Source organism: Nocardia sp. NPDC056952 (assembly GCF_042674185.1).
Taxonomy (GTDB): Bacteria; Actinomycetota; Actinomycetes; order Mycobacteriales; family Mycobacteriaceae; genus Nocardia.
Window position 1 is genome coordinate 1 of record NZ_JBHURA010000001.1, and the last position, 57,073, is coordinate 57,073.

Annotated in this window: 48 protein-coding genes, 2 tRNA genes and 1 pseudogene (1 of these 51 cut by a window edge); 31 read left to right on the forward strand and 20 right to left on the reverse strand. The window is 66.0% G+C overall.

The window, feature by feature from the left end; all coding sequences use genetic code 11:
• Positions 1-82 precede the first annotated feature (82 nt).
• Positions 83-1,921 (reverse strand): annotated as a pseudogene (ilvD, locus tag ACFTS5_RS00005) (dihydroxy-acid dehydratase); the annotation flags it as partial.
• Positions 1,922-2,227: 306 nt separating this feature from the next.
• The gene (locus tag ACFTS5_RS00010) at positions 2,228-2,998 is read right to left on the reverse strand and encodes a PH domain-containing protein (RefSeq protein ID WP_378626244.1); all 771 of its coding nucleotides are present in this window, start codon (positions 2,996-2,998) and stop codon (positions 2,228-2,230) included.
• Between the two features lie 314 nt (positions 2,999-3,312).
• Here ACFTS5_RS00010 and ACFTS5_RS00015 point away from each other — a divergent pair, with 314 nt between their 5' ends.
• The 4 genes from ACFTS5_RS00015 to ACFTS5_RS00030 all read left to right on the forward strand — a co-directional run bounded on the left by ACFTS5_RS00015 (position 3,313) and on the right by ACFTS5_RS00030 (position 8,058).
• The gene (locus tag ACFTS5_RS00015; protein WP_378626246.1) at positions 3,313-5,241 is read left to right on the forward strand and encodes an acetolactate synthase large subunit; all 1,929 of its coding nucleotides are present in this window, start codon (positions 3,313-3,315) and stop codon (positions 5,239-5,241) included.
• A complete protein-coding gene (gene ilvN, locus ACFTS5_RS00020) occupies positions 5,238-5,741 on the forward strand; it encodes an acetolactate synthase small subunit (RefSeq protein WP_019048314.1) in 504 nt (167 codons plus the stop codon). Before ACFTS5_RS00015 ends, ilvN begins: the two co-directional genes overlap by 4 nt.
• Positions 5,742-5,818: 77 nt before the next feature.
• A complete protein-coding gene (gene ilvC / locus ACFTS5_RS00025; protein WP_174551969.1) occupies positions 5,819-6,820 on the forward strand; it encodes a ketol-acid reductoisomerase in 1,002 nt (333 codons plus the stop codon).
• A gap of 158 nt (positions 6,821-6,978) precedes the next feature.
• On the forward strand, positions 6,979-8,058 hold the full coding sequence (locus ACFTS5_RS00030; protein WP_378626248.1) for a DUF4185 domain-containing protein: 1,080 nt from the start codon (positions 6,979-6,981) through the stop codon (positions 8,056-8,058).
• A gap of 33 nt (positions 8,059-8,091) precedes the next feature.
• On the opposite strand, the gene ACFTS5_RS00035 is transcribed toward ACFTS5_RS00030, so the two are convergent.
• Positions 8,092-8,502, reverse strand: coding sequence for a WD40 repeat domain-containing protein (locus tag ACFTS5_RS00035; protein ID WP_378626249.1), 411 nt, complete (start codon positions 8,500-8,502; stop codon positions 8,092-8,094).
• A 108-nt stretch (positions 8,503-8,610) separates the two neighbouring features.
• On the opposite strand from ACFTS5_RS00035, the gene ACFTS5_RS00040 reads away from it, so the two are divergent.
• From ACFTS5_RS00040 to ACFTS5_RS00050, 3 genes are all read left to right on the forward strand, one after another.
• The gene (locus ACFTS5_RS00040) at positions 8,611-11,541 is read left to right on the forward strand and encodes a toll/interleukin-1 receptor domain-containing protein (RefSeq protein ID WP_378626250.1); all 2,931 of its coding nucleotides are present in this window, start codon (positions 8,611-8,613) and stop codon (positions 11,539-11,541) included.
• Positions 11,542-11,612: 71 nt separating this feature from the next.
• Entirely contained in the window at positions 11,613-12,995 is a 1,383-nt protein-coding gene (locus tag ACFTS5_RS00045; protein WP_378626252.1) for a TRAFs-binding domain-containing protein, read from the forward strand.
• A 48-nt stretch (positions 12,996-13,043) separates the two neighbouring features.
• Positions 13,044-13,760, forward strand: coding sequence for a hypothetical protein (locus ACFTS5_RS00050; protein WP_378626255.1), 717 nt, complete (start codon positions 13,044-13,046; stop codon positions 13,758-13,760).
• Here ACFTS5_RS00050 and ACFTS5_RS00055 read toward each other — a convergent pair whose 3' ends face one another.
• A complete protein-coding gene (locus ACFTS5_RS00055) occupies positions 13,761-14,213 on the reverse strand; it encodes a DUF4231 domain-containing protein (protein ID WP_378626257.1) in 453 nt (150 codons plus the stop codon).
• A 272-nt stretch (positions 14,214-14,485) separates the two neighbouring features.
• On the opposite strand from ACFTS5_RS00055, the gene ACFTS5_RS00060 reads away from it, so the two are divergent.
• The 5 genes from ACFTS5_RS00060 to ACFTS5_RS00080 all read left to right on the forward strand — a co-directional run bounded on the left by ACFTS5_RS00060 (position 14,486) and on the right by ACFTS5_RS00080 (position 23,574).
• Complete coding sequence (locus ACFTS5_RS00060; protein WP_378626258.1) at positions 14,486-17,221, forward strand: WD40 repeat domain-containing protein; 2,736 nt, start codon at positions 14,486-14,488, stop codon at positions 17,219-17,221.
• Positions 17,214-19,766: a TIR domain-containing protein gene (locus tag ACFTS5_RS00065; RefSeq protein ID WP_378626260.1), complete on the forward strand. Its 2,553-nt coding sequence runs from the start codon at positions 17,214-17,216 to the stop codon at positions 19,764-19,766. Before ACFTS5_RS00060 ends, ACFTS5_RS00065 begins: the two co-directional genes overlap by 8 nt.
• 76 nt (positions 19,767-19,842) lie before the next feature.
• A complete protein-coding gene (locus ACFTS5_RS00070) occupies positions 19,843-21,201 on the forward strand; it encodes a DUF2252 domain-containing protein (protein WP_378626262.1) in 1,359 nt (452 codons plus the stop codon).
• Between the two features lie 76 nt (positions 21,202-21,277).
• Positions 21,278-22,162, forward strand: a complete 885-nt coding sequence (locus ACFTS5_RS00075; protein ID WP_378626264.1) for an AAA family ATPase — start codon at positions 21,278-21,280, stop codon at positions 22,160-22,162.
• Positions 22,159-23,574, forward strand: coding sequence for a VWA domain-containing protein (locus ACFTS5_RS00080; RefSeq protein WP_378626266.1), 1,416 nt, complete (start codon positions 22,159-22,161; stop codon positions 23,572-23,574). Before ACFTS5_RS00075 ends, ACFTS5_RS00080 begins: the two co-directional genes overlap by 4 nt.
• Before the next feature lie 146 nt (positions 23,575-23,720).
• On the opposite strand, the gene ACFTS5_RS00085 is transcribed toward ACFTS5_RS00080, so the two are convergent.
• Positions 23,721-24,182, reverse strand: coding sequence for a nitroreductase family deazaflavin-dependent oxidoreductase (locus tag ACFTS5_RS00085; RefSeq protein ID WP_378626267.1), 462 nt, complete (start codon positions 24,180-24,182; stop codon positions 23,721-23,723).
• A 29-nt stretch (positions 24,183-24,211) separates the two neighbouring features.
• Positions 24,212-24,667, reverse strand: a complete 456-nt coding sequence (locus ACFTS5_RS00090; RefSeq protein WP_378626269.1) for a carboxymuconolactone decarboxylase family protein — start codon at positions 24,665-24,667, stop codon at positions 24,212-24,214.
• A 176-nt stretch (positions 24,668-24,843) separates the two neighbouring features.
• On the opposite strand from ACFTS5_RS00090, the gene ACFTS5_RS00095 reads away from it, so the two are divergent.
• Positions 24,844-27,333 (forward strand): tetratricopeptide repeat protein, encoded by a 2,490-nt coding sequence (locus ACFTS5_RS00095; RefSeq protein WP_378626270.1) that lies wholly within the window; start codon positions 24,844-24,846, stop codon positions 27,331-27,333.
• On the opposite strand, the gene ACFTS5_RS00100 is transcribed toward ACFTS5_RS00095, so the two are convergent.
• Positions 27,293-27,820: a DinB family protein gene (locus tag ACFTS5_RS00100; RefSeq protein ID WP_378626271.1), complete on the reverse strand. Its 528-nt coding sequence runs from the start codon at positions 27,818-27,820 to the stop codon at positions 27,293-27,295. The genes ACFTS5_RS00095 and ACFTS5_RS00100 overlap by 41 nt on opposite strands.
• Before the next feature lie 89 nt (positions 27,821-27,909).
• Between ACFTS5_RS00100 and ACFTS5_RS00105 the strand changes: the two genes are divergently transcribed.
• Entirely contained in the window at positions 27,910-28,869 is a 960-nt protein-coding gene (locus ACFTS5_RS00105; RefSeq protein ID WP_378626272.1) for a helix-turn-helix transcriptional regulator, read from the forward strand.
• A gap of 37 nt (positions 28,870-28,906) precedes the next feature.
• Positions 28,907-29,284 (forward strand): hypothetical protein, encoded by a 378-nt coding sequence (locus ACFTS5_RS00110; RefSeq protein WP_378626273.1) that lies wholly within the window; start codon positions 28,907-28,909, stop codon positions 29,282-29,284.
• Between the two features lie 6 nt (positions 29,285-29,290).
• On the opposite strand, the gene ACFTS5_RS00115 is transcribed toward ACFTS5_RS00110, so the two are convergent.
• The 3 genes from ACFTS5_RS00115 to ACFTS5_RS00125 form a co-directional block, all read right to left on the reverse strand.
• The gene (locus ACFTS5_RS00115) at positions 29,291-30,562 is read right to left on the reverse strand and encodes a hypothetical protein (protein ID WP_378626274.1); all 1,272 of its coding nucleotides are present in this window, start codon (positions 30,560-30,562) and stop codon (positions 29,291-29,293) included.
• Positions 30,559-30,774, reverse strand: a complete 216-nt coding sequence (locus tag ACFTS5_RS00120) for a hypothetical protein (RefSeq protein WP_056812051.1) — start codon at positions 30,772-30,774, stop codon at positions 30,559-30,561. The genes ACFTS5_RS00115 and ACFTS5_RS00120 overlap by 4 nt, the downstream gene beginning before the upstream one ends.
• Positions 30,775-31,364: 590 nt before the next feature.
• Complete coding sequence (locus ACFTS5_RS00125) at positions 31,365-32,705, reverse strand: DNA cytosine methyltransferase (RefSeq protein WP_378626276.1); 1,341 nt, start codon at positions 32,703-32,705, stop codon at positions 31,365-31,367.
• 180 nt (positions 32,706-32,885) lie between these two features.
• On the opposite strand from ACFTS5_RS00125, the gene ACFTS5_RS00130 reads away from it, so the two are divergent.
• Together ACFTS5_RS00130 and ACFTS5_RS00135 are read left to right on the forward strand one after the other, a co-directional pair.
• A complete protein-coding gene (locus tag ACFTS5_RS00130; protein WP_378626277.1) occupies positions 32,886-33,272 on the forward strand; it encodes a very short patch repair endonuclease in 387 nt (128 codons plus the stop codon).
• 63 nt (positions 33,273-33,335) lie between these two features.
• Complete coding sequence (locus ACFTS5_RS00135) at positions 33,336-34,112, forward strand: NgoMIV family type II restriction endonuclease (RefSeq protein WP_378626279.1); 777 nt, start codon at positions 33,336-33,338, stop codon at positions 34,110-34,112.
• Positions 34,113-34,144: 32 nt separating this feature from the next.
• Here ACFTS5_RS00135 and ACFTS5_RS00140 read toward each other — a convergent pair whose 3' ends face one another.
• The 3 genes from ACFTS5_RS00140 to ACFTS5_RS00150 all read right to left on the reverse strand — a co-directional run bounded on the left by ACFTS5_RS00140 (position 34,145) and on the right by ACFTS5_RS00150 (position 38,250).
• The gene (locus ACFTS5_RS00140) at positions 34,145-35,926 is read right to left on the reverse strand and encodes a DEAD/DEAH box helicase (protein ID WP_378626281.1); all 1,782 of its coding nucleotides are present in this window, start codon (positions 35,924-35,926) and stop codon (positions 34,145-34,147) included.
• Between the two features lie 59 nt (positions 35,927-35,985).
• A complete protein-coding gene (locus ACFTS5_RS00145) occupies positions 35,986-37,368 on the reverse strand; it encodes a transcriptional regulator (protein ID WP_378626282.1) in 1,383 nt (460 codons plus the stop codon).
• Positions 37,369-37,467: 99 nt separating this feature from the next.
• Entirely contained in the window at positions 37,468-38,250 is a 783-nt protein-coding gene (locus tag ACFTS5_RS00150) for a hypothetical protein (protein WP_378626283.1), read from the reverse strand.
• A gap of 117 nt (positions 38,251-38,367) precedes the next feature.
• Here ACFTS5_RS00150 and ACFTS5_RS00155 point away from each other — a divergent pair, with 117 nt between their 5' ends.
• A complete protein-coding gene (locus ACFTS5_RS00155) occupies positions 38,368-39,180 on the forward strand; it encodes a hypothetical protein (RefSeq protein ID WP_378626285.1) in 813 nt (270 codons plus the stop codon).
• A gap of 309 nt (positions 39,181-39,489) precedes the next feature.
• Positions 39,490-39,903: a hypothetical protein gene (locus ACFTS5_RS00160; protein ID WP_378626286.1), complete on the forward strand. Its 414-nt coding sequence runs from the start codon at positions 39,490-39,492 to the stop codon at positions 39,901-39,903.
• A 172-nt stretch (positions 39,904-40,075) separates the two neighbouring features.
• Here ACFTS5_RS00160 and ACFTS5_RS00165 read toward each other — a convergent pair whose 3' ends face one another.
• Positions 40,076-40,720: a hypothetical protein gene (locus ACFTS5_RS00165; RefSeq protein WP_378626287.1), complete on the reverse strand. Its 645-nt coding sequence runs from the start codon at positions 40,718-40,720 to the stop codon at positions 40,076-40,078.
• Here ACFTS5_RS00165 and ACFTS5_RS00170 point away from each other — a divergent pair.
• On the forward strand, positions 40,719-41,240 hold the full coding sequence (locus ACFTS5_RS00170; protein ID WP_378626288.1) for an NUDIX domain-containing protein: 522 nt from the start codon (positions 40,719-40,721) through the stop codon (positions 41,238-41,240). The genes ACFTS5_RS00165 and ACFTS5_RS00170 overlap by 2 nt on opposite strands.
• On the opposite strand, the gene ACFTS5_RS00175 is transcribed toward ACFTS5_RS00170, so the two are convergent.
• Entirely contained in the window at positions 41,230-42,525 is a 1,296-nt protein-coding gene (locus ACFTS5_RS00175) for a hypothetical protein (RefSeq protein ID WP_378626290.1), read from the reverse strand. The genes ACFTS5_RS00170 and ACFTS5_RS00175 overlap by 11 nt on opposite strands.
• Positions 42,526-42,695: 170 nt before the next feature.
• Between ACFTS5_RS00175 and ACFTS5_RS00180 the strand changes: the two genes are divergently transcribed.
• Complete coding sequence (locus ACFTS5_RS00180; protein ID WP_378626291.1) at positions 42,696-42,899, forward strand: cold-shock protein; 204 nt, start codon at positions 42,696-42,698, stop codon at positions 42,897-42,899.
• A gap of 114 nt (positions 42,900-43,013) precedes the next feature.
• On the opposite strand, the gene ACFTS5_RS00185 is transcribed toward ACFTS5_RS00180, so the two are convergent.
• Positions 43,014-43,796 (reverse strand): MHYT domain-containing protein, encoded by a 783-nt coding sequence (locus ACFTS5_RS00185; protein ID WP_378626292.1) that lies wholly within the window; start codon positions 43,794-43,796, stop codon positions 43,014-43,016.
• A gap of 418 nt (positions 43,797-44,214) precedes the next feature.
• On the opposite strand from ACFTS5_RS00185, the gene ACFTS5_RS00190 reads away from it, so the two are divergent.
• Entirely contained in the window at positions 44,215-44,418 is a 204-nt protein-coding gene (locus tag ACFTS5_RS00190; protein WP_056812000.1) for a cold-shock protein, read from the forward strand.
• 72 nt (positions 44,419-44,490) lie between these two features.
• Here the strand turns inward: ACFTS5_RS00190 and ACFTS5_RS00195 are convergent, their stop codons facing one another.
• Positions 44,491-45,294 (reverse strand): DNA polymerase beta superfamily protein, encoded by an 804-nt coding sequence (locus ACFTS5_RS00195; protein ID WP_378626294.1) that lies wholly within the window; start codon positions 45,292-45,294, stop codon positions 44,491-44,493.
• Between the two features lie 135 nt (positions 45,295-45,429).
• Here ACFTS5_RS00195 and serA point away from each other — a divergent pair, with 135 nt between their 5' ends.
• The gene (gene serA / locus ACFTS5_RS00200) at positions 45,430-47,028 is read left to right on the forward strand and encodes a phosphoglycerate dehydrogenase (RefSeq protein WP_378626296.1); all 1,599 of its coding nucleotides are present in this window, start codon (positions 45,430-45,432) and stop codon (positions 47,026-47,028) included.
• Between the two features lie 118 nt (positions 47,029-47,146).
• Positions 47,147-48,154: a 3-isopropylmalate dehydrogenase gene (locus ACFTS5_RS00205; protein WP_378626298.1), complete on the forward strand. Its 1,008-nt coding sequence runs from the start codon at positions 47,147-47,149 to the stop codon at positions 48,152-48,154.
• A 158-nt stretch (positions 48,155-48,312) separates the two neighbouring features.
• Here ACFTS5_RS00205 and ACFTS5_RS00210 read toward each other — a convergent pair whose 3' ends face one another.
• Positions 48,313-49,488 carry an MFS transporter gene (locus ACFTS5_RS00210; RefSeq protein WP_378628238.1) on the reverse strand — a complete coding sequence of 392 codons (1,176 nt, stop codon included), beginning with the start codon at positions 49,486-49,488 and terminating at the stop codon, positions 48,313-48,315.
• A 301-nt stretch (positions 49,489-49,789) separates the two neighbouring features.
• Here ACFTS5_RS00210 and ACFTS5_RS00215 point away from each other — a divergent pair, with 301 nt between their 5' ends.
• From ACFTS5_RS00215 to ACFTS5_RS00230, 4 genes are all read left to right on the forward strand, one after another.
• Positions 49,790-50,563, forward strand: a complete 774-nt coding sequence (locus ACFTS5_RS00215; protein WP_378626299.1) for a fumarylacetoacetate hydrolase family protein — start codon at positions 49,790-49,792, stop codon at positions 50,561-50,563.
• 20 nt (positions 50,564-50,583) lie between these two features.
• A complete protein-coding gene (gltX, locus tag ACFTS5_RS00220; RefSeq protein ID WP_378626301.1) occupies positions 50,584-52,059 on the forward strand; it encodes a glutamate--tRNA ligase in 1,476 nt (491 codons plus the stop codon).
• Positions 52,060-52,250: 191 nt separating this feature from the next.
• A tRNA-Gln gene (locus ACFTS5_RS00225) sits at positions 52,251-52,322 on the forward strand.
• Positions 52,323-52,349: 27 nt separating this feature from the next.
• Positions 52,350-52,422 (forward strand) — tRNA-Glu (locus ACFTS5_RS00230).
• Positions 52,423-52,474: 52 nt separating this feature from the next.
• On the opposite strand, the gene ACFTS5_RS00235 is transcribed toward ACFTS5_RS00230, so the two are convergent.
• On the reverse strand, positions 52,475-53,176 hold the full coding sequence (locus ACFTS5_RS00235) for an IclR family transcriptional regulator (protein ID WP_101466364.1): 702 nt from the start codon (positions 53,174-53,176) through the stop codon (positions 52,475-52,477).
• 63 nt (positions 53,177-53,239) lie between these two features.
• Between ACFTS5_RS00235 and leuC the strand changes: the two genes are divergently transcribed.
• From leuC to ACFTS5_RS00250, 3 genes are all read left to right on the forward strand, one after another.
• Complete coding sequence (gene leuC, locus ACFTS5_RS00240; RefSeq protein WP_364401667.1) at positions 53,240-54,664, forward strand: 3-isopropylmalate dehydratase large subunit; 1,425 nt, start codon at positions 53,240-53,242, stop codon at positions 54,662-54,664.
• A gap of 35 nt (positions 54,665-54,699) precedes the next feature.
• Positions 54,700-55,308 (forward strand): 3-isopropylmalate dehydratase small subunit, encoded by a 609-nt coding sequence (leuD, locus tag ACFTS5_RS00245; RefSeq protein ID WP_378626302.1) that lies wholly within the window; start codon positions 54,700-54,702, stop codon positions 55,306-55,308.
• A gap of 156 nt (positions 55,309-55,464) precedes the next feature.
• The gene (locus ACFTS5_RS00250; protein WP_358105333.1) at positions 55,465-56,115 is read left to right on the forward strand and encodes an HU family DNA-binding protein; all 651 of its coding nucleotides are present in this window, start codon (positions 55,465-55,467) and stop codon (positions 56,113-56,115) included.
• 122 nt (positions 56,116-56,237) lie between these two features.
• On the opposite strand, the gene ACFTS5_RS00255 is transcribed toward ACFTS5_RS00250, so the two are convergent.
• Positions 56,238-57,073, reverse strand: partial view of an NUDIX domain-containing protein gene (locus ACFTS5_RS00255; protein WP_378628239.1) — the 3' portion only. The gene runs 85 nt beyond the window's last position; 836 of the gene's 921 nt are visible here — the last part of the coding sequence; its start codon lies off the right edge, out of view — the gene reads right to left on this strand; its stop codon occupies positions 56,238-56,240.

Genomic DNA, 57,073 nt, shown 5'->3' on the forward strand with positions numbered 1-57,073 from the left:
GGCAGCTTCTCCTCCGACAGGATGATGACCTGCCACTGGCCTGCCTCGTCGCGCGAGCGAAGGGCTTCGACGAAACGGTGTCCGGCACCTGACGAACGGCACCTTTGTCCGCCGACGTGGCGAGCGCCGCGTAGGCACGCAGGGCGGTGGTGACCGTGCGGTCGCGGTTGACGGGCTGCCACGGGCGCTCCGAGGCTTCCATCTTCGCGCGGCGTTCGGCCATGACCTCGTCGGAGACAAGCACTTCCAGCGCGCGGGTGTGCACATCGATGCGGATGCGGTCGCCGTTCTCGATCAGGCCGATGGCACCGCCCGAGGCGGCCTCGGGGGAGATGTGGCCGATCGACAGCCCCGAGGTACCACCGGAGAAGCGGCCGTCGGTGATCAGCGCACACACCTTGCCGAGACCGAGGCCCTTGAGGAACGAGGTCGGGTGCAGCATCTCCTGCATGCCGGGACCGCCTGCTGGGCCTTCGTACCGGATGACGACCACGTCACCGGGCTGGATCTTCTTACCGAGAATCATCGACACCGCGTCCTCCTGCGACTCGACCACCACGGCCGGGCCTTCGAAGGTGAACAGGTCTTCGTCGATGCCGGCGGTCTTGAGGATCGCGCCGTCGGGGGCTATGTTGCCGCGCAGCACGCACAGCCCACCCTCGACGGTGTAGGCGTTCTCGACGTCGCGGATGCAGCCACCGGCGGCATCGGTGTCGAGCGAGGACCAGCGGTTGCTGGTGGAGAACGGTTCGACCGTGCGCACGCCACCGGGGGCGGCGTGGAAGAGCTCGATGGCCTCCTCGGATGCCTTGCCCGAGCGGATATCCCAGGTGTCGAGGAATTCCTCGTAGTCGGCGGTGTGCACGGTGGTCACGTCGGTCTCGAGCAGGCCGCCGCGACGCAGTTCACCGAGGATGGCGGGGATGCCACCGGCGCGGTGCACGTCTTCCATGTGGTAATCCGAGTTCGGCGACACCTTCGACAGGCACGGCACCTTGCGGCTGATGTCGTCGATGGTCTGCAGGTCGAAGTCGATCTCGCCTTCCTGCGCGGCGGCGAGGGTGTGCAGCACGGTGTTGGTCGAGCCGCCCATGGCGACATCGAGGGCCATCGCGTTGCGGAAAGCCTTGGCGTTGGCCACGTTGCGGGGCAGCACCGAGGCGTCGTCGTCCTGGTACCAGCGCTTGGCGATATCGACGATCACCGTGCCGGCCCGCTCGAACAGCGCACGGCGCGCGGAGTGGGTGGCGAGGGTGGAACCGTTGCCCGGCAGCGCGAGGCCGAGCGCCTCGGTCAGGCAGTTCATCGAGTTCGCGGTGAACATGCCCGAACACGAACCGCAGGTCGGGCACGCGGAGCGCTCGACCTCGTCGAGGCCCTCGTCGGACACGGCCTGGTTCGCGCTCGCGGAGATCGCGCTGACCAGGTCGAGCGGCGCCTGCGCGACACCGTCGACGACCACGGCCTTACCGGCCTCCATCGGCCCACCGGAGACGAACACGGCGGGGATGTTGAGACGCATCGCGGCGTTGAGCATGCCGGGAGTGATCTTGTCGCAGTTGGAGATACACACCAGCGCGTCGGCGGTGTGGGCGTTGGCCATGTACTCCACGGAGTCGGCGATGATCTCGCGCGAGGGCAGCGAGTAGAGCATGCCGCCGTGACCCATGGCGATGCCGTCGTCGACGGCGATGGTGTGGAACTCGCGTGCGATGCCTCCGGCGGCGGCCACGGCCTCGGCGACGATCTCGCCCATGTTCTTGAGGTGCACGTGACCGGGCACGAACTGGGTGTAGGAGTTCGCGATCGCGATGATCGGCTTACCGAAATCGGAATCGGTCATGCCGGTCGCGCGCCAGAGTGAGCGCGCGCCCGCAGCATTGCGGCCGATGGTGGTGGTGCGTGAGCGAAGCGGTGGCATGGAAGTCCTCGTGATGTCGCTGGGTGCGTGGCGAGCGTGCGCGCAGGGGGCTGACCTGCGTGGCACGTGCGCGATCGCGGTGCGTCCGGCAGCCCTTCACGTTACTCCGGCGAGCGATGGTCGCATCGCGCCGGTGGTGGCGTGCTGGGGAGCGGGAACCGGGGCTCGAGGCGGGAGTGTCGCTCCGTGAGGTGTCGCCGCGGTGGTGCCGTCGGCGCGGGGTTGCCCGGCTGCCGTCAGCTTACCGGTACAAGGCCGCCGCCCACCCGCTGATTCCCGACGTGCTGATTCCCACAGTGCCGGTCGTTATCGCTCGGACTCCGGCTCGTCCTTCGACTCCGACGGCGCCTTCGTTTCGGGCTCGGTCTTCGCGTCGGATTCCGTCTTCGCCGCGGCCCGCTCGGCAGCAAGGCGTTCGGCCTCGGCCGCCTCGGCGGCAGCGAACACATCGGGCAGTCGCCCGCCGGACGCTTCGATCAGCTCCCGCAACCGGTCGTATCCGACGGCAGGCAGCTTCACCTCGGATTCGTCGTCGAGCCGGGCGCGCACAGCGCCGCGCTTGGGAATGCTGATCCCTTTGATCCGGGCCCAGTCGAGGTGCTTCGTGCTGGTCATCGAGCTCAGATCCAGCCCGGTCTCGGACACGGTCGTGTGCGTGCGCACCACCCACCACACCGCGATCACCGGGGCCAGCAGCAGCGGCCACAGTACGGCCGGCCACCCGACGAACGGGAAGAACACGCAGAACGCCAACACCAGCACGCCGATATAGGCCAGGCGGGGAACGCCGATCACGTGCACACCCGGCGTCGGCGTGTTCGTCCGGCGCGGCACCAGCAGCCAGACGACCACCGCGACGGGCACGATCAGCCCGATCCGCACCCCCAGCGACCAGTCCTGCACGGTGCCGACGACGACGAAGGCCAGGTAGGCCAGCACCACCGCGCCGATCGCCGCGAGCCGCCCCGGACTGGCCGAGCGCAGGCCGCCGGGTCGCGACGGGCGACCCGTATCGGTTCCCTCGTCGGTGGTGTGGGACGATTTAGCCGGTGGCACGGACTGATGCGGTGATGACACCCTCCTATCCTCGCATCTTGGTACACGGACCCACGCAACCACTCGAGTCCCACAGAGTGGGACCGGAGCGGAAAGCCTGTTTGACTCGACGCACTACGCGCGCCTAACGTCGTATGCGTGATTCGAAACGAGCTCGTAATCGGCCGGCGCGTCCAGCGCTGAGCCTGACACCTAGTCAATACGTCAGCTCGCGTTTGCGACGCGCCACCCTCGAACAGCCATGCGCTGGGCGGGGGCTTTTTTGTGTTCGGGCGAATGCCAGCGGCCCTGTCGGGTCAGTCCGAGTCAGAACGAGACAGTGAGGAACGAAGACGGTGAGTGCACCAACCGCACGACCCGGGCCATCGGCCCGCAGGTCAGCGCCTTCAGCTACCCCTGGTAGCCCGGCGACCAACCCCACCCGCCGCCAGGTCGCGCCCGAGCGCGTGACCGGCGCCCAGTCGGTGGTTCGGTCCCTCGAAGAGCTCGACGTCGACACGGTATTCGGCATTCCCGGCGGCGCGGTCCTTCCTGTCTACGACCCGCTGTTCGACTCGAAGAAGGTCCGCCACGTCCTGGTCCGGCACGAGCAGGGCGCCGGTCACGCGGCGACCGGTTACGCGCAGGCCTCGGGCAAGGTCGGTGTGTGTATGGCCACATCCGGTCCCGGCGCGACCAACCTGGTGACCCCGCTGGCCGACGCCCAGATGGACTCGGTCCCGATCGTGGCGATCACCGGTCAGGTGCCGTCGAGCCTGGTCGGCACCGACGCGTTCCAGGAAGCCGACATCTCGGGCATCACGATGCCGATCACCAAGCACAACTTCCTGGTCAAGGACGCCGCCGAGATCCCGCGCACCCTGGCCGAGGCGTTCTACCTCGCCGCCTCGGGTCGCCCCGGCGCGGTCCTGGTCGACATCACCAAGGACGCGCTGCAGGCCCAGACCACGTTCTCGTGGCCGCCGGAGATGCGTCTGCCCGGCTACCGTCCGGTCACCAAGCCGCACGGCAAGCAGGTGCGCGAGGCCGCCAGGATGATCCTGGAGTCCAAGCAGCCGGTGCTCTACGTCGGTGGCGGCGTCATCAAGTCCGACGCCTCGCCGGAACTGCTCGAGCTGGCCGAACTCACCGGCATCCCGGTGGTCACCACGCTGATGGCGCGGGGCGCGTTCCCCGACAGCCACACCCTGAACATGGGCATGCCCGGCATGCACGGCACCGTCGGTGCCGTCGCCGCGCTGCAGAAGTCGGACCTGCTGATCACCCTCGGCGCCCGTTTCGACGACCGCGTCACCGGTCAGCTGGACTCCTTCGCGCCCGACGCGAAGGTCATCCACGCCGACATCGACCCGGCCGAGATCGGCAAGAACCGCCACGCCGACGTCCCGATCGTGGGCGACGCGCGTGAGGTGATCGTCGAGCTGATCGAGACCCTCAAGGCCGATCCGCAGGCCGGTGACGCACCGCTGCTGAACCTCACCGAATGGTGGGCCTACCTCAGTGGCATCCGCGAGAACTACCCGCTGGGCTGGAAGACGCCCAGCGACGGCTCGGTCTCGCCGGAGTACGTCATCGAGACCCTCGGTCGTCTCGCGGGCCCCGAGGCCATCTACTGCGCCGGCGTCGGCCAGCACCAGATGTGGGCCGCGCAGTTCATCAAGTACGAGAACCCGCGCACCTGGCTCAACTCGGGCGGTCTCGGCACCATGGGCTACTCGGTTCCCGCCGCGATGGGCGCCAAGATGGGCGCGCCGGACAAGGAAGTCTGGGCGGTCGACGGTGACGGCTGCTTCCAGATGACCAACCAGGAACTGGCCACCTGCGCGATCGAAGGCGTGCCGATCAAGGTCGCCCTGATCAACAACGGCAACCTGGGCATGGTCCGCCAGTGGCAGACCCTGTTCTACGAACAGCGCTACTCCAACACCGATCTCGGCACGCATTCCCTGCGCATCCCCGATTTCGTGAAGCTGGCCGAGGCGCTGGGCTGCGTCGGCATCCGGGTGGAGAAGGAGTCCGAGGTCGAGGACGCGATCCGCCAGGCCCAGGCCATCACCGACCGCCCGGTCGTGATCGACTTCATCGTCGGCAAGGACGCCCAGGTGTGGCCGATGGTCGCCTCGGGCACCAGCAACGACGAGATCATGTTCGCCCGCGGTATCCGTCCGCTCTTCGACGAGGACGAGTCGGTCTCCGAACCGGCCGTCATCCACGAGGCGATGGAACGCGAGCAGGCCACCTCCGAGAAGGGCGACGACGAATGAGCACCACCCACACCCTGAGCGTCCTTGTCGAGGACAAGCCGGGCGTGCTGGCGCGAGTCGCGAGCCTGTTCTCGCGCCGTGGCTTCAATATCGAATCCCTGGCCGTCGGTGGCACCGAGATCCCCGAGATCTCGCGTATGACGATCGTCGTGACCGTCGATGATCTGCCGCTCGAGCAGGTCACCAAGCAGCTCAACAAGCTGATCAACGTCATCAAGATCGTGGAGCAGGACGCCGACGCCTCGGTGGCCCGCGAGCTGATCCTGGTGAAGGTGCGGGCCGACGCGTCGGTGCGCACGCAGGTGATCGAGGCCGTGCAGTTGTTCCGCGCCAAGGTGATCGACGTGTCGCCCGACGCGCTGACCATCGAGGCGACCGGCACCCGTTCCAAGCTCGACGCGCTGCTGCGCATGGTCGAGCCGTACGGGATCCGCGAGATCGTGCAGTCCGGTGTCGTGGCCGTCGGCCGCGGCCCCAAATCGATCACCGCGACCCGCTGAACCTCCCTCAGCAACCTCCGCGATAACTTTTCCTAACCGCATTCATTCAGAAGGGACCAACCAAAGTGGCAGTCGAGATGTTCTACGACGACGACGCTGACCTGTCGATCATCCAGGGCCGCAAGGTCGCCGTGATCGGTTACGGCAGCCAGGGCCACGCGCACTCGCTGAGCCTGCGCGACTCCGGTGTCGACGTCCGCGTCGGCCTGGCCGAGGGTTCGAAGTCTCGCCCGAAGGCCGAAGAGGCCGGTCTGACCGTCGGCACCCCCGCCGAGGTCTCCGCCTGGGCCGACGTGATCATGGTGCTCGCCCCCGACACCGCGCAGGCGTCGATCTTCACCAACGACATCGAGCCCAACCTGAAGGACGGCGACGCGCTGTTCTTCGGCCACGGCCTCAACATCCACTTCGGTCTCGTCAAGGCTCCGGCCGGCGTCACCGTCGCGATGGTCGCCCCGAAGGGCCCCGGCCACCTGGTGCGTCGTCAGTTCGTCGACGGCAAGGGCGTTCCGGCTCTGATCGCTGTCGATCAGGACCCGACCGGCGAGGGCCAGGCCCTGGCGCTGTCCTACGCCAAGGGCATCGGCGGCACCCGCGCCGGCGTCATCAAGACCACCTTCAAGGAAGAGACCGAGACCGACCTCTTCGGTGAGCAGGCCGTGCTCTGCGGTGGCACCGAGGAACTGGTCAAGATCGGTTTCGAGGTCATGGTCGAGGCGGGCTACGCCCCCGAGATGGCCTACTTCGAGGTCCTGCACGAGCTCAAGCTGATCGTCGACCTGATGTACGAGGGCGGCATCGCCCGCATGAACTACTCGGTCTCCGACACCGCCGAGTTCGGTGGCTACCTGTCGGGCCCGCGCGTCATCGACGCCGGCACCAAGGAGCGTATGAAGGCGATCCTGACCGACATCCAGGACGGCACCTTCGTCAAGCGCCTCGTCGCCAACGTCGAAGGCGGCAACAAGGAGCTCGAGGGTCTGCGCAAGGAGAACGCCGAGCACCCCATCGAGGTCACCGGCGCCAAGCTGCGCGGCCTGATGAGCTGGGTCGACCGCCCGATCACCGAAACCGCGTAAGGTTTCACCACGTCTCGAAGGGCCCGTTCGCCACGTGCGAGCGGGCCTTTCGGCATTCTGACGTAACTTGGTGGCGTGACGGAAGCGAAACCAGCCCAACGATTTTGGTTCGAGCCGACCGGGGTGGGTGTGTCATCCGCGTCACGGATCTGAACCCTGTGCCGTCGGCTGACCTCGGCGGCGGCGATCTCGCGATTCCGTTCGAGCTGCCCAACGGCGATGTCGGCTTCATCTGGGGCGACTCGTTCTCCGGGGACGGCCCGTTCGGCCCACCGATGGGCGGCATCGGGAACTGGCGTTCCCCCGTCATCACGCGCACATCTGCGCGCGACCCCGCCGAGCCGATCGTCATGGCCACCGCGCCGGGCACCGACGGCCGCCAGCTGTGGGATTACCAGCACGACAACGCCGAGTACTCCACCGTCCTGCCGTGCGACGCGATGACCATCGACGGCCGGATCTACCTGTGGGTCATGTACACCCAGGGCCTGGGCAACGAGAAGTGGTGCGAGGTATGGACATCCGACGACAGCGGTGTCACCTGGGCGCGCAGCGGGTCGAAGTTCTGGTGCGGGGCCTTCGCCGGCAAGCGGGTCATGATCTCCTGGGCCAAGGACCCGCACAGCGACTGGGTGCACATCATCTCCACCGGCGGCCTGGCCAGGAACAAGGACATGCTGCTGTGGCGCGCGACGGTCGAAGGCCTGTCCGATCCGCACGCCTGGCAGGGCTGGGGCTGGGACGGCGACAACTGGGCCTGGAACCGTGAGCCCACGCCGATCCTGCCCGGTTGGCAATTCGGCGAGATCTGTCTGCGCTATGTCGAGAACAGGGCGGTGATCTCCGGATTCGACGCGGCGGACTACTCGATCTTCGTCAAGGTCGGCGACCGCATCGACAACACGAACTGGATCACGACCCACACCCACCGGCCGATCACCGGGATGCCGCGCGGTGTCGACACCGTCCCGCGCCTGTACGGCGGCTACGTACACCCCTACAGCAGGCTCGAGGACGGCAAGTTCACCCTCATCGTCTCCGAGTGGGCGGAGAACGGGAACCCCTATCGGGCGACCCAGTTCACCTGCACCGGGATTCGCCGGAAGGTGCTCGTCCCGCCACCCGACCCCGAACCGACGCCCGAGCCTTGGCCGACTCCACCACCGGACCCGCATCTGACCTGGTGGCAGGAGCTCGTCCGCCGAGTCGACGAGTGGCGCAGGCGGCTTGGTCTGTAGCGTCACCCGGCGCCCTTGTTCGATGACGGCGGTTCAGGATTTCGATCGGCAGGCGGCTGAAGTCGGTAAAGCGGCGCGGAAGCGGGTTTCTCGTACCGCGTTGGGGAGTGGAAAACCGGAGCCGGGCCGGGAGGACCCGGTGACGATCACGGTGCCAGCAGCGTTCGTCGCGACTGATCCGGCACCGACGAGTTCGGCCGCCTGAGCTCCGGTGGTGGCATCCCAGATACGTGCCGTGCGGTCGGTCCCTCCGGTCGCGATGGCGGTCCCGTCCGGGCTGAACGCTATTCCGGGCACGGCGTCGGTATGCCCTACAGCATGTTTCAGGCCTGCCATGGGATCGACGGTGGCAAAGAGGACCCGGGGAAGCTGATTCGCCACGTGAGAGTGGGATTTTCGGTATTTCGATATGCATTGCACCGTGTCGCGTCTCGCGAATTGCATGCTGTGACAGGGCTGGACGTCGATGTGCCGTGATACCGGCCCCTCGTTGTTTTCGGGAAAGACTGGACACCGGGCGCGCGGTGTCCCATCCTGGGCGAGGTGACCAATGTGTATGCAGCCATACAGGTTTGGGGTGGACGGTGGCTGTGGCGAAAGCGGTCGACGACTCGACCACGACAACCCGACGTCTTCATCTCCTACAGCCACCGAGCCGATCACGATCTCGCGCCCGCAGTGCGCACCGGCCTCGCGCACCTCGCGCGTCCGTGGACCCGCACGCCCGCGCTGAAGGTGTTTCTCGACGAGAACGACCTCACGGCGACACCAACCCTGTGGCCCGACATCGAGAAGGCACTCGCCGATTCCCAGTACTTTCTGTTGCTGGCATCACCCGAGGCAGCTGCGTCGGGGTGGGTACGCGATGAAGTCGATTATTGGCGTCGGCACAAGGATCCCAGCCGGTTCCTCTTCGCGCTGACCCACGGCGCCGCGCCACAATGGGACGCCGATGCTACGGACTACGACTGGAATGCGACCGATGCGCTGCCGGATGTCTTGCGCGGCTACTTCACGCACGAGCCGAAGTGGGTCGACCTGCGCGAGGGGCGATTCGATCGGGCCGATCTGCGTGATCTGCGGTTTCAGGATGCGATAGCGACGCTCGCCGCGCGAGTGCACGGGCGCAGCAAGTCCGACCTGGTCGGCGAAGACATCCAACAGCAGCGAACCTTCGAGCGGCGTCGCAACGCCGCTGTCGCCGGGTTGGTGGGGTTGCTCGTGGTGGCGATTCTGACCGGAGTAGGGCTGTTCTTCCAGGTGCGCGAAACACGGGAACAGCGAGACGCCGCCGAACTGCAGGCACGGATCGCGACCTCGAGGGCGCTTGCGGCCCAGGCCGCGAACCTGATCGGCGACGAAGACGATCTGGCGTATCTCTTGGCGTTGGAGGGGCTTCGGCTCGGCGCGACCAGGGAACCGGTCGACGCCTTGAACCAGGCCCTCACCAACGACCGACTGGCGCGGACACTGCGTGGCCACCGCGGCGCGGTGTCGTCGGTCGCGTTCAACGCGAACGCCACGCTGGTGGCCAGCGGCGGTTGGGATTCGACGGTGCGGGTGTGGGACGCGCGGTCCAGTAGACAGCTGCGGCAACTGGAAGGCCACACGGGAGGCGTCTCGGCCGTCGCCTTCAGCCCGAAGGACGCGGTGCTGGTCACCGCGGGTAACACGTCGGACGCGACCGTTCGGGTGTGGAACACCGAAACATGGGAGCAGGTAGTTCCACCGTTGCTGCAGGCAGGCGGCGCGGGGCGGCTCGCTTTCAGTCCGGATGCGTCGCTGCTGGCGAGCGCGGGCAGCGGCGACTCGGTGCGGTTGTGGGACACGCGGACCTGGACGGAGCTCAGCGATCCGCTGATCCACCCCGGCGGCGTCACCGCGTTGGCTTTCGGCGCGGACGGCACCCTGGCGACGGGCGGGGCGGACAAGACCGTGCGGTTGTGGAACCCGCGTACTCGCCAACAGTTGGGTGATCCGCTGCCGGGCGCCAACCGGGGTGCGACCGGGGTGACTTCGATATCGTTCAGCCCGGATATGAGGTTGCTCGCCATCGCCGATGCCAACCTCTTCGGCACCGTCACCTTGCTGGATCTTGCTACCCGAACCGCGATCGGTGACCCGTTGCAGGGGCATTCGAGCGTCGTGCCACAGGTGGCGTTCAGTGCGGACGGTCAGTGGTTGGCGACGGCGAGCTGGGACGGTGATGTGCGCCTGTGGGATCCGAATACCAGACAGCAGATCGGCGAACCGCTGACCGGCCACGACGATCCGCTGTTCGCCGTGACGTTCAGCTCAGTCGGCAGGCGACTGGCGATCGGTACCGCCGACGGGTCCGTGCGGCTGCTGGATCCGGACAATGTGAAGGAGACCGGTGGGCTACTCCGCGGTCACCGTGACAGCGTCACCGGTGTCGAGTTCAGTGGCGACGAGGTGGTGACCGCCGGGCTGGACGGGACAGTGCGGCGCTGGGACCCGAAAACCGGCAAGCCGGCGGGCAAGGACCTCATCGGTGCAGGCGACCCGTTGCCCCCTGGTCAGATCTTTCGTACCGACGATTCTCGCGCCGGATACAGGGGGCCGGTGACGGCGATGGCCATGCGTCCTGGCCCCACGCTGGTCGGCGCGCTCGGACTCGTCGAGGAGGACGTGTGGATCTGGGATGTCGAGAACGGGAAGAAGCTCGTCAAGGAACTCGATGAGAAGGGTGTCGAGGCGATCGCCTTTCATCCGAGCCGAGATGTCCTCGCCGCGGGGTCGGACGGCACGGTCCGGCTGTGGGACGCCAGGACGGGCCGACAGCTCGTCGGGTCGCCGATCGCAGATGCAGGCACGGTGTCGGCGCTGGCCTTTCATCCGCGTACCGGGTTGCTCGCCGTTGGCGCCTTCGACGGTTCCGCGCGGGTTTTCGACATCGACACGGGCAAGCCGATCGGTCCACCACTGAAAGCAGGCACGGGAAAGGTCGAGGCGCTTGCCTTCGATCCCACCGGGGAACGACTGGCGGTCGCCGGTGTGGCAGTGCAGTTGTGGGATCTGCCCTCCGGACAGCCGCTCGGGCCGCCGATGCGTGGCGATGCTGGTGGGATGAACTCGGTCGCTTTTCACCCGAGTGGAAAGTTGTTGGCCACCGGCGGTGACGACAAAACGGTTCGAATATGGAACGCGGAGACTCGACAGCAAGTTGGCGAGCCTCTACTTGGGCACTCCGGCCCGATCACGTCATTGGCATTCCATGTGGACGGCGAAATGCTGGCCTCCGCGAGTGACGACGACACCGCCAGGGTTTGGGGTCCGCAGCTGTGGATTAGGGAAGCCTGTCGACGGGCTGGTCGCAATCTCACCGAGACGGAGTGGGATCGGTATCTCGGGGACAGGCCGTACACGCGAACCTGCCAGGAATTCGACGCGGGCGAAGGAGCGGAGCCGAACGCCGGGATCGGCTCGGCCTATCCGACGCTGTACGACATCTATCTCGGATGAGCCGGACGAGATCACGAATCTCGCTGGTGCGATGAACACTGTTGCGTCGCAAGCTGATCGGACGGTCAAATATGAACGACAACGTATTTTCGGCGAAGCCGCTGTGCTTTGTGATCATGCCCTTCGGCACCAAAGGCGAGGCGGCCTCGGCGATCGAGTTCGACCGGGTGTACGAGTCGATCGTCAAGCCCGCGGTGCAGGACGCGGGCATGGCCTGCCTGCGGGCCGACGAAGAGCAGTTCGGTGGGTTCATTCACCGAGCGATGTTCGAGCGTTTGATGGTGTGTGACTACGTGGTCGCGGACCTGACGCAAGCCAACGCGAACGTGTACTACGAGCTCGGAATCCGCCATGCCCTTCGACCCTGGAGCACTGTACTGATCTCGGCAGCGGGATTCCGGTTGCCGTTCGACCTCGCCCCTGAACGAGTCCATCGGTACGAGCTGGACGCGGTCGGGTGCCCGAGTCGCCAGGAGGTCGACCGCGTGGAGCTGACGAAACAGCTGCGGCTCGCGCGCGCCGAACAACGTACCGACAGCCCGTTGTTCGAGCTGTTCACCGGGCTGACGGCGCCCAAGCTCTCGAAGTCCGATCTCGAAGCCTTCAACGACCGCTTCGAAATTTCCGAAGCGGTCCGTCGGCAACTCGACGAGGCACGTGAGGCGGCGCGCACCGATGATCGTCGTGGACGTGAAGAGGCCGTCGAGCAGATATCGCGGGTCCGTCGGGCTCTGTCGGACCTACACGGGTACGACGAGAGCCTGTTGATCGATCTGCTGCTCGCCTATCGGGACTTTCGGATGTGGCAGGAGATGATCGACCTGGTCGAGGACCTTCCGCCCTATCTCGCCCGCAGTGTAACCGTGCGCGAGCAGCGGGCCTTCGCGCGAAATCGATTGCAGCCGGGGAGTATCGTCGCCGAGAACGAACTGCGTGAGCTGTGTCAGGAGTACGGCAGCAGTAGTGAGACCCTCGGCCTCCTCGGCAGGATCTACAAGGACCGATGGTCCGCCGCGCAGGGCACACCGCAGGCACGCGGATACCTTCGGCTCGCGATCGAGACCTACACTGCCGGGTTCGAGCTCGACTGGCGCGACTACTATCCCGGCATCAACGCGGTTCATCTGCTGTGGATCGATGACCGAAACAGCAAGCGTCTCGCGCAGCTGCTCCCGGTGGTGGAGTACGCGGCACGTGCCCGCATCGTCCGAGGTGGGGCAACGTATTGGGATTACGCCACCATGATCGAGCTCGCGATCTACGACGGCCGAATGCCCGATGCGCTGGATTGGCTGGATCAGGCGCTCGGCACAACGCCCAGTGATATGGAAAAGGAATCGACCTACACGACGATCAGGCGATTGCGTAGCTACTGTGACGGCGACGACGAATACTGGGACGCGCTGATCGAGGGGTTGGCCCCTGAGTCGCGTGGGCTCGCGGATCAGTCGTGAGCCAACGAAGTATGTTGCCTCACAAGTGAGATCGACAGAAAGGGCGCCGTGTCCCCGCCAACTATCACCACCCTGAATTCGCTCGATGAGATCGGCGAATCCTTGCGACGGACCACGCTGACGCTCGGTCGCCCGGTCCTCGTGCTGGTCGGCGGTGCCGCCGGGCTGCCCGTCGACACCGACAGTCCGCTGGCCCGTCTCCTCGTCGAGCACGTCGTGCCACTGGTCGAACAGCTCGGCGCGGTGGTCGTCGACGGCGGCACCGACGCGGGTGTGATGCGCATGGTCGGTGATGCGCGGCGCGCGGCGGACGCGACATTCCGACTGGTCGGCGTGGTGGCCGAAGGCACAGTGCGGTTACCCGGAGCGCCCCCACCGCGAAGCCCGGATTGGGCGCACGTCGAGCCGGGGCACACCGATATCGTGCTGGTGCCGGGCTCGCAATGGGGTGACGAGTCCCCGTGGTTGGCGGCGGTGGCCACGGCGATCGCGGGCCGTGCGGGCTCGGTGACGATGCTCGTCAACGGCGGGGCCATCGCCTACGTGGATGTGCGCAACAGTTTGGCGGTGGGTAGGGCGGCTGTTGTGCTCGCTGGATCGGGTCGAACGGCCGACGAGATCGCCGATGCCAGGTTGACCGGGACGAACGAGCGCGCCCTGGCGATCGCGGACTCCCCGCTCACCACGGTCGTCTCGATCGCGGACCCCGTCGCCGTCGCGGCCGCTCTCCGTGCTCGGATCGTCGAATCCGCCGAACGTGAATAGCTACTTCTGCGACTCGTCGGCCTCTTCGTACAGCGCGACCCATGACGACGTCTCCGCGGCGATGATCGCCTCGGTGCGATCGGCGAGTGCCCGCTTGCGCCCGCCGTCACGGTAGGGCCCGGACTTGGCCAGATACAGGAATTTCTCGCGTTTGAGCGCCTCAGCCGTCGCGCGATAGCGAATCCAGTTCGACTGCCACTGAAACAGCTGCAGGGCTCCCTCGGCCGCCACGACGGCCGCCGCGATGGTTGCGGTGATAACAGCGGGGGCGGCCAGTGCCGCGACCGGGAGCAGTGCGCCGATCACGATCTGCGCTAGCTTGATCCGCTTGTATACGCGCTGAGCGGCCGCGGCCTTGGTGCTATACCACGTCAACTGCCCGGTCAGACGTTCCCAGGCGACGTCATCGTCGCCGTGGTCAGGGCGGACCGGCGTGTCGATCTGGGTGCTCATGGTTTCTCCGATGGGACCGCGAGAGGGATCGCTGCCGTCCCGGAAAGCGACCGTTCGGTTCAATCCTGTTGCGGCAGAGTGGATCAGCTGTGCCGTCGAGAATAGACGACCCGGGGGTGGTCTGCGGCCGAAACAATCCCGATGTTACCGGCCGGAACGCCGTCCGCACGTCGACATAACTCGTACTATGCCGATGAAATCTGTTGTACAGGAACATTTTCCATCTGACTCGACCTGCCGGGCAGAAATCGTGAGGCATTGAGGTACTCGACGTGATCAGAATCGACGTGCTCCACCGGCCCGAAGACGCGGACCGAATCCAGCCGCTACTGACCGCCTTCGGTGCGGAAGGGGTGAGAACAGGTGCCCCCCGGGCGGAGCCGCCGCCGGATGCGGCGCTGGTCGTGGTGTTCAGCGAGGCGATGGCGGACGAGGTCGAGCGGACCGGCAAGGATTTCTTGACCGAGGCGACCAGTCGTTACCGCACGGTGGTGCCGATGGCCTACGTCCCCGACGTGCCCGAGCCGTTCGACCAACTCAATCCGTGCTACCTGCGTCGGGTCACGGTCAGTGATGCCGCCAAGCGGGTAACCGCGATCGCCCGCTACGGCGGCGCCGATATCGTCGAGTGGGCCAGACTCGTCGACCAGGCCTCGAAGTGGCGAACGGCCGAGTCGACGGCGCTGTTGAACGAGTCGGCGCTGTCGGCGACCCGCGGGCTCCTTCGGTCCGTCCCCGCCCGATCGTCACCCCATCTCGAGACGGTGCGCGCGTTCGTCGCGGCGAGCTCGTCGGCGGTCGCACGGCGTCGCCGTCGAACAGGCGCTGTGCTCGCGGTGACCATCGTCGCGTTGGCCGCGCTCGTCACTTTCGCGACCGTGCAGACCGTGGGAGCGCGTCGAGCACAGTCGGCCGCCGACCGAGCCGCCGACGCCGCGACGGCCGACCGTCTGAGTCGCGTCGCCGTCGAGCTGATCGGGTCGGATCCCGACTTGCCGAGCATTCTGGTCGGACGGGCCCAGCAGCATGCCGCGACCGACGCCGTCCGTGGTGTGGCCGCAGCGGTCGCGGCGCAGACCTGGCCGCACACCGCTGTCCGGCTCGACTACCTGCCGCGTGCGGTGAGCGCCGCGCAGAGTTCGACGCGCATCGCGATCACCGCGTACGACCAGACAGCCATCCGGGTTTACGACGCCCCCGGTGGCAATGAGATCGGGGTTTTCGACTATCACGAAGGTAGCGGGGAACTGGGCGGTGGCTTCGGCGAACTCAGCCCGGACGGCGAGCTGTTGGTGACCACCGAGCGTCTGCCCGGACCGATCAAGGTCTTCGACGTCGCAGCGCGCGAACAGTTGACACAACCCACCGGTTGGCGCACCGATCACGATCGGCTGCTCGGTTGGTGGGACAACGACGAGGTACTGCTCGCCAGGAACTCGTCGCTGCTGCGTATCGACGCTCGAACCGGGGCGAGCGTCGAAGCTTTCGCGGCTCCACCGGGCACGGTCATCGAGGCCGCCGACCGCAGCCGCAACGGCCGTCATCTCGCCGTCGCCACCCAGGAGTCGGTGTTCCTGGTCGACGCGCAGACCGGTGCGGTCACCGGAACTGTCGACGCGCACGGGATCTCGAAATTACAGGTGAACGATGACGGCACCCGCGCGCTCGGCATCGCCGATGATGGGAATCTGTGGGACCTCGAGCTCGACGACGGCTCCGGCAAGGCCGGCGCCACCGATTTCGACGCGTTCGCGTCGTCGATCCTGGATGTCGACAGCCAGTATCAGCTGGTCGGCCATCCGGGCGGTTCGATCAGTCTGGTCGCCGCCGAGTACACCACCGACGCGATCCAGCAAGTGCGCGCGCACACCGCGGGCAGGGTTCAGCTGGCCGCGTTGTCGACAGGACAGGTGGCGACTGTCGCGGTGGACCAATATCTGCGGATCTGGGACACCCCGGCGAGCGCGCGACTCGGCGTCCCGACCGGCATGGGCATCGTGAGCAGTTCCGCGCGGATGACCAGCCACCTGGTCGAGACCTCGCCGCTCGGCTCGGCTCGCAATCAGATCCGTCACGCGGTTGCCGGGTTGTATCCGACGACGATCCTGCCGGGGTACGCGCGCTTGGTCGACCGCGCGACGATGGCCGATGTCAGCACGAAACCCTACTTCGGCGGACTCGATACCGACGTCTTTCTCTCCGACAACGGCCGATACATCGCGACCGTAGGTACGAAGCGGACGCGCGTGTGTGCCTTCGTCGAGCAACCACGATCGCTCAGCGAAGAGTGCAAGCAGGCCAAGGGCGGTCCGATCCCCATGGCCATCGGTGCGGGTAAGCGGGGAATCGGCGATCTCAGCGACGACGGGTCGATAGTGGGCGTGGCAGACAGCCTCACCGTGGGATCTGTCGAGATATCGAGCGCGACGAACCGAAGTCATCGCTTCGATGTCGAACGCGCGCCGGTCGCGGTCTTCGCCGCCGCCGGGGAGGCGAGCGCGGTCACCGCCGATGGCTATCTCCGGACTCTGACCGGTGCGGAGTACGAGCTGGCGGGCCCGGTGGATCTGGGCGCCGGGGCGATGACCATCGCCGCGGCGGAGGTGATCGACCTCGGTCACATGTACTTCGTGACAGCGGGCGGTGACATCGTGGCACTGCGCTCGGGCCGGACACGGATCGTCGCCAATATCGGTGCGGAGGCCGCGCCGTTCGCGCTGCGTGTGTCGTCGTCGGGCGAGCGCATCGCGGTGATGACCGAACGGGGGATCGTCGTGGTCGACGCGCAGCGCGGAACCGAACTCCTGCGTGAGCCGAGCCTCGGATCGGTGATGGTGACCGATGCGGCTTTCACCGAGGACGCGCGGGGCCTCATGCTGGTCACCGGGATCGGGACCGTGCGCAAGCTCGAGCTCGGCAGCTCGGTGGCCAGCCACCGATCACCACGCGAGGCGACCGCAGCGGAAGTTTCCGTATTCGACCTCGGGGGAGAGCCACACCATGGCTGACATCGCGATCTCGTACTCGCATCTCGACACCGAACTCGCGCACCAGGTGCGTAACGAACTTCTCGCCGCGGGGCACACGGTCTGGATCGATGAGACCGGCGACTTCGGGGCAGACGCCGACGGCATCGCGGTGCCCTTTGGCGCCGATCATTGGCAGGTCATCGAGGCGGAGTTCGCGGCGGCCGATCTCGTCGTGGTGATCGACACTGCGCGGTGGTGGGCCTCGCCCAACTGTGCCAGGGAATTCGACACGCTCACGAGCTGGGGAAAGTGGGTCGAATTCCACCGGCCCGGCATCACCGACGTCGTCACGTTGGCCGCACCGCTGGCGTCGAGACGCCACATCACCGGTGCGCACGCGCGGCTCATCCAGCGGATGGAGTCGACCGGCCCGCACTCACCCGGGCTGGTCGAGCGCTGGTTCCGTCGAGCAGACGCCGACGACGCCAGGACGATTCTCGGTCCCGACGCCGCCACCGCCGGGATCACGGTCGGTGAGCGACTTGGGGTCGTGGCTGAGCGCGCCATCGACAACGCGAACCGGGTCCGCCGGCGAGTCCTTCGATCGGCGACGGTGCTCACGGCGGTGTTGGCCGTCTGTGCTGTTGTCGGGTTGATCGCGCTGAGCGTCGCGGTGCGACAGCGAGATTCGGCTACTCGTTCGGCGAATACGTCGATGTCGTTGAACACCGCGTCGCAGGCACGTGATCAGGACGACACGAGTCAGGCGTTGGCACTGGCGCAACGAGCAGCCGATTTCGCGCCGACGGTGGCCGCGACGTCAGCACTGAATGTGGCCAACGCGAACAACGAACGGCTGCAATCGTTTTCGATAGCGCATCGTGAGTATGTCGGCGCCCAGTGGGCGGCGGACGCCCCGATCATCGTGGCCTACACCCGCACCGGGATCTACCAGATCGACGCGCGCAGCGGACGCGAAATCGCGTCGATCGGCCTCCGTGAACGCTCGATCACATCGATCGCGGTCTCCCGTACGGGCGAGCGGGTCGTGCTCGGCGACGGCGTCTTCCTGCTCGTCGCGGACTTCGTTGGTGGCAGAGTCGAGGAAGTGACCGGCAACGTCAACTTTGTCGCCACCGCTGACGGCGAGCACGTCTGGGTCGCGGCAAGCGCGGAGTGGCCGCAGTTGCGCCGGACGGCGTTCCGAGACGTTGCGAACCCGATCGGTGGGACGACCTATCGGCTGCCGACTGTCGCGAAGGCGCTCGCAATCGATGAGAGTCGCCGCGTCGTCGACTATCTCGACGGTCGAGGAAACCTGCACTCCGCCCGCTTCACCGAGACCGAATTCGTCGACTCCGGCGCGCACGAGCTCGTGCCGCCTGCGGAGGTCGACGTGGACGAACGCGGTGCGATGATCTCTCGTTGCGGGGAGAACGTCTTCGGCGTCACGCCGAAACGTGGACTGTCCGACACGAGCTTCGCCCGGATCGGTGGGCGGGTGACCACCGAGGACGTGCCGTTCTTCATCTACCCGCCCATTTGCAACCCGGACGGGACCGCGTGGGGCACCTACGTCTCAGGGCCGAGCGGTCGGGCTTTCGGTGGTGGTCCGACGCCCTACCTTCCTTGGGGCGTCAACCGGTACGTCCCGGTGGTCGACACGGTCGGCGCCCGAACAGCGGTTGTCACCCCGGACGGGTGGCTCTATGTGATGCCGGGCGAGCGTATCGAGGTGCGCGAAATCGACGATGCCACCGCGCTGATCGCCTTGCCGACCACGGAATTCGCGATCCGGCGCGACGGTTCGGTCGTCGACACCGCCACCGGGGTGGTCACCGGCCACGTGGGAAGCGAGGCGCTCAGCCCCCTTGCCCTGACAATCGGCGGTGTCGCCGTGATCGGCACCGACCACGGCATCGTGCGCATCGATGAGCGGGGTAGTGCCTCGCTGGTGGCAGCGGTCGACCGTCATGAGGTCGCCTCGGTTCGGGCTGGTTCGGACTCGAAGACGTTCGTGGCGGCAGGCGGTCGAACGGTGCGGCTGCTCGGTGTCGACGGCAGCGTTCGCGCGATCGAGATGAGCTGGCTCGACAGCCGGTATCAAGTGGCCGACGCCGACATCTCTCCTGACGGCCGCTCCCTCGTGGTGTCGACGACCGGCGGCCAAGTCGCGGTCGTCGACCTGAACGCGCACGCTTCCGTGAGATTCTGGGCGCAACAGCTGCCGGTCGGCTCGACCCCGTCGGTTGCCTACGTCGCGCGCACCGGCGCGATCTTCATGGTCGGCGCCGATGGGATCGTCCGGTTGCTCGGTCCCGAGCTCGACGTTCGCGCAACGGCCTTTGTCGGCGATCAAGTGCGGCAGGCCGAGCTGTTCGGTGATCGCGCGGTTGTCACCTCCTCGCGCAACGGCATCACCGTGTTCGATACCGGGTCCCTTGTCGTCACCGATGCGATCCCGGCGAAGGTCACCTCGGTGATGGCATTCACCGTTCAGGGAAATCAGTTGATCGGAATTTCTGTCGGTACCGACGGCGAGGAGGTGACGTCGAGCCGCCGGATTCGGATTCCCTTGCCGTGAGGTAGCTGCAAAGTTGTCGCCGCACAGTAACCCGGCGATGCTTGCAGCACACGGCAGGTAGCGCGAGACTTGCTCGATGACGACGGTTGAGGATTTCGATCGGCAGGCGGCGGAGGTCGGTAAAGCGGCGCGGAAGCGGGTTTCTCGTACCGCGATGGGGGAGTGGAAACCGGAGCCGGGCAGGGAGGACCCGGTGGCGATTCTGCTGAAGCAGAACGCGAAGCGGGTGCCGAGTCTGGTGCCGATCCGGATGGCGCGAATGGCGGTGTCGCCGTTCACCTTTCTGCGGGGTGCCGCGGCGATCATGGCCAATGACCTCGGATCCGGTCCCGATACCGGGCTCATCGTGCAACTGTGCGGCGACGCGCACCTGTCGAACTTCGGGCTCTTCGGCACTCCTGAACGCAATCTCGTGTTCGATGTGAACGACTTCGACGAGACGCTGCCCGGCCCGTTCGAGTGGGACGTCAAACGCCTGGTCGCCAGTGTCACGGTCGCGGCGCTCAACAACGGCTGTTCCGATGAGGACGCGGCATCGGCGGCGGAGGCGACCGCCCGCGGCTATCGCGAGGGCATCGAGGCGATGACAGAGCAGGACAGTCTCGAGATCTGGTACGACCGGGTCGACTCCGACATGGTCCTCGAGCTGGTCCAGAAGAAGAAGGGCCGCAAGCTGGCCGAGAAGACGATCGCCGCGGCCAAGAAGCGCACCAGCCTGCAGGCACTGGACAAACTCACCGAACCCGATGCCGACGGCATTCCGCGGATCAAGAATCAGCCGCCGCTGCTGGTCCCCATCACCACCCCTGACGCGGCGACCGTCACGGCGCTGTTCGCCGAATACCGGCGCACCCTGCCCGATCACATGCGCGTGCTGCTCAACCGTTACGCCTTCGTCGAGGCCGCCGTGAAGGTCGTCGGGGTCGGCAGTGTCGGTACCCGGTGCTTCATCGCGCTGCTGATGGACAAGGAGTCCGGCGCTCCGCTGTTCCTGCAGTTGAAGGAGGCCGACACGTCGGTGCTGGCGCCGTATCAGAAGGCGAGCCGGTACAAGCACCAGGGACATCGTGTCGTCGCCGGTCAGCGCTTGATGCAGGCGTCGAGCGACATCTTCCTCGGCTGGGCCACCGGCCCCGAGGGCGTGCATCACTACTGGCGTCAGTTCCGCGACATGAAGGGCTCCGTCGATATCGACAATCTGACCCACCGGCAACTGTCCAACTATGGCGCCGTCTGCGGTGGCGTGCTGGCTCGTGCCCACTGCCGCTCCGGTGATCCGCTGGCCATCGACGCCTACATCGGCGGCAGCGAGAAGTTCGACACGGCTCTGAGCGATTTCGCGATGTCGTATTCGGATCAGAGCATGGCCGACTACCGCCTGCTACAGGCCGCGATCAAGGACGGTCGGGTAGCGGTGGCCGACAACCCGTACTGAGGCCGAACCGGCAGCGTCGGAGCTACGGGGGCTCGCGTCGCCGCCATCTCGGCAACACTCGATACACTCATTACCGATGAGTAACTTCTTTTCCTCGGTGGACCAGGTGACCGACCGGCTGACGGCTGCCGGTTACCTGCCGTCCCTCGATATCGCGACCGCGGTCTTCCTCGCCGATCGCCTCGGTAAACCGCTGCTGATCGAGGGTCCCGCCGGTGTCGGCAAGACCGAGCTCGCCAAGGCGATCGCCGCCGCGGTGAGTGCCGAGCTCATCCGTCTGCAGTGCTACGAGGGCGTCGACGAGGCCCGTGCCCTGTACGAGTGGAACCACGCCAAGCAGCTGCTTCGCATCACCGCCACGTCCGGCGAGGACTGGGACAGCACCCGCGACCACGTGTTCACCGAGGAGTTCCTGCTCGCCCGCCCGCTGCTGGCGGCGATCCGCAATCCCGACCCCACGGTGCTGCTCATCGACGAGCTCGACAAGGCCGACGTGGAACTCGAGGGTCTGTTGCTGGAAGTCCTCGGCGACTTCCAGGTGAGCATCCCCGAGCTCGGCACGGTCACCGCCGTCCGCAAGCCCTTCGTCATCCTCACCTCCAACGCCCACCGCGACCTGTCCGAAGCGTTGAAGCGCCGCTGCCTGTATCTCCATATCGACTATCCGACAGCGGAATTGGAGAAGGCTATCGTCGCGCTCAAAGTCCCCGAGCTCGATGCGGCGCTGGCCGAACCAGTGGTGGCGACGGTGAGTGCGCTGCGGCAGCTCTCGCTGCGCAAAGCACCCTCGATCGCCGAAACTGTCGACTGGGCGAGAACTCTGGTCGCGTTGGGGACGCGGTCGCTGACCGGCGGCGTGGTCCGCTCGACACTCGGAGTCCTGCTGAAGTATCAGTCGGACCATCGCGTGGCGATCGACCGCCTCGGTCTCGACGACCAGACGGACGGCAGTGTGCGGTGACGAGCCGCGATGACCTCGGCGGCTCGGCGCCTGTCGCGGCAACGGATTCGCGCTTCGCGCCCACCAGCGCTCGGCTCGTCGATTTCGTCACCCTGCTGCGCGAGCACAACATTCACGCGGGCCCCAGCGAAACCATCGACGCGGCCGCGGCGGTCGTAGCCCTCGGCACCACCGACCCCCGCGTCCTGCGCTCGGGTCTGGCCGCCTGCCTGCTGCGCCGCAACGGTCAACGCAAGGTCTTCGACCAACTCTTCGACCTGTACTTCCTCGGCGTCTCGCTGCCACCCGTGCGCCCGAGCGGGAGCGCCGAGGACCTGCGCGAGCGTCTGATGGCCACCCTCGTCCAGGGTGAGGACACCGCCGAGCTGGCCCGCGAAGCGCTCGACACCTTCGGTGCCTACGGCGGTGCGGGGGAGAGCGCGGGCCGGGTCACCCAGGCTTCCGGCGCCGGCTGGTCCTCTTACCTGACGATGAAATCGCTACGCCCGGATGAGATCTCCGAGCAACTCGCCCAAACCATGGGTGGCTCAGGGCAGTTCGATACGGCGGTGCGTACCATCGAGGCCCGGCGCCGCGTCGACCAGTTCCGCGCCGCTGTGCAAACCGAAGCACGCCTGCGTTCGGCCGAACTGCGCGGCACCGACTACATCGCCCGGCGCGGCGTCGAGAACTCCGCGGACCGAACGGATTTCCTCGGCGCTCGCGAACAGGACCTCGCCGAGATGCGTCGCCTGGTGCACCCGCTGGCCCGCAAGCTCGCCTCCCGGCTGGCGGTGCGCCGCAAGAAGGCGGTGCGCGGTCAGATCGATCTGCGCCGTACCCTGCGCCGATCGATGGCCACCGGTGGCGTCCCGGTCGATCCGGTGCTGCGGGCTCGCAAGCGCGGTCGGCCCGATCTCGTTGTGCTGGCCGATGTTTCGGGCTCGGTCAGCGGTTTCGCCGAATTCACGCTGCAATTGGTGCAGGCGCTGCAGGACCAGTTCAGCAAGGTCCGCAGCTTCGGTTTCGTCGACACCTGTGCCGAGATCACCCAGTACTTCACCCCCGGCGAACCGCCATCGCCGGGTTTCGCGCAGAACATCGTGCGCGAAGGCGGCGTCGCCCGGTTCGGATCCAGCAATTACGGCGAGGTCCTCCAGGGTTTCGTCGACCACTACCTCGACGCCGTCGGCCCCCGCACGTGCGTCCTGATCCTCGGCGACGCCCGCACCAACCGCACCGATCCGAATCTGGCCGCGCTGCAAGCGATCACCGAGCGAGCGAAGGCCGTCTACTGGCTCAACCCGGAGCCGTCGCGCTCCTGGTCGACCGGCGACTCGGCCGCCGAGGACTACACCGACATCGTCACCATGCACGAATGCCGCAATGTCGCCCAGCTCGCCGAGGTGATCGGCAGACTGCTGCCCGCCTGATTCAGCTCGGCCAGGTCGACGCTGACTGTGGGTGATGGTGGCGGTGCCGAGGCGTCCTCGTCGGGGGCTCGGTTCCCCGTGCCTGCCGAGAAGTCTGAAATGCCTCGGCAGGCCCTCTGTTTTCGTTGCGCCACCGACACGAGCGTTCAAGCGGTAGCCGCCAGCCGCACGACCGCGTACTCCCGGCCTGCCTTGGCCTGGTACTTGTCGTAGCGGGGCTGGGCGGCCGCGATGTGGTCCCAGGCCGTCGCCCGCTCGGCGCCGTCGAGAACCCGGGGCGTCACGGCGACCGGGTCGTGGTCGGGGAGTTGGACGGTCGCCTGATCGGGATTGCTCATCAGGTTGAGGAACCAGTCGGGGTGCCCGTCCTTGCCGCCCGAGGCGACCAGCAGCCAGGAGTCGTCCTCGCCGGGGAACCAGCTGATCGGGGTATCGCGTGGCTGGCCACTGCGGCGGCCGACCGTGTGCAGGATCAGCACGTCCATCCCCATGAAAGTGCCCTTGCCGCGCCGGATCTTGCGGTTCATGCGCGCGTTCATCCGGTGCTGCATCCAGCGAGAGAACCCGCCGTGTGCATTGCTCTTGCTCGCTTGCTGATTCGCGGACATTGTCACTGTTCCTTTCGAGAGGAGGGGCCTCAGCCCCAGGCGCCGGCGATCTGACGGGTGGTGGCGTTGAGCCGGTTGAACATGTTGGTGACGCCGATCATCAGCACGATCGAGGCGAGCTGCTTCTCGTCGAAGTAGCTGGCGGCGCTGTCCCAGATCTCATCGGTGACCGCGTCGGGACGGTCGGCCATCCGCGTGGCGGCCTCGGCGAGTTCGAGGGCGGCGCGCTCTTCCTCGGAGAAGAAGGGGGTCTCGCGCCAAGCGACCACGGTGGCGAGGCGGTCTTCGCTGACACCCGCTTTGCGTGCGGTGGTGGTGCCGCCGTGCACGCAGGCGCTGCAATTGTTGATCTGGCTGACCCGCAGGTGCACCAGCTCCAGGATCTCGCTGTCCACGCCGCCGGTCTCCACGGCCTTGAGTACCTGCTGGATGGGGCCCATCGCGTCGGTGAGGACCATGGCGGGGTTCTTCATCCGAGACTGCATGTCGTTCTCCTTGTTCGGTGTTTCTCCGCTGCTTGCGGTGTGACTCAATAACAGCCCGTCCGGCGCTGGAACAGAATGGCTGTGGGACACTGTGGGACAGCTGAAAACGGCCCTGACCACCCGCTTGTCGGTCGTGAGATTTCTGGTCCGGGCCGGGACAACGGGAGTGGAATACGGTGGTTGTGCAACAGCAGACGGCACGGGCGTACCCGCAGGACGAGCTCGCTTCGCGCCTGCGCCTGATTCAGGAACTGTCCGGCCGCGGCGTGCGCGCCCTGGCCCGCGACACCGGCCTGAGCTCGTCCTCGCTCTCGCGCTATCTCAGCGGCCAGACGGTCCCGCCGTGGCCGGCGGTCATCGAGCTGTGCCGCCTGGTCAAACGCGATCCGCGCCCGCTGCGTCCCCTGTGGGAGCGCGCCAACAACCCCCTGCCCGCCCCGCCGAAGACCAGCCGCCAGCCGGCCCCGCCGAGCCCGCCGGCCGACGCCCCACCGCCGCCCCGCAACGACCTGCCCCGCGACGTGCCCGACTTCACCGGCCGCGAACAGGCACTGGCCGAGGTGATCGCCGCCGTCCGTGCCGATCGCGTGGTCGCCATCGACGGCATGGCAGGCGTCGGGAAGACCTCCCTGGCCGTGCACGCCGCGCATCAGCTCACCGCCGAATACCCTGACGCTCAGCTGTATCTCGACCTGCACGGCTTCACCGACGGACGTCAGCCGCTCGACCCCGACGCCGCCCTCCGCGCGTTGCTGGCCGCGTTGCAGGTCCCCTCGGAGCGGGTGCCGCAGGACGGGGGCGTCGAATTGCGTGCGGCCTGTTGGCGCTCGGAGCTGGCGCGATTGCGCGCTGTCGTCGTGCTCGACAATGTCGCCGATGCCGCGCAGGTCAGCCTGCTGTTGCCCGGTGCGGGCGAGTCGGTCGCCATCATCACCAGCCGCAACCGGTTGCTCGAGCTCGACGAGGTCCCGCCGGTGACCCTCGATGTGCTCACTCCCGAGGAGAGCGCCGAGCTGCTGGTGCGGGCCAGCGGTGACGCACGCCTCGGACGGCTCGCCAAGGAACCCGAGCAGGCCGCCGAAGTGCTGCGCCTGTGCGGCAACCTCCCGCTGGCGTTGCGCCTCGCGGCCGCTCGTCTCCGTCATCGCCCGGGTTGGTCGGTCGGCATTCTCGTGGAGCGGATGTCGGAGGGGGCTAGCGAATTCGACACCGCATTCGGCATGTCGGTTCGTCAGCTGAACAGGGACCAGCGTCGCCTGTTCCGGCTGCTCGGCCTGATCCCCGGCTCCACGTTCACCGATTACGTCGCCGCCGCCGTGGCCGACGTCTCGCTGCGCAGTGCCCGCACGATGCTCGAGGATCTCCTCGACGCGCACCTGGTCCAGCAACCGGCCGACGGCCGCTACCGCCTCCACGACCTGGTCCGCCAGCACGCCCGCACCGCCACCTTCGAACACGACACCCCCGCCGACCGCGAACGCGCGCTACACCGCGTCCTCGACTACTACGTGCACACCGCGGCTGCCGCCGACGCCGCTATGCCGTTCCTGTCGCCGACCCGACCGGTCTCGGCGGGCGCACCGCCCGCCGAACTGCCGCGGTTCCCCGGCCGTGATGCCGCGTTCTTCTGGTTCGTCTCCGAGTACACCAACCTGATGGCCGTGTTCTACGCCGCCGTCGAAGTCGGCGCCGACACCCACGTCTGCGAATTGCCGCGCTTCATGCGCGCGTTCTTCGCCCGCCGGTGCGGCACCACACATCTCAACGCCCTCTTCGAGCAATCTCTCACCGCCGCACAGAATCTGGGCGACCCGCGCCAACTCGCCGAAGCTCACAGCGACCTGGGTTTCGCCCGGTACAACGCCGGGCGGATGACCGAAGCGGCCGCCGCCTACGCCGCGGCCGCACCCCTGGTGGCCGAAGTGGGTGACCCGCTACCCCGAGCCGAACTGACGATGCGCTGCGCCCAATTGCGCTGGGACGAAGGCAGTATCGAAGAACCGCTGGAGCTGTTCCGCCAAGCCCGCGACCTCTACACCACCGGCGGCTGCCCGACCAGCGCCGCCGACGCCGTCGCCAGTGAAGCCTGGGCCCTGCTCCAACTGGGTCACCGCGAACAAGCCGTCCAACTCGCCCGCGAAGCCCTCGCGATCCCCGCGGTCAATCCCTCGCTGCAGGCCCAGATCACTCTCGGCGTAGCGATCGCGGCAGACGAACCCGCGCAAGCCCTCGAACACCTCGATCAGGCCCTCGCCCTCGCTCGCGAGGACGGCCACAAACACAACGAAGCGTGGTGCCTGAACTGCCGGGGCGTCGCGCTGCGTGAAATGGGTCGCTACGACGAAGCCCTCGCCGGCCACCGAGAGGCGTTCGCGCTCTTGGACGCCCTTTTCGAAGACCACTGGAAGATCCACTTCCTCAACGGCTACGCCGAAACCTGCCGTCTCGCGGGCCTGCCCGGGGAAGCCCTCGACCTCTACCGCGAAACCCTGGCCCTGGCACCGAGACTGGGCCACCGCTTCGAGGAGGCGACGGCCCACCAGGGCATCGCCGACGTTCTGGACGCGACGGACCCGGCTGCCGCCACCGAACACCGTGCGGCGGCCGAGTCCCTGTTCGCCGAGATCACCCCATCGACTTCGCTCCGTCCAGCGATTCACGAATGATGTCGGCGTGCCCGGAGTGCTGGGCGGTCTCGGTCATGATGTGCATCAGCGTGCGGCGTGCGGTCCAGCGTCCGCCGGGCTCGAACCACGGGGCCTCCGGCAGGGGCTGACTCACGTTCAGATCCGGGAGGGTGCGCACGAGCTCGTCGGTGCGTGCGGCCACCCGCTCGTACTCGGCCAAGATGCCCTCGAGCGTGTCGCCGGGCAGCATCCGGAAGATCTCGCCCCACTGCGCGATCTGTTCCTCGGTCATCGAGGAGAAATCGGGGGCTTCCGCGGGCCCGTCGAGGATGAAACCCGCCCAATTCGCTTCCACCGCGGCCACATGCTTGATCAGACCGCCCAGGCACAGCTCGCTGGCGGTCGGGCGCAGACCCGCCTGCTCGTCGGTGAGGTCGCGGACAGTGAAGCGCAGGAAGTGCCGGTGCTTGGCGAGCATCTCGAGGATGTCGGTGCGCTCGGTGTCGATCTGGGTGCTCGTGGTCATGTCCGGATCCTTTGCTTGTCGGTGTTGTGAAACCCAAGGTAGAACCAATTGCGGCCAGTTTCTGACCGCAATTGCGAGATAATCGGAATATGGCCGATACGAGCGCACGCACCCTCCGACTGCTGTCGCTGCTGCAGACCCACCGGTCCTGGTCCGGCACGGAACTGTCCGAACGCCTTCGTGTTTCGGCCCGCACCCTGCGCCGCGACATCGACCGCCTTCGCGAACTCGGCTATCCCGTCGACGCGCGCCCCGGCGTCGACGGCGGCTATCAGCTGGCCGCGGGCGCGGCGATGCCGCCCCTGGTCCTCGACGACGACGAAGCCGTCGCCATCACCGTCTGCCTGCAAGCCGGTTCCCAGGGTGCGGGCGACGGCCTGGCCGAACCGTCCATCCGCGCTCTCGGCAAATTGGTCACCGTCCTGCCCACCCGCCTACGCCGCCGCGTCGACGCCCTACGCGCCATGACCGAATCCACCGCCTGGACCGCCGTCCCCCTCTCCGACGTGGACCCTGCCGTCCTCACCGATCTGGCCCTCACCTGCCGCCGCGAAGAACGCCTGACCTTCACCTACACCGCCGCGGACGGCCGCACCAGCACCAGGGAAGTGGAACCCCATCGCCTCGTCTCCCTGGGCCGGCGCTGGTACCTCGTCGCCTACGACCTCACCCGCCACGACTGGCGCACCTTCCGCGTAGACCGCCTCACCGCCTCCGCGACCACCGGCACCCGCTTCCGCCCTCGCCCCCTCCCGGCCCCCGACGCCGCCACCTTCGTTCACAACGCCATCGGCGCCCGCCGTTCCGGCTACACCGTCACCGCCGAGATAGAAGCCCCCGCCGCCGACGTCCACACCCGGGTAGGGCGCTGGTGCACCATCACCGCCCTCCCCGACAACCGCACCCACATAGAAATGACCGTCGACGAGCTCGACTGGCCGATCCTGTTGCTGGGCAAGGTAGGAGCAGATTTCCGTGTTCTCGGCCCGCCGGAACTGGTTGCGCAGCTGCGGGAGTGGGGGAGCCGCTTCACTCGCACTCAGCCATGAGTTCGCCCCGTCTGCGTCGGCGCGCTATACCTAACCCATGAATCTGTCCCAGCTGAGCTCGGCGATCGAGGCGGCTGTCGCCCAACATCTCAACGAACTCGGCAAAGCGGTCGGATTGTTGCCGTTGACCTGGTTCGTGGCGCCATCGGTGACCAGCGATGACAGCATGGAGGCCGTCCTGTCTGTGGAAGGTCAGGCCGGTAGCCATCTTTCGCAGCACCCGGGCCGGGTGGTCGATCAATGGGCCGATGTCCTCGGACTACGCCGGGTATTCTCTCCGACCCCCGGCGTGCATGCGGTGGAAGGTCTCCTCGAGCCTCAGCCCGGTGACTATCGGTTCGAGATCCGCATCTGGGGTGTCGTCGACCCCGCTGTGCTGCACGCCCAAAGAGATTGGGGCCGATGGCAGGGCTGACCCGAGTCAGCCTCGATACCGCCCCTTCTGCCGCCGCTGATAGAACAGCAGATCCACCTCCACCGGCTCGACCAGTGCCGTGATCTCGGCCAACCTGGTGTCGTATCGGAGCTCGGTGATGCACCGATGCAGATAGGCCCGCCGCTCCGGCCCCAACTGCGCCCAGATCGACCCGAACCGCGACTGCCCCCGCTCCCCGGAAACCGCCACGAGATCGAGTAGCGCAGGCCAGCAACCGGTTTCGGTCGCTCGCGCGGGCAACTCCGCCACCGCGGACTCCGACAGCAAAGCCAGCGCGTACCCCACAGCGCTCCTGACATCGTCATCCATCCGCGACATCAACGTGAACAGCCCACGCCAACTCTCCGCATCGCCGCGCCCATCCATCGGCGCGACCAGATCCACCCCGACATCCGGATCGCTGAACACCGGATTGCCGACCAGCGTCCACAGCCCGAGCGGCGTGAGATACCCAGCCAGCGTGAGGAATTCGGGTACCGCCCCGAGCGCGAGCGCGTTGCGCACCAACCGCGCGACATCACCGGGCTGCGCATTCCCGAACAGAATGTCACCCACCCGGCGGATCACATCGGGCGCGCACCGCGAAAACACCGACAGCGCAGCATGTTGCAGGTCGGGAGAACCCGCCAACACCGTCTGCGTCATCCGCGGCACCCGCCGATGCGGCCCATCCAGCAGTTGGCGAACCACCGCACTGAGCACGTCGACGTCGTAGGAGAACGCAGCCGAGAAGATCAGCCCCGCGTCATCGCGGACCCCCGCCTCGACCGCCGCGATCAATTCCGTGGTCGCACAGGACAAGAACGGACCAGCCGTCACGTAGTCCTGCCGCCGCAGCAACTCGTTCACGATATCGACGATCGGCCCCGGCGCCATCTGATCGGCCAGCTGCTCGATGGCCCGCGGATCGAGATAGGGCGCACAATCCGCCGCGTAGCCCGCCTCGAGCATCGTCAACGTCTCAGCGGCCTTGCCCGGATGATCCAACCCCACCGACCCCGCCGCCCGCCCCGTCATCATCGGCGGAACCAGCTTCTGCACCAGCGGAATCGAGATCGTCAACGGAATGAACGGCACCAGCGCACTGATCCGCCGGAACGTCTCCGTGTGCTGATCGAACAACACCCCCGAGATCTGCTGATGCAACGCATGCAGCCGATCGGCCCCCAGATACCGCAGGTGATCCAACCGCTGCGGATGAACATGCAACGTCCGAGCCAGCAGAATCAACTGCGCCCGCGTAGTCAGGTCCGTCATCTGCCGCCGAACATGATCTTCTTCGTCACCCGACGCAGCGGCCGCGGCAACGCAGAGACCATCGAATCGATGGACTTGTCCAACGCGGCCGCCTCGAACGTACTCGCGGCCCTCATCAACTCGAACAGATCCCGAGCCTCATCCGCCGGCAACTGCTCCAGCGCGGGCAATGTCTCCGGCAAGCCACCTTCACGGTCACTTCTGACAGTCATGCGGCTCCTGGGTAACGCGATCCTCTACTCCGAGGGTCCCTCCTTCCGCCGCCACGCGCCAGAACTTCGCCGAATCACTGTGCATGGCAACGAAAACCCCAGCCCAGGTACATGTGAACAGAGGTACCACTTTCGGTAACGGGCGACTGCAATCCGGCTCGCTCTGGCGTCTGTAGGTCCAGAGACGCGGGCTGGCGCGCCTTCGAACGCTTCTGTTGGTCGAGTTGCAGTCATTGGGGTGGCGAGCGGCGGTGGTCGGAGTCAAACCGGAAAGCGGCACGCCCAACTGCTCCGGACGAATCGCCTTACCTCGACCGAGTTCTCTGCTGGTGCAGCCGGACTCGCGCTCAAGCTGAAGTAAGCCGCATCGCCCGATCGGTCACCGCCCGAAGATCCAACCCGCCAGACCCGCGCGTCAGCACCTACCTACAAGCAAAGCCAGGGTCTGGGGTACTGGGCATCGGCCGACGTAGCCGCCCGCGGTCCCGATCTAGAGAGTCGCGGCTGATCGCCCCATACCTCGCTGGTGACGCGTTCGTTGCGTGAGAGTGCTCGGGGCGCGCCCACAGGCGATATGGTGCCATGGTTGATTAGCTCACGCGCGAAATATGGTTCCGGTAGTACTCGTGCCGGATGTGATCGCCCTGCCCGGTAAATGCCCGGAATTCACCGATCCGATACGCGAGAACGCTGGCGATCTCATCTTTGATGATCTCGAAGTCCTTGTCCAGCAAGGAAATCCGGCGGTCGATCTCGGGATCGTCAATAGAAAGCTTCGCACGCTGGATGATCTGCGCGGCAGTGAGGAACGTGTGTGGGTCTCGCTGTGCCTGATCGCGCAGAACCTTGTAAATGGGGTCAGCGAGCGGATCGTCGTTGCGCTCGCTCGGCTTGCCGATATGGCCGAGCGCATTTGCGATGGATTGCCCGAGCGCTTTAGCAACCGGCGGCGGAAAAGCATTGCCGATCTGTCTGTATTGCGCAGTCTTCTTGCCCGTGAAGATCCAGGCGAATTCACCGTTCTCGGAGTTCTCCAGCTCGGAACGATGTGCCTCATCCTTTGCCCAGACCCAGCCTTGCAAACGCGCAACCATTTCGACTGTAAGTTTGGGGCCGAACTCCGTCATCGGCCGCTTATCGTAAGGCGGTGCGGTGTCATGGACGCCGTAGGCATCTACACCGAGTTCCGCCCAGGCGCGCTTCGCTCGAGTCGGTCCGAGGTCAGCACCACCATGCTTCTTCGATCCGCCGACAATCGTTGGGGCAATGCCATTGGCTTTTTCGGCCCACTCGGCTGCACCCTTCCAGCCGCGCTCCATCATCAGCGGTAGTAGTGTTTCTCCGACTGTCTTGACCTCGCCCGTCCCCTTTGGCCACTTGAAATACTGGAAGTCATCGGGCGCCATCGCAATAAGAACGAATCGCGGACGTAACTGAGGAACTCCGTACTCGGATGCCTGAATGAGACGCCATTCTGCTGAGTAGCCGAACTTGCTGAGGCGATCGAGTACGTGCTGCCGGTAGCCCGCGAATCGCGGCATACTCAATCCGCGGACGTTCTCGAGCAGTAAGGCGCGCGGTCTGAGTACATCGACCTGTTCGACGGCCCAAGCGAACAGGTCCCGCTCGTCATTCGCGCCGAGCTGTTTGCCCGCGATGGAGAACGGAGGACATGGAACGCCGCCTGCGAGAAGGTCGATCTGCCTCCCGTCCTGTGCTTCGGCGTCAGGGGCAAATGCCTTCGGGTTGAACACTGCTGGATCGGCCACGTCACCGACCTCGACCTTCCAGTGCGGCCGATTTCGCTTGATCGTGTCCGCAGCGATCGGGTCGAGCTCGATAGCCAGCTTGTGCTCGAACCCTGCTCTCTCGAGCCCGAGGGCCTGGCCGCCAGCTCCTGCGCAAATCTCGATGACGCTGAGCTCAGTCACGCGGTGGCCCTTCTGTGAAGTGATGTATCGACCGATCCCTGTGGGATGCGAAGGACTATCATGCCGTGAAGTCGGGGCCAGTCGAAAGCTGGGTATGGAATGGATCGAGAAGATGGGCCGCCGCCGGGGCCTGAGCGAAGTGGCGTACCGACAGCCTCTTCGCCCGGTCGCGGGCGAAACATGCGAGCGATCAGGCGCGCCGACACCAAGCCGGAAGTGGAGCTCCGCAGCTCATTGCATCGGCTGGGATACCGGTTCCGTAAGGACTTCCCAATTGCCGTCGCAGGACGCAGACCGGTGCGTCCGGACATCGTGTTCACGGCTCGCCGGGTCGCCGTATTCGTTGACGGCTGCTTCTGGCATGCGTGTCCTGACCACGGGAGACTCCCGACCACGAACGAGTGGTATTGGTCGCCTAAGCTCCGGCGCAACGTCGAGCGTGACCGTGAAGCGGACGCCGCGTTGTCGACGGCCGGGTGGACAGTCATCCGGGTCTGGGAGCACGAGCCGGTCGCGTCTGCGCTGACCACTGTGGTCGACAAGCTCGATCGGGGTCCGAACATATGAGCGATCGTATGCGATCAGATAACTGTGGTCACGGCAACTCACCCGTGCGGTTAGATTTGCAGCATGGGGATGCCATTCGGAACGGACTTGCTCGGGTGGAAGCGCAGCCGAAAGAACAAGCTGGGCTGGCAGTGGGTACCGAACACCGCCGATACCGACAACGTCTCAAGCCTCCGGCTGGCGGCGCAGCTGCTCGAGTACCTCGGCGCCCCGAACCCGAACGATGGCGGACCTGATCCGGTCGAGCCGCCCGACAATCCGGGAGGCTTGCTCGAGACACAAGTCACGGCAGACCTCGCCACGGAGCTTCCGCAGCTGGATCCGCGGCGCAATTGGGACGTGCGCAAAGGGCAGAGCATCGTCAAATATGCCCAGTACCAGCATCTTGCCGCCATCGATCGGGCGATCGCGAACGACCCGAACCTTCGCGTGACACTGGGAACCGACTACCTGATAAAGCCAGATGTCCTGGTCGGACTTCTCGGAACCCCGACGGCGACTGACCATCCGTGGCTGCACGCCGCGCTTGCTTGCAAATGGACCATACGATCCGACCGGGTGCAGAACATCCGTCACGAAAACCGCAACATGATCCGGCATCGGCGGGGGCGGTTGCCGCATTTGGTCACCATCACCGCGGAACCCCTTCCGACACGTCTAGCATCGATCGCGCGCGGCACCGGGGAAGTCGACGCCACGTACCACCTGGCGTATTCGGCTATGGCACATGCGGTGGCAGCGGTCGGTACGGGCGAACAGCAAGATGCGTGGGCAGAGGTCACCGAGCAGGGACGGCTGCTCGACTACGCGCTACTTCCTGCGTCGCTCGCTACCTGGTGAATCGAACCGGGTAGCCGCTCTCCAAAGGTCAGCTATCCGGGCGCAGCGGTTTCCTCGTCGAAATGCCGAAGTAGTGCGCGCACGTCGGCAGCGTCCATGCCTGCACCTTCGGCAGGCTCCTCTTCCAAGTCTGCCAGCTGCTGGACGTCTGGATCATCGAGAATCGCCGCCATGAATTTCAGCTTCGCGTCCAGACGGAGACGTACTACTTCGTCGATGGTGCCGCGAGTGGCAAGAACAGTCACTCGCGTCTCCGTATCCGGCGGCAGTCCGAGGCGATGGATACGGTCCAGGCTCTGTAGGAATCGACCGGCCATGAAGTCCCTGTCGACATAGACCGCGTCATGGCATACATGGTGGAGGCTGATGCCTTCACCGAGTGTCGCCGGGTTGGAGATGAGGACGTGGCAGTCAGGATCTTCCCGGAATCGGCGTAGCTGCTCGTTGCGGTCCAGCGTTCCGCCGTACACCGTCGCTGGTCCGTAGTTCTGGAGCAGCTTCTCAAGAGTTGTCAAGCTTCGGACAAATGTTGTCCACACCAGTGTCTTCCGGCCGACAGCTGCATTGTCTGCGACGATCTTCACGGTTTCCCGGTACTTGGGCGAAAACTCGATTTGCGGGAGTTTCTGGAACAGGTCGAAGAGAGAATCACCTGGCGAAGGCTGAAGTGGCGGGAGCTGGTATTCCAGCGGCTCGAATCGGCTAGATCCTTCGAGGAGCAGTGCCGGGCTCGTCGCAGCCATCAGCATCCGAAGCATCGCCCGCCCGAGGGCTTCGATACTTCCCCTCGAACCCTCTGCGCGGGCGGAGAAGTTCCCTTTCAGCGCTTCGTAAACCTCCGCATGTATCGGCGGCATGTCCACGTATCGGATTCGCGGTTCGAAGGGCGGGAGACCGAGCTCGTCCTTTGTCGTGCGGGTGAACAGTGGACGCAGCACGGCGCTGGCACGCGCAAGATCACCACCATTGACGGCCTCGATCACCGCCCGTTTGCCGTGACCCGGCCATACAAACGAGAGCAAGCTTTCGAGGTCCCGCGCACCGTTCGGCGCCGGCGTCCCTGTCAAGATCAAGCGCCGGTTAGCCAAGGGGCCGAGTGCAAGGGCCGCAGAACCGTAAGTTCCGCGCGCGCCCAGCTTGATTCGGTGCGCCTCGTCCAGCACGATCATCGAGGGCTTTGCCCGAAGCCAGGCAACCAGGGTGTCCAGAGAACGGTCGAGACGTTCGTAGTTCACGATGCAGAGTTCTGCGTGAGGATCAGTGGATCGCCCGGTCACGGCACTGCTCAGTGGTTTTGTGAAGCAGTACGTGCTCTCGTATTCCCACGATTCGTGCGCGGACTTCGGCCCGACGACGAGGAGCCGTTCCGCTTCTCCGCGCGCGCGGGCCGCAGCGTAGACAGCCAGTGCCACACGGGTTTTGCCTGCGCCGGGAACGCTGAAGTTCGCTCCATGCCGCAGCGACAGAAGCCTCGCTATGTCTCTTTGCTGGAATGACGTGAGCTCAGCGATCCACTCGTTGCCGAGCAGCCCTGTGACAGCATCCGGCTGAACAGCTCCCGATGAGTTATCGGTCACCCCGTTCAGGTTCCGCTCTACGGCCTCGGCGTCATCGAGCACGCCGGTGACAAGCGCCTTCAGTTCGTCGGCCCACTCCACGTCAGGATCCGACCAGCTACCGAGTTCGCCCAGATTCACGAGAAAATCATCGAGATCGACTTCTGCAGATAGGTCCCCTCTCGCTCCGGAAGTGCTGAGTCGAGCTGCCAGCAGCTGAAATTCACGCTGGAATGCGGGTGTCGTGAGCAACTCCACGCGCGTCCGTGTCATTCCGAACCGCAGCCGGAGCGACGGATCGTTCCTAATGATGCTCATCAGCGCTGGGGCCTGCTCTCAACTGCGGCGGAGAGCCAGTCGAGGCCGCTGCCAGGAATCTTGACCGATCGCTGTGCTTCGATCGCAAGCTGCTCCAGAACCGTATGCACCTGAATGAGTGCGTCGTCGAACGCGTCTTCGTCAAGACTGGAGTTGCCCCGCGCCAAGACAAGGTCTGTAACGGCCTGCTCGAGATCCTTGCACGCCGCAACGACTCGATCGGGCGCAGCAAGACGCTTTTTCCGGAGCATGGCGTCACGACCTGCGATGGTGATCGCATCGTCGAATGCCGCTTGGTACGACAAAATCAGCTTGCTGGCAGCGGTTTTCGTAGGCTCTCCGACCGCGTCGCCGGCAGCTTTGACAGCCTTGGCTCGCAAGAGCTTGTCAGTGATCGCGCGGGCTGTCGTCACATCGGCACTGGGTGCTCTCGTGCTACGATCCAGGCCAGGAATTGCGACAGCGGCCACGGTGCCCGGCTCGGTCTGACCGAATTCCTCGATCAATCCTTTGTCGAGATATCGCTCCTGGAAATCCGACCCGACGAACCGGACGTCGGTCTTTGAGTATTCCAGCACGATCGCGGCGAGCCGAGACTCCTTGAGTAACTCCGCTCGTCGAGGGTTCTTCTTGTGCTCTTCGCGGTACACGCGGTAGAGCTCGGCAAGCTTCTCCTTGGACTCTTCGAAGTCCATGAGCCGCATCGACTCCCTGTCAGGCGTCCGGCTGCGTTCGATGCAATTCTGAAGCTCGGCCAGGACCCAAAAGTCCCGCTCACATACTGCTGTGGTCGTATGAAATGCTTTTGCGATGACCGATATTGGGCGATGAAGCTGGTCGCGCTGTTCTTCCAGCGCGAGCAGGTGGTTGATATACGAGTAGTCGCGGCGTTTGTCGCGCCGCAGCTGCAGAGAGACCTCGACGGCGTTGATGTCGTCCCATGTGCACGAGGCCGGCAGCACCCCGACGCGCATGCTGGTTGCTTTTGAGCCCCCGCGCAACGCAGCGCAACGGGTATTTCCGTTGACCAGAATGCCTTCGCGGGTGATCAGGCCGGGTTCAATTTGACCGAATTCCTCGAGGTGATCTGCCAGCTTGCCGAAGTCAGGGTCAGGCAGCGTCGGGTCTGCAGGTCGGCATGTCAGCAGATGCTTGAGGTAGTTCTGGCTCTCCTGACTCCACGGATCAGCCGACAGCGCTGCGTCACGAACCTGATCCAGGCTGCGCTGCGCACGAATCCGATGCGTACCGGGGTTGTAGTAGAGCGTGTTGAGCGGCATGTCGATGACCTGGACATGAAGGGGGGCATCGCGCCACTCCAGAGTCAGTGTCTCGGCGACGCTCCCGTTGCGGTCGAGATCCTCGAGTCGCTGTGCAACCATCGTCCGAACAGCGTCCGCCGTGGGGGGAACGCCTAAATTTGTGAACATATTCGTGCGGTCTCTTTCGATCGAACTGTGCGGACTCGGGCTACGGTGCAACTACGTCAATTGGTCCCGGACCTCATCCCGGGATTCCGCCGGAAGTGTCCTGTACAGGGCCCAAAGGTCCTCGGCCTCGCTGAAGCCGCGCGCATCGCGCTCGATCCACTGGCTCAGCATTTTTTTCTCATAGACCGTCAGCTTATCGACTCTATCCAGTACATCCGCGAGGTCCACGATCGAATCCCGGCCCCCGATACGGCACCGACTGCACTCGATGAGCAGTTGCACCTTAGTTTCGCCATTGGGCAGTTTCACCGCGCGCCGGGCAACGTCGAGCTGCGACGGGACGTAGGTGCCGGCATAGTTCTCACCCGGGCCGATGCCGCAGGAGCGGCATTTGCGTCCGTCCCGCACCATCAGCTCGTGCCGTTCGGCCGCCGTGACGCTGGCACCTGCAGGTCGCGTCGCCTTGCCCGGTTCCCACACGGCTGCACCTTGTTCGACAAACCGCTGTTCGTGCGGACCCAGGGATGCGTCTTCGCGGTTGGTGTCGATCCGCCAGCCGAAGTCGCGAAGGTCCCGCATCCGCCGGTCGATCTGGGACGTAGCCGGAAACGCATCCCTCAGCTGACTCTTTGTGAAGAGTTCACCGACCCCGATCTCCTGCACCAACCACAGCGCGCAGGCTTTCATGGTTCCGAGCTTCGGGTCATCCCAGGCAGGCATGTCCATCAGGAATCTTCCTCTCGTGTCGATGTGCCAGGAACCACTGAGCCGGATCGGTTCAGTGGTTCCCGGCGACATCAACTGAACAGCAAAACTCCGTCCGCGGAAAGTCATGTGCTGTCCTGACTTTTCAGACCCGGCAGAGCCGGAAGTCAGGACACTCGGCCCGTTTACCTGGGGTGTTCAACCAGGCACAATTGGTTCGATCGTGTGCCGGATGCTTGGGGGCGAGTGGAATTGATCGTGTGTTCGCGCTACGAGTTCGACAGGGCCTGGTCAGCCAGCCAAGCCCGGTTCTATTTCGAAGTTCGCAAGCTGATGTGTTGCACCCGCTTGTCTCACCGCAGGTTTGCCAGTGGAGCCAATATCAGCAAAGACGCAGTGTTCAGGCTCCTGAAGGGCCAGCATAAGCACGGTCCGAGGGTGTCGACGCTGGAGGAGTTCTACGACTTCGCCAAGTCGGCGATCGATGGAGACTTGGATGTCATCGCGCGGAAGGACTTCCTCGACCTTCGGCAGGGTTTCGCTGGCGCACCAGACGGGCAAACCCGCTCCGCAGTGCAGAAAGCTGCGGTCGCATGCCCGCAATGCGGGACACCAGCTCCTGCCGAGCTTTCTGAAACCGCTGGCCCGGGCCCAGAGCCAGCAGATGCTGTGTCGGGAGTGGTTGCGCCGGTCCCCCTGGCGCATGGGGACCGGCGCATCGGTTCCGGCCTTGTGATCGATATTGCGTGGCCGAGTGGACCGGTGCTGTGGCCGCCGGCAACTGATCTTGCGGGCTACCTCACCGCTGGCCAGCTAGAGAAATCGAACCGTCTCATTCATCATGTCGCTACGGAAGCCGATCCGGACGAGGCGGCAAGCGCGGTGATTGCCTGCCGCGATCTCGATCTGCCGGATGCGGTTGACGCAATTATCAACTACGCCGGGCTGCGGGACGAGCGAGAAGTGCTCCAGATCCTCCGTCCACTACTTCGGCATGAACGACACGTTGATGCCGAAGCGCTGCTGGACCGGGTGCTGGATGCTGTGGATGGTGTGTAAGGGGCAGCGCACTGGGCCGACGTCGGATAGCCCGAGCGCCGGCAGGAAGCATCTCGGTCGTTGATCAACGGCGCCGTACCTTGCTCCACGAGCCGCAGGTAGTTGTGCAACAACTCTGAGACAGTGCCACGAGCGTTGATCGCGCGGTATTCGGTCTCGCAGTATCGATGGCACGGTTTATCTGGGCAATCCGGGTGAGACGAGGCAGAACATCGCTCATTCGCCCCAGCTCATACGTGAGCGTCCTGGATCCAGTAGTGCCTGACTGGATCTCTGGTGCGCCGACGGGCTTGCCTGCACACTGGATGTATGAATGCTGTTGTGCAGCAAGTGATTACCGTTGCTGGTGTACTACTCGGAGCGGGGGCGACGTTTGCGGGGGCAGCGTTGACCGAGCGGTCGAAGTGGCAGCGGACTCAGCGCAGCCGGTGGGATGACCGGCGGCTCGTTGCGTACAGCGAGTTCGCTCACTCGCTGAAGCATTTCGCGGTGGTGTCGCAGCGGATGGTCGCGGGGAGGGGGTTTCCGCAAGCAGGGCAGCCGCTTTCGGCAGAGGAAGGTGCGCAGCTCCTGGCCGAGGCCGAGTCCGAGAAGACGCTGAAGTGGGAGATGGTGTTGCTGCTCGTATCGCCCGAAGCTGTTGCTGCTGCGCGTCTGTGGAACAAGGCGGTGTGGGAGCTCAGTCTCGTAGCGATGGGTCGCGAGATGGGGCATGACGACTAGCTGCGCGCCTATGAGGCGGCAGGTCATAAGCGGAATGCCTTCTACGAATGCGCTCGAAAAGACCTGGGGGTTCGCAGTGGTGAACTCCCATTCGGGGACGGGCCGTGGTTGCCGCAGAACGTGTTGGCCGCGCCGCCGGCTGATGAAGGGATCACCGGGCCCGTTCCGGGGATCAGTTCGTCTGGCGGACTTTGATGGCGTCTCGGGAGATGTAGACGTCGTATTCGCCGGGGGTGGCGATGGTGGCGTTGCCGTACGCGGAGCGGATGAAAGGGCTGGTGTACCAGCGGTTTTTGTTCATGTCTTCGAAGAAGTCGCGGTCGCCGCCGTTGAGGAAGGTCTGGTCTTGGGTGGGGGATTTGCCGTCGAGGCGCTGGCCGTACAGGCGGCTGAGTTTGTAGCCGGAGTGGAAGCCGAGGGCGTTGACCCACGGTTCGAGTTCGACGATGTTGGACTGTAGGGCGAACATGTCGCCCTCGATGCGATGGGTTGTCGGCTCACTCGCGTTTCCGTCTTCGTCGAACTGGGTGAGGACGAGATCGAGTTGGTGTTCGTGGCCGGCAACGGGTTTGGCGACTACGTGGGCGGCCTTGATCTCGCCGGTGAGGCCGAGATAGGTCTGCAGGAGGGTGGCGATCCAGAGTAGGAGGACCGCGACGAGCAGGAGGGCCGCGCCGGGGACCGCGCGGCCGAGAACGGCTTTGGGGCCGCGACGGCGGGTGGCGGCCAGTGCGGCCATGACCAGTAGGGCGGCTGCGAGGGCGATCAATGCCAGGAGACCGACCTGGGCGAACCCGAAGGAAACCGGGAAACTCATGATGTGGGTATACCCCGAAAACATCTGCAACAGCGGCGGTCTCGAAGTTCTTGGGTGGGCAATTCGATCAGGAGGGGTGACAGTGGAGAAGTACCGGGTGCTCGTGGGGGTTCATCTGGTGTTGGTCGACGCACGGGGGCGGGTGCTGTTGGGGCGCAGGGTGAACACGGGGTTCGGTGATGGGTTGTTCCATGTGCCCGCGGGACATCTGGAGGCCGGTGAGTCGGCGGTGGGCGGGTTGATCAGGGAGGCTCGCGAGGAGGTGGGGGTCGAGATCGACGCTGGGGACGTGGAATTCGCGCATGTGCTGTACAGCGACGAGCGGGTCCAGATGTTCTTCACCGTACGACGCTGGACAGGCGCGGTCACCAACCGGGAGCCCGAAAAATGTTCGGAACTGACATGGTTCGAGCCAGAAAGCTTGCCTGAGGAGATCGTCGACTACTGCCGGGTCGGCATCGGCAAGGTGATGACAGGGGAAGCGTTCTCGGAATACGGCTGGGATTCGCCTAGGGGCTGACGATTTCCGCGGGCTCGGAGCGCAGGCGCATCAGGGCCAGAACGGCGATCGCGCAGCCGAGGGCCACGGCGATCGCGACCGCGCCGGGGCCGATCCCGCGGTCGACGTCGGTGGTGCGGTACCAGGACGACGAATAGGCGAGGTGACCGAAGTCGGTGTCGCTCAGGGCGACACCGATCGAGGGCACGAACAGGATCGCCAGGCCGACGGTCCCGGACGTGGGGCTTTGTGGAACCGCCGTGCCGAGGCAATACCCGGCGACCGAGCCGAGGGCGAGGCATCCGAGGGCCGCGGTGAGTGTGGCGGGTGGGGAGAAGATGTCGGCGGCCAGGACGAGGCAGGCCAGGGCGAGCACACTCGTCGCGGCTACCAGCGGACGCGGTGTGCGGATGCCGATCAGTAGGCCGGCGGCGGTGGCGGCGAGGGTGGCGAGATCGACCCAGCCGGAGCGCGGCAGTGTGATGACTAGGCTGCCCGCCACCGAGAAACTGCTCATCAGCAGGACAAGGATCCCGTCGCGTCCCGGCAGGATCATCGCGGCGGCGACCGCGGCCGCGATGGCGACGACCGAGGCGACGATCAGATAGGGGGCGCTGGTCTTGTGGGATGCCACGGCGAGCGCGGTGATGATGGTCGTCGTGTAGGCGACGACGGCGGCGAACACCGGCGCCAGCGGAATGGCGGTTTCGGTGGTCCAGCGGGGCGTGGCCACGGTGGTGAGCGCGAAGTACGCGAGCGCGAGCACGCTGGCGGCGATGAACCACAGGGGCAGTGCGCCGCCGAGCGCACCGCTGAAGCCGTCGGAGTTCGGGTCGGTGGGCGACTGGGTGAGGTCGCCCAGGATGGTGCCGCCGAGCGTGCCGAACAGATAGACGGTGCGCAGGAGCGGTTCGTTCCAGACCGCGACCGCGAGCGCGCCGATGACAGCCCCCGCCAGTAGTGCGTCGATGAAGTTCAGGGTGGGCAGCGACAGAACGTCGAGGTGGCCATCGGCGCTGTCCGGGATCAGCGCGAGATGGTTCACCAAGATGCCGACCAGGGCGATCAGCGCGGTCCAGCGGGCCGTTCGCACGCTGCCGATCGCCACCGTGACGGCGGCGGTGATCACCGCGATGAACGCCGCACCGGTCATCGCCCGCGGAACGTTGAACACCAGCAGGTCGACGTGCAGCGATTCCGCCAACGACGCGAAACTGATCGGCAACATGATCGCGAGCGCCGCCACCGAGGTGGCGACGAAGATCGTGACGGTTTCGGCCGCGCAGCGAACGGTCGAAGGCTGCACCGAATCCCCGTTCTCGCGGCTGACCCGGTCCGGTCGGACCGTGTCCGGAGCATATCCACTTCGGCACCGGGCGATCGGCTCCTCGAATCGAATGCCGGTCGTGTCGCGGGCACCGGCATGCGACGATTAGCGAATCAGGTTGGCAGGCACAGGAGTCGGAAGGTCGGTGGATGCCGAGCGGGATCGTCACCTGGTTCGACAGCGGCAAGGGATTCGGATTCATCACTCCCGACGCCGGCGGACCCGACGTGTTCGTCGAATACACCGCGCTGGCCGGTGCGGGCTTCCGTACGCTGCGCGACGGTCAGCGCGTGGAATACACCGTCACCGAGACCCGGCGCGGACCCGAAGCGCACGATGTGCGGGCCGGGTGATCAGAAGACAGCCACCCGCGTAGGCGGCGAGTCCCGTTGCCGCCAGTGAGACGACCGCGCTCAGGATCAGCAGCTGATCGGTGAGGCGGTGCGGCCGGCGGGGTCCGACAGGTTTCAGTTCTGGCCGCTGGGCCAGAAGCGGCTCGCGCGTTGACCGTGGACGGGGCGGGTAAGGTTGGGGTCCTCGGCTTCGGTAATGCCGACCTGCATCAGCAGGATCATGGTCACCATACTGATGCCGATGATCAGGGGTGTGAGCAGCTGGGCCGCGGTGGCGCCGCTGGCATGGGCCACGTGAGCGCTGGTGTGCGCGCTCATCGAGAACATGCCGGTGTAGTGCATGCCGGTGACGGCCACGCCCATCAGCAGGGCCGCGCCCATGGTGGCGACGATGCCGTGGATGTGCAGGGCGAACCACAGCGCCGCGATCGAAGCCACCACCGCGATGGCGAGCGACGCGGCGACCACGACGGGGTCGTAGATGATCTCGGCGTCGGTTTTCATCGCGTACATGCCCGCGTAGTGCATGGCCCCGACGCCGAGCCCGGTGATCGTGCCGCCGACCGGTAATGCGGCGCTGTCCCAGCTGCGGCGCACCACGATGGACAATCCGAGCCACACCACACCCATGGCGACGGCGGCGCTGAACAAGGTGACGGGAACGTTGTAACGGATGGTCACGCCGCGTACCGAAAAGCCGAGCATCGCGATGAAATGCATGACCCAGATACCGGTGCCACCGAGTGCGATCGCGGCCGCTGTGAGCCAACCGCCGTGCATGCCGGAAGCGCGCGAGCGAACCATGCAACGCAGCGCCAGCATCGACCCGACGACCGACATGACATAGGCCAGCACGGGGGTCACCCAGCCGTAAGTGAAATGGTTGATATCCAGCACCGTCTACTCCTAGCGTGATTTCTCGGCGAGGCGTGCGATCCCTCACGATCTCGGAAAATACGCTGGTAGAGAATTTGCCGTACTGGGTTTCTCGAAAATGTCTAGGGTTGCTGACGATGACATGTCCCTATTGCGTAGAGCGCTCGATGGTGAAGCGTTCCAGTCGGTTTGGTGTGCGCTCCCAGCTAATCCGGCATCCGTGGAGCAACTACCTCGGCATACGGCGAGCATCCACCCCGAAACCGGGCCGCGTCACGTCCCTGCCAGCGGCTGCTGGCAGGATCTGGGGGTTGCCTTCCTCACAGTTCGCACACTTTGCACTGTGCGATGTGGCCGAATTCGTCGGATCATGGCATGGTGGACACCGAGACCAGGGCCGGACTATTAGGACCTAGCTCATCTACAGAAGGTTTTTGAAATGGCACAGGGTGTTGTTAAGTGGTTCAACGGCGAAAAGGGCTTCGGCTTCATCGCCCAAGACGGAGGCGGCCCGGACGTCTTCGTTCACTACTCCGCGATCGGCGGCTCCGGCTTCAAGTCCCTCGAAGAGGGCCAGCGCGTGGAGTTCGAGGTCGGTCAGGGTCAGAAGGGCCCCCAGGCTCAGGACGTTCGCGCCATCTGATTCTGCGCTGACCAGCGTACGAATGTGAAGCTCCGCACCAGTTGGTGCGGAGTTTCTGCTATCCGGGGGTAGTCACCGCAGCGCCTCGGCGCGGAAGAACTCGCCGGTGACGGCCATCGATGCGGTGAGATCACGTGGCCCGCGGGCGCTGAATTCCGTGGTGGCCCTGTCGAATTCGGCGTCGATGAACGCCGTGATCAGCGCCGGCGGGGCGGCCGAACCCATCTCTCTCGTCTTCGACTTGAGATCGGTCAGTTCGGTGATCGCCGCCACCAGGTCGACCGGCAACTCGCACTCGGCGAGCAGCGTCGGCAGGTGCATCGGCGCCACCGCGGCACCCGGGTGCTCACGCAACCAGCGCAGCGCCATCGCGGGCCGCAGCGCGTAGAACACCTTCTTCAAACCGCCGTTGCGCTCGAACAGCGCCCACTGGCGCGCGCCCAGGTGCAGGTAGTGCCGAGCGATCCGGTCGCGATCGGCCACCTCCCTCGCGACCTCGCGCAGCCGGGTGCGAAACGCCGCGTCGCCGCGGTAGACGATCGGCGACATCAACCATTCGACGAGCACGGCGTTGCCCGCCACCAGCAGGCGCAGCGCCTTCGCCAGATCCCAGCCGTTCACGTCGAGCAGCCCGATCAGCGGCGTTTCGATCACGTCGCGGGTGCGCCAGGGGGACAGGTAGGTCTCCAGGCCGGCCACATAGACGAAACGGCAGTCGTAGTCGGAGTCGGGCGAGGGGAAACCCCAAGCACGGCTGCCGCTTTCGATCGCGAGACGGATGGACACAGTGTGCTCGGCAGCCACCCGATCGAGCTCTGCGTCGACGGCGGCCACCACGGCCGGGTCCATCGATTCGGGGACGGTGCGCAAGGACATGAGGCGATCGTAGAGCGGCGGGCGCCCAGGGTTCACCCGGTTTTCGGGCAGGGGGGTAAGGGCAGCCGAAGTCCGGGCGACTATCCTGGTCGGCGGTAACTGCCGACCCCCTTTCTTCCCCAGGAGTACCCCACAGTGAGCCAAGCAGGCCGTCCTGTAGTTCTGATCGCCGACAAGCTCGCCCAGTCGACCGTCGACGCACTCGGTGACGGTGTCGAGGTTCGCTGGGTCGACGGACCCGACCGCCCGGCGCTGCTCGCCGCGGTCCCCGAGGCCGACGCACTGCTCGTGCGCTCCGCCACCACCGTCGACGCCGAAGTGCTCGACGCGGGCAAGAAGCTGCAGATCGTCGCCCGTGCCGGCGTCGGCCTCGACAACGTCGACGTGCCCGCCGCCACCGAGCGGGGCGTGATGGTCGTCAACGCGCCGACCTCCAACATCCACACCGCCGCCGAGCACGCCGTCACGCTGCTGCTCTCGGCCGCGCGCCAGATCCCGGCCGCCGACGCGACCCTGCGGGAGAAGACCTGGGCGCGCAGCAAGTTCAACGGCGTCGAGATCTTCGGCAAGACCGTCGGCGTGATCGGCCTCGGCCGCATCGGGCAGCTGTTCGCGCAGCGTCTGGCCGCTTTCGAGACCAAGATCGTCGCCTACGACCCCTACACCTCGCCCGCTCGCGCCGCCCAGCTCGGCATCGAGCTGCTGAGCCTGGAGGAGGTGCTCGAGCGCGCCGACTTCATCTCCATCCACCTGCCGAAGACGCCCGAGACCAAGGGCATGCTCAACGCCGAGACCCTCGCCAAGACCAAGCCGGGCGTCATCATCGTCAACGCCGCCCGCGGCGGGCTGATCGACGAGCAGGCGCTCGCCGACGCCATCAAGTCCGGCCACGTGCGTGCCGCAGGCCTGGACGTGTTCGAGACCGAGCCGTGCACCGACTCGCCGCTGTTCGACCTCCCGCAGGTCGTCGTGACGCCGCACCTCGGCGCCTCCACCTCGGAAGCCCAGGACCGCGCGGGCACCGACGTCGCCAAGTCGGTGCTGCTGTCGCTGGCCGGTGAGTTCGTGCCGGGCGCGGTGAACGTCACCGGTGGCGCCGTGAACGACGAGGTCGCCCCCTGGCTGGACGTCGTGCGCAAGCAGGGCGCGCTGCTGGGCGCCATCGCCAGCGAGCTGCCCGTCAGTGTCGAGGTGCAGGTTCGCGGCGAGCTGTCCGCACAGGACGTCGCCGTGCTGGAGCTGTCCGCGCTGCGCGGTGTGTTCTCGGCACTGGTCGAGGACCAGGTCACCTTCGTCAACGCGCCGGCGCTGGCCAAGGACCGTGGCATCACCGCCACCGTCACCACCGCCTCGGAGAGCCCGACCCACCGCAGCGTTGTCGACCTGCGCGCCGTGTTCGGCGACGGTTCGACCCTGAACGTGGCAGGCACCCTGACCGAGCCCAACCTGGTCGAGAAGATCGTCAACATCAACGGCCGCAACTACGACATGCGCGCCGAGGGCCTGAACCTGGCCGTGCTGAACTACAGCGACAAGCCGGGCGCGCTGGGCAAGATCGGCACCCTGCTGGGCGAGGCCGAGATCGACATCCTGGCCGCGCAGCTGAGCCAGGACGTGGATGCCGAAGGCGCCACCGTGGTGCTGCGTGTCAACGCCGAGGTGTCCGCCGAGGTGCAGACCGCGATCGCCGAGGCCGTCGGCGCGTCCAAGGTCGTCCTCGTAGACCTGGCCTGAGTTGTTCGTCCCGGTACAGCCGGGACATCGGCAGCTGCGCGCCGTCACCTCACGGTGGCGGCGCGCACCTGTATCCCGGCGCGGCACGGTCCGCCCCGACTTCGAACGGAGCTAGTTCATGAAACTCGCAGTAATCGCCGGTGACGGCATCGGCCCCGAGGTCATCGCCGAGGCGCTCAAGGTGCTCGACGTGGTGGTGCCCGGTGTGGACAAGACCGAGTACGACCTGGGCGCCGCGCGCTACCACCGCACCGGGGAGATCCTGCCGGAGTCGGTGCTGCCCGAGCTCAAGCAGCACGACGCGATTCTGCTCGGCGCGATCGGCGATCCGTCGGTACCCAGCGGCGTGCTCGAGCGTGGACTGCTGCTCAAGACCCGTTTCGCGCTGGATCACCACGTGAACCTGCGTCCGTCGAAGCTGCACGCGGGCGTCACCAGCCCCCTGTCGGGCAACCCGGATATCGACTTCGTGGTCGTGCGCGAGGGCACCGAGGGCCCGTACACCGGCACCGGCGGCGCGATCCGCGTCGGCACTCCGCACGAGGTGGCGACCGAGGTCTCCAACAACACCCGCTTCGGCATCGAGCGCGTGGTGCGCTACGCCTTCGCGACCGCGCAGGCCCGTCGTAAGCACCTCACCCTGGTGCACAAGAACAACGTGCTCGCCTTCGCCGGTTCGCTGTGGCAGCGCACCGTCGACGAGGTCGCGGTCGAATTCCCGGATGTGACCACCGCGTACCAGCACATCGACGCCGCCACCATCCACATGGTGACCGACCCGGGCCGCTTCGACGTGATCGTCACCGACAACCTGTTCGGCGACATCATCACCGACCTCGCCGCCGCCGTCAGCGGTGGCATCGGTCTGGCCGCCTCGGGCAATATCGACGCCTCGGGTGTGAACCCGTCGATGTTCGAGCCGGTCCACGGCAGCGCCCCCGATATCGCAGGTCAGTCCAAGGCCGATCCGACCGCCGCCATCCTCTCGGTCTCGTTGCTGCTCAACCACCTCGGCAACACCGAGGGCGCGGCGCGCATCGAGTCCGCCGTCGCCAAGGACCTGGCCTCGCGCACCGGCACCGCGTCCACTGTGGAGGTCGGCGACCGCATCGCGGCCATCGTCTGATCCCACCGCACGCGAAAAGGCTCGCTCCGGCTGAATGCCGGAGCGAGCCTTTGTCATTGCTGGGTGCTGATCGAATGATGTTCGGCGAGTGGTGGTACCGGTATTCGCTCCTGCCGGAACGCGATTCGCGGGTCGTGCTGAACCAACCGGTCGTACAGCTACTTTCGTGAATCTCGGGGTACCAAGGGCACCGCCGCCACTGCGGCGAGCGCCGCCAACGCGTACACCACGGGGAAACCGGTCGCCGTGATCACCGCACCGAAAAGTGGTGGGACGGCGGCTATCGCGAGGTTCTGGCCGGTGTTCTGGATGCCGAGGCCTCGACCGCTCCAGAAGGGGCCGGCGATCTCGGCCACGGCGGTGAACGCCAATCCGTTGTCGGACACCGAGATCACCGAAGCCGCGACCATCAACGGGACGGCGGCCCACCACCAGTCGGTCCAGGCGGTGACGGTCAGGGCGGCCATGGCGAGGGCGGCGGCGATGGCCACCTGACGCAGGGGACCCAGGCGGGAGCCGACTCGGTCCGACCAGGCTCCCGCGCCGATTCTGCCTGCGGCGCCGAGGAATTGGGTGGCGGTCATCACGGCGCCCGCCGCGGCCAGTGACCAACCCAGATCGACGTGGAGCCACAGCAGGCCGAAGGTCCACAGGGTGGCCTGGGGGACGACCAGCAGGATCGAGACGCCGTGGATGCGCCACAGGGTGGAGTCGCCGCGATAGGGATTGGCGCGGTCGGCGGCCTTCGCGGCCGGTCGTGGTGGGTCGATGATGCCGACCAGGCAGCCGATCGCGGCGACCCCGGCCATCAACGCGGGCACCAGCAGCGCTGCGGGGATGCCGTGGTGCGCGGCCACCCACGGAATGGTGAGCGCGCCGATGCCGACGCCCAGTGGCTGCGCGGTCTGGCGAATACCCATGGCCAGGCCACGCCGGTCCGGCGGGAACCAGCCGACGATCACCCGGCCACTGGCGCCGTTGGAGCTGGCGGCGCCGATACCGCCCACGAACAGCAGCGCCCCGAACGCGACCGGGTTGTCCACCACGGCCGCGGCGACGCCCGCCACGAACATCAGCAGGGTCCCCGCCACCAGCACGATGCGTTCGCCGATCCGGTCGACCACGTACCCCCAGGCGATCAGGGTGCAGACCAGACCTACGGTCGGTAATGCCACCAGGGCCCCGGCGGACGCGAGTGAATCGCCACGAGCGGTGAGCGCGGGCAGCAGGAACGGGGTGCCGTGGATGAAGATCGAACTCGAGGTCTGCGCGAAGACACCGAGGGCGAGCATCATCCAGCGTCTGCCGTCACCGATCCGCGTCACTGGGGCCATCGGCCGCGCGTCTGTCACGATTCTCACCTCGCCGGATTGCACGATTGCATCTCATTATATGAGATTGATGTCTCATTGTTTGAACATCGATGATCACGCTACACCGATGACCCGTGGAATTTCCGCACCGGCGAGGTGTCTGACGGGTCACATCGGCGCGCGCGAATCCCGCAGGCGGGCAGCGGCTTCGAATCACATCGGTGTGAGCTTGCCCGCACTTGCCCCGAGCGGCTATCGAGCGGCCGGTGTCGCATCACGGGTGCGTTCGGGCAGGTAGCCCCGTCTCGATAGACTCCGGGGCATGCGCTTAGGTCGAGTTGCCAGTCCCGATGGAGTCGCTTTCGTCAGCATCGAGGGCGACGGAAGCGATGCCGTCGCCAAGGAGATCGCCGAACATCCGTTCGGCTCGCCGACGTTCACCGGACGGAGCTGGCCGCTGGCCGATATCCGCCTGCTGGCACCGATCCTGGCGAGCAAAGTGATCTGCATCGGGAAGAACTACGCCGCCCACGCGGCCGAAATGGGCGGTGCGGCGCCGGTGGACCCGGTGATCTTCATCAAGCCGAACACCTCGATCATCGGCCCGAACGCATCGATCATCCTGCCGCCCAGCTCTTCTCAGGTCGACTACGAGGGCGAGCTGGCCGTGGTGATCGGCCGTCCGTGCAAGGACGTGGCCGCTGCCAAGGCGTCCGAGGTGATCCTCGGCTACACCATCGCCAACGACGTCACCGCTCGTGACCAGCAGCGCCACGACGGCCAGTGGACCAGGGCCAAGGGCTACGACACGTTCTGCCCGCTCGGCCCGTGGATCGAAACCGCGCTGGATCCAAGCGATCTGGAGATCGTCACCGAGGTCGACGGCGAGGTCCGTCAGCGCAGCCGCACGTCGCTGTTCCTGCACGATATTCCGAAGATCATCGAATGGATCAGCTCGGTGATGACCCTGCTGCCCGGTGACGTGATCCTCACCGGCACACCGGAAGGCGTCGGTCCGCTACAGGCCGGGCAGAACGTGTCGGTCACCGTCGAGGGCATCGGCACCCTCACCAACCCTGTTGCCACCAAGCGCTGAGACCAGCGGAGAAGAGAGTCATGACTGAAGTACGGGTCCGTTTCTGCCCGTCGCCGACCGGCACGCCGCACGTCGGCCTGGTGCGCACGGCGCTGTTCAACTGGGCGTTCGCGCGCCACCACGGCGGCAAATTCGTGTTCCGCATCGAGGACACCGACGCCGCCCGCGATTCCGAGGATTCCTACCGCGCGCTGCTCGACGCGCTGCGCTGGCTGGGGCTCATCTGGGACGAGGGCCCCGAGGTCGGCGGACCCTACGAGCCCTACCGGCAGTCGCTGCGCCGCGATCAGCATCTGGACGTGGTGCGCCGGTTGCTCGAGGCCGGTGAGGCCTATGAGGCATTCTCGACGCCGGAGGAAGTCGAGGCCCGTCACCGTGCCGTCGGCCGCGACCCGAAACTCGGTTACGACAATTTCGATCGCGATCTCAGCGCCGAGCAGATCGCGGCGTACAAAGCCGAGGGTCGCCCCGCCGTGGTCCGTTTGCGGATGCCCGACGAAGATCTCGGATGGAATGATCTCGTTCGCGGCGAAACCACCTTCAAAGCCGGCACCGTCCCCGATTTCGCCCTCACCCGTGGCAATGGTGACCCGCTCTACACGTTGGTGAATCCGGTCGACGACGCGATGATGCGGATCACCCATGTGTTGCGGGGTGAGGATCTGCTCTCCTCGACACCACGTCAGCTCGCGCTGTATGCCGCGCTGCAGCGTATCGGGGTTGCCGAGTTCACGCCCGAGTTCGGTCATCTGCCGTTCGTGATGGGTCAGGGCAACAAGAAACTGTCCAAGCGCGACCCGGAATCGAATCTGTTTCTGCATCGGGACCGCGGATTCATCCCCGAGGGTTTGCTGAATTACCTCGCCCTGCTCGGCTGGAGCATCGGCGAGGACCGCGATGTGTTCTCCATGCTGGAAATGGTCGCGGCTTTCGATATCTCCTCGGTGAATTCGAATCCGGCTCGCTTCGATCAGAAGAAGGCCGACGCTATCAACGCCGAGCAGATTCGCCTTCTCGAGCCCGGCGATTTCGGTCACCGTCTGCGTGAGTTCCTCACCGCGAAGGGCCACATCGGGGCCGAAGTCGACGAGAAGACCTTCCTGGTCGCCGCCGAACTCGTGCAGACCCGCATCGTGGTGCTCGGTGACGCGTGGGACCTGCTGAAGTTCCTCTTCGTCGCTCCCGCGGAGTTCGCGATCGACCAGGCGGCGGGCACCAAGAATCTCGGCGCCGAGGCCGACCCCGTGCTCGACGCCGCGATCGCCGCTGTGGAGCCGCTGGGCGAGTGGACCACCCCGGCACTGGAGGAGGCGCTGAAAAAGGCGCTGATCGACGATCTGGGGCTCAAGCCGCGTAAGGCCTTCGCGCCGGTGCGGGTCGCGGTGACGGGCTCGCACATCAGCCCGCCGCTGTACGAGTCGATGGAATTGCTGGGTCGCGAGGCTTCGCTCGATCGACTGCGTGCCGCCCGTGGTTGGGTCCCGGCCGCGCAGTAGCTGTGGGAGCGGGTGCGGCCCGTGCGTCGCATCCGCTCCAGCAGGGTCGAAAACGACCAAAAAGCGGCTTCTGACCAGGCGATTTGTAGTTTACCCCCTAGTGTTTGGTAATCTTCTCATCGCCGCGGAACACGGCCTCGCAACACCGACAACCACTCGGTGGGGATTGCAAGGTCGGGCGTTTCGGTCTTTGGGGTATGGTGTAATTGGCAACACAGCTGTTTCTGGTACAGCCATTCTAGGTTCGAGTCCTGGTACCCCAGCAAGGTTTCACTCTGTGAGATCGTCCTGGCCCCGTCGTCTAGCGGCCTAGGACGCCGCCCTCTCAAGGCGGTAGCGCGGGTTCGAATCCCGTCGGGGCTACAAAGCAAAGTAAGGCCCCCGGGTCGAATCCGACCGGGGGCCTTCTTCGTTTCTACAATCGCTTGTGCAGTGCCTCGGCGGCCGCGACCAGATCCGCGGCCCAGCGCGCGCCCGGCCTACGGCCCATGCGATCGATCGGCCCCGAGACCGACACGGCGGCCACGATCACCCCGCCGGCATCGCGCACCGGCGCCGACACGCTCGCCACCCCCTGCGCGCGCTCGGCGGCACTCTGCGCCCAGCCGCGCTTGCGCACCTCGGCCAGTGCCCGGTCGCCGAACACCGCGTCGGCCAGGACCGTGCGCTGCAACTCGGGATCGGCCCATGCCAGCAACACCTTCGCCGCCGAACCCGCGGTGAGCGGTAGTCGCGAACCGACCGGCACCGTGTCACGCAGGCCGACGGGCGGCTCCAGCGCGGCGACGCAGACTCGGGCGTGACCGTCGCGGCAGTAGAGCTGGACGCTCTCGCCGGTGATCTCGCGCAGGCGGGGCAGAATGGCACCGGCGGCTTCCACCAGTGGATCGGCCGCCCCTGCCGACAGCTCGGTGAGCGCGGGCCCCGGCCGCCACAATCCGTTGCCGTCACGGGCCAGCAGCCGGTGCGTCTCCAGCCCGACCGCCAGCCGATGCGCGGTGGCGCGTGGCAGGCCGGTGCGGGTGCACAGGTCGTTGAGACCGCAGGGCTCGTCGGCGACGGCGTAGAGCACCGCCACGGCTTTGTCGAGAACACCGATACCGCTATGCTGTCTCATAGAACGATACTAACGTCTCAAATGCTGAGATACCAAGTATGCTCGTCGAAAGGTGATCAAGCTATGGCCGAGCGCGCTCGCACACTGGCCGAGAAGGTGTGGGAACAGCACGTCGTCGTCACTGGCGAAGGCGATGGTTCCTCCCGCGAACCCGACCTGATCTACATCGATCTGCACCTCGTGCACGAGGTGACCAGTCCGCAGGCCTTCGACGGGCTACGCGCGGCGGGCCGTCCGGTGCGCAGAACCGATCTCACCATCGCCACCGAGGACCACAACGTCCCCACCGCCGATATCGACAAGCCGATCGCCGACCCGATCTCGCGCACCCAGGTGGAGACGCTGCGCCGCAACTGCGCCGAATTCGGCGTGCGCCTGCACTCCATGGGCGACGCGGAGCAGGGCATCGTGCACGTGGTCGGTCCGCAGCTGGGTCTCACCCAGCCGGGCATGACCGTCGTCTGCGGCGACAGCCACACCTCCACCCACGGCGCGTTCGGCGCGCTGGCGATGGGCATCGGCACCAGTGAGGTCGAGCACGTGCTCGCCACCCAGACGCTGTCGCTGCGCCCGTTCAAGACGATGGCGATCACCGTCGACGGTGAATTGGCGCCGGGCGTCACGAGCAAGGACCTGATCCTGGCCGTGATCGCCGAGATCGGCACGGGCGGCGGCCAGGGCTATGTGCTGGAGTACCGCGGCGAGGCGATCCGCAAGCTGTCGATGGAAGCGCGGATGACGATCTGCAACATGTCCATCGAAGCGGGCGCACGCGCCGGCATGATCGGCCCCGACGAGGTGACCTACGAATTCCTGAAGGGCCGCCCGCACGCACCGCAGGGAGCCGACTGGGATGCCGCAGTGGCCTCCTGGGACGCGCTGGTCACCGACGAAGGCGCGCAGTTCGACGCCGAGGTCCACATCGACGCGAACACGCTCACCCCGTTCGTCACCTGGGGCACCAACCCCGGCCAGGGCCTGCCGCTGGGCGCGAATGTGCCCGACCCGGCCCAGATCGCCGACGAGAACGAGCGCGAATCCGCCGAGAAGGCCTTGCGCTACATGGACCTGACGCCGGGAATGCCGCTGCGTGAGGTGAGTGTCGACACCGTATTCGTCGGCTCGTGCACCAACGGCCGGATCGAAGATTTGCGCGCGGTGGCCGATGTTTTGAAGGGACGCCAGGTCGCCGAGGGCGTGCGAATGCTGGTTGTGCCTGGCTCTATGCGGGTGCGCGCGCAGGCGGAAAAAGAAGGACTCGGCGAGATTTTCACCGCCGCGGGCGCGGAATGGCGTCAGGCGGGCTGCTCGATGTGCCTGGGTATGAATCCCGATCAGCTCGAACCCGGCCAGCGCTGCGCGTCGACCTCGAACCGCAATTTCGAGGGCAGGCAGGGCAAGGGCGGTCGCACGCACCTGGTCTCGCCGCTGGTCGCGGCCGCCACGGCGGTCCGTGGAACCCTGTCCTCGCCTGCCGATCTGGCCTGAGTCACCGATCACCTACAGATCGAAAGGGAATCGTTATGGAAGCCTTCACCGTTCACAAAGGCATCGGCGTACCGCTGCGCCGGTCCAATGTCGACACCGATCAGATCATCCCCGCCGTTTACCTGAAGCGCGTGACCCGAACGGGTTTCGAGGACGGCTTGTTCGCCGGTTGGCGTGCCGATCCGGAGTTCATTCTCAACACCGAGCCGTACACCCGGGGCAGCGTGCTGGTGGCGGGCCCGGATTTCGGTACCGGTTCTTCGCGTGAGCACGCTGTGTGGGCGCTGTCGGACTACGGCTTTCGGGTGGTCATCTCGTCGCGTTTCGCGGACATCTTCCGTGGAAATGCGGGCAAGGGCGGCCTGTTGGCCGCGCAGATGTCACAGAACGATGTCGAAATGCTCTGGAAGCTGATCGAGGAACAGCCCGGCATCGAATTGGTTGTCGACCTGTCCGCGCGCACCGTCACAGCGGGAACCGTCGTGTTGCCGTTCGATATTGACGACTACACCCGGTGGCGTCTGCTGGAGGGTTTGGACGATGTCGGCCTCACGCTGCGCCGCGCCGACGAGATCAGCGAGTTCGAAAAGGGAAGGCCGTCATGGAAACCCGTGACGCTTCCGGAGCCTATTTCACGGGCGTAATCAGCTGGGGCGCTTAGGGGCGCATCCGGGGCGGCGGTAGCTGGACGTGTGCTAAACCACATGAATTTTGGCGTGGCACATAGACTCTTGCTCAAACTGGGTTTACCGTGGTACCTAGTCGGTCCGACGACGGGCCATTAGTCTGCGGAGGATTCAATGAACAAGGCGGAACTGATCGACGTTCTGACCGAAAAGTTGGGTACGGACAGGCGGACGGCAACCGCGGCTGTCGAGAATGTTGTCGACACCATCGTCCGTGCCGTGCACAAGGGTCAAAGCGTCACCATCACCGGATTCGGTGTGTTCGAACAGCGCAAGCGTGCTCCCCGGGTCGCCCGTAACCCGCGTACCGGTGAAACCGTGAAGGTGAAGGCCACTTCGGTGCCTGCCTTCCGGCCGGGCGCGCAGTTCAAGGCAGTCATCGCGGGTAAGCAGAAGCTGGCCTCGTCCGGGCCTGCCGTCAAGCGGGGCGTGAATGCCCCGGTGGCGGCGAAGAAGGCGGCAGCCAAGAAGACCGCGGCGAAGAAGACCGCGGCCAAGAAGGCCACGCCGTCCAAGGGTCCGGCCAAGACCACGGCCCGTAAGGCCGCCACCAAGGCACCTGCCGCCAAGAAGACCACAGCGGCAAAGAAAGTGACGGCGGCCAAGAAGGCGCCCGCCAAGAAGGTGACGGCGGCCAAGAAGGCTCCTGCCAAGAAGGTGACGGCGGCCAAGACCACGGCCGCCAAGAAGACCACCGCTGCGAAGAAGGCTCCTGCCGCCAAGAAGACTGCTGCTAAGAAGACTGCCGCCCGTCGTGCTCGTTGATCCTGCCGCAGCGGGATCAGGTCGGGGAATGTGTACGTAGGCCGCATCACCCACCACTGGACCGAGAACGGCCCCGGGAATCCCGGGGCCGTTTCGGCTGTTTCCGAGGCGGTGCTGGTGACTCAGGTCGTCACGATTGCCGTCGACAACGAACGGTCCATATGGTCCGCCGCGACCAATCGGTCCGCGACGAACGACAATGCCCAGACGCTGCCCTTGCGATTGCGCGCCGAGGGCAGCGTGAGCCCGCCCTGCTCGGCCAGCCACTGGGTGAGATCGGGAATCACCCCGCCCTGACTACACACGACCGGTACCCCCCGATCTGTTACCAACGACAGAAATCGTTGCCGCGCCGCGCTTTTCGCTGAATCGTAACCTTGCTCGGAAAACATTGGCTCGCAATTGATTTCGGCATCGAGCTGTTCTGCCAACGGGGTCACGGTTTGGATGCAGCGCAGGGGATCGGCGGAATAGATCTCGGATGCGCCGAACGCCAACAGATTCGGCGTCAATCCCTTCGCCTGCTGTTCCCCGGCGGCCTCGAGTGGCCGTAACTCGTCGGGTCCGTCGTAGCGGTTGCGCTTGCCCGCCTTGGCGTGGCGCACCAGCAGCACCGTGTTGGTGCGGGCGGGCAGCCGGGCGAAGATCCGCACGATCTGGCGATCCATCGGATACGACAACTGGTCCATCACCTGGGCCAGCGGGAACCACCGCATCTGGTCGACTTCGTTGTTGACGGCGAAATCGCCGTCTGCGGCCTCTGCGGCCCAGTAGTCGACCCGCTTGAGCTGGCGGTGCCCCGGGATCGGGTAGGTGACATGGCCGAGATAGCGCCCCAGCGTGGCCGGCAGGCCCGTTTCCTCGGCTACCTCGCGCACGGCCGCGACCACCGGGGTCTCGCCGGGATCGAGCTTGCCCTTCGGCAGCGACCAGTCGCCGTATTTCGGCCGGTGGATCA

Bases quoted from the DNA above. Each gene is read 5' to 3' on its own strand.
- ilvN (WP_019048314.1), top strand. From the start codon at position 5,238: ATGAGCACCACCCACACCCTGAGCGTCCTTGTCGAGGACAAGCCGGGC.
- ilvC (WP_174551969.1), top strand. From the start codon at position 5,819: ATGTTCTACGACGACGACGCTGACCTGTCGATCATCCAGGGCCGCAAG.
- ACFTS5_RS00035 (WP_378626249.1), bottom strand. From the start codon at position 8,502: ATGCAATTCGCGAGACGCGACACGGTGCAATGCATATCGAAATACCGA.
- ACFTS5_RS00045 (WP_378626252.1), top strand. From the start codon at position 11,613: ATGAACGACAACGTATTTTCGGCGAAGCCGCTGTGCTTTGTGATCATG.
- ACFTS5_RS00055 (WP_378626257.1), bottom strand. From the start codon at position 14,213: ATGAGCACCCAGATCGACACGCCGGTCCGCCCTGACCACGGCGACGAT.
- ACFTS5_RS00065 (WP_378626260.1), top strand. From the start codon at position 17,214: ATGGCTGACATCGCGATCTCGTACTCGCATCTCGACACCGAACTCGCG.
- ACFTS5_RS00070 (WP_378626262.1), top strand. From the start codon at position 19,843: ATGACGACGGTTGAGGATTTCGATCGGCAGGCGGCGGAGGTCGGTAAA.
- ACFTS5_RS00075 (WP_378626264.1), top strand. From the start codon at position 21,278: ATGAGTAACTTCTTTTCCTCGGTGGACCAGGTGACCGACCGGCTGACG.
- ACFTS5_RS00085 (WP_378626267.1), bottom strand. From the start codon at position 24,182: ATGTCCGCGAATCAGCAAGCGAGCAAGAGCAATGCACACGGCGGGTTC.
- ACFTS5_RS00090 (WP_378626269.1), bottom strand. From the start codon at position 24,667: ATGCAGTCTCGGATGAAGAACCCCGCCATGGTCCTCACCGACGCGATG.
- ACFTS5_RS00100 (WP_378626271.1), bottom strand. From the start codon at position 27,820: ATGACCACGAGCACCCAGATCGACACCGAGCGCACCGACATCCTCGAG.
- ACFTS5_RS00105 (WP_378626272.1), top strand. From the start codon at position 27,910: ATGGCCGATACGAGCGCACGCACCCTCCGACTGCTGTCGCTGCTGCAG.
- ACFTS5_RS00110 (WP_378626273.1), top strand. From the start codon at position 28,907: ATGAATCTGTCCCAGCTGAGCTCGGCGATCGAGGCGGCTGTCGCCCAA.
- ACFTS5_RS00115 (WP_378626274.1), bottom strand. From the start codon at position 30,562: ATGACGGACCTGACTACGCGGGCGCAGTTGATTCTGCTGGCTCGGACG.
- ACFTS5_RS00120 (WP_056812051.1), bottom strand. From the start codon at position 30,774: ATGACTGTCAGAAGTGACCGTGAAGGTGGCTTGCCGGAGACATTGCCC.
- ACFTS5_RS00130 (WP_378626277.1), top strand. From the start codon at position 32,886: ATGCGAGCGATCAGGCGCGCCGACACCAAGCCGGAAGTGGAGCTCCGC.
- ACFTS5_RS00135 (WP_378626279.1), top strand. From the start codon at position 33,336: ATGGGGATGCCATTCGGAACGGACTTGCTCGGGTGGAAGCGCAGCCGA.
- ACFTS5_RS00145 (WP_378626282.1), bottom strand. From the start codon at position 37,368: ATGGTTGCACAGCGACTCGAGGATCTCGACCGCAACGGGAGCGTCGCC.
- ACFTS5_RS00150 (WP_378626283.1), bottom strand. From the start codon at position 38,250: ATGACTTTCCGCGGACGGAGTTTTGCTGTTCAGTTGATGTCGCCGGGA.
- ACFTS5_RS00160 (WP_378626286.1), top strand. From the start codon at position 39,490: ATGAATGCTGTTGTGCAGCAAGTGATTACCGTTGCTGGTGTACTACTC.
- ACFTS5_RS00170 (WP_378626288.1), top strand. From the start codon at position 40,719: ATGATGTGGGTATACCCCGAAAACATCTGCAACAGCGGCGGTCTCGAA.
- ACFTS5_RS00165 (WP_378626287.1), bottom strand. From the start codon at position 40,720: ATGAGTTTCCCGGTTTCCTTCGGGTTCGCCCAGGTCGGTCTCCTGGCA.
- ACFTS5_RS00180 (WP_378626291.1), top strand. From the start codon at position 42,696: ATGCCGAGCGGGATCGTCACCTGGTTCGACAGCGGCAAGGGATTCGGA.
- ACFTS5_RS00190 (WP_056812000.1), top strand. From the start codon at position 44,215: ATGGCACAGGGTGTTGTTAAGTGGTTCAACGGCGAAAAGGGCTTCGGC.
- ACFTS5_RS00195 (WP_378626294.1), bottom strand. From the start codon at position 45,294: ATGTCCTTGCGCACCGTCCCCGAATCGATGGACCCGGCCGTGGTGGCC.
- ACFTS5_RS00205 (WP_378626298.1), top strand. From the start codon at position 47,147: ATGAAACTCGCAGTAATCGCCGGTGACGGCATCGGCCCCGAGGTCATC.
- ACFTS5_RS00210 (WP_378628238.1), bottom strand. From the start codon at position 49,488: ATGGCCCCAGTGACGCGGATCGGTGACGGCAGACGCTGGATGATGCTC.
- ACFTS5_RS00215 (WP_378626299.1), top strand. From the start codon at position 49,790: ATGCGCTTAGGTCGAGTTGCCAGTCCCGATGGAGTCGCTTTCGTCAGC.
- gltX (WP_378626301.1), top strand. From the start codon at position 50,584: ATGACTGAAGTACGGGTCCGTTTCTGCCCGTCGCCGACCGGCACGCCG.
- ACFTS5_RS00235 (WP_101466364.1), bottom strand. From the start codon at position 53,176: ATGAGACAGCATAGCGGTATCGGTGTTCTCGACAAAGCCGTGGCGGTG.
- leuC (WP_364401667.1), top strand. From the start codon at position 53,240: ATGGCCGAGCGCGCTCGCACACTGGCCGAGAAGGTGTGGGAACAGCAC.
- leuD (WP_378626302.1), top strand. From the start codon at position 54,700: ATGGAAGCCTTCACCGTTCACAAAGGCATCGGCGTACCGCTGCGCCGG.
- ACFTS5_RS00250 (WP_358105333.1), top strand. From the start codon at position 55,465: ATGAACAAGGCGGAACTGATCGACGTTCTGACCGAAAAGTTGGGTACG.